The following is a 57671-nucleotide window of genomic DNA, read 5'->3' as shown; positions in this document are numbered from 1 at the left end:
AAAGTAGAATTCTCCGCCCCATTTGCACCAGTAGGTGTCTTTAAAGCGCTGAGGATCTCCGTATATGCCGCGAAGAATCCCCGGCCACGGCTTCCGGATCGCAAGAATACCGGCGGCCTGCTCTTCGCCCTCCTCATTCAGGATGGCTGGGTCGATTCCAAAGAGGGGTTTGGTAGCACTTCCCGGTTTGGTAGGAGTGGCTCCGGGAAGTGGGGAAAGAAGGATGCCGCCTGTTTCCGTTTGCCACCAAGTGTCGACGATGGGACACCGTTCACCTCCGATCAGCTTGTGATACCAAATCCAAGCCTCGGGATTGATGGGTTCTCCCACGGTGCCGAGCAACCGAAGACTGGACAAATCCTTTGCCGCGGGCCAGCGATCCCCCCATTTCATGAAAGCACGGATTGCGGTCGGAGCGGTGTAAAAGATGGTCACCCCGTATTTCTCAATGATGTCCCAAAATCGTCCGTTGTCCGGTGAGTTCGGCGCGCCTTCATACATTACGACACTCGCTCCATTCTGGAGGGGACCGTAAAGGATGTAACTGTGACCAGTGATCCAGCCGATATCTGCTGAACACCAATAGACGTCCTCAGGCCGGAGGTCGAAAACTACCTTGGTCGTGTGGTAAGTATACACCATGTATCCGCCGACGGTATGGATGATTCCCTTGGGCTTACCGGTAGTTCCACTGGTGTAGAGGAGAAAAAGGAGATCCTCGGAATCCAGTTGCTCCGGCTCACAGTGGATGGACTGATCCTGAACAAGGCGGTGATACCAGTGATCCCGACCTTCCCGGATTCGGCATGGAAACGGATCCCCAGAGCCTCGTTTGACCACAACCACATCCTTGACGCAGTCGACCCCCTCGATTGCTTCATCGACTATGCTCTTCAGCTGCAGGATTTGCCCTCTGCGCCATCCGCCATCCGCTGTGATCACGCAACGGGCTTCGCAATCGAGAACGCGGTCACGGATCGAGTGGGCTGAAAAACCCGCAAAAATGACCGTATGGACAGCCCCAATACGGGCGCACGCCAAGGTTGCGATAGCTAGTTCGGGTATCATCGGCAGGTAGAGAGCAATCCGATCTCCCTTGGAGATACCGAGAGACCGTAGCCCGTTCGCAAAGCGATTCACTTCTCGATAAAGATCGAAGTAAGTGAGCACACGGGAGTCCCCTGGTTCGCCTTCCCAAATCAGGGCCGCTTTGTTTCGATCAGCGCCGTCAAGATGGCGGTCGATACAATTGTAGGCCAGATTCGTCTTTCCACCTTCAAACCATTTAAAAAAGGGTTTTTCCTGCTCGTTTAGGACAGTCTCCCACGGCTTAAACCAATGAAGTTCGGACGCGACCCCAGCCCAATAGGCCTCAGGGTCCGATAGGCTCCTCTGGTATTCTTCTTCGTAAGCTTCAATCGAGTTGATTCTTGCCGCTGCTGAAAATTCAGGAGGAGGAGGAAACACTCGGTTTTCCTGAGATACACTTTCAAGGGAGACGTCTGTCGGTTTTGTCATGGGGTTGGTGATCGGGTAATCAGATGATTTGACAGGTTGGATTAGGAAGCCTTACTGCACCACGGACACGGGGTCCTATCAATTGGAATTTTACTCAAACCACACATGAAAAAAGCAGTTCTCTCCCTCCTCGCGCTTTCAATCTTCTCCGTAGCGGTATTCGCAGCGCCCGTAACCTTTAAAGCGGACCCAAACCATTCGGGCGTCACGTTCAAGATCCGTCACTTTTTCACAACGGTCCCCGGTTCCTTTGGCGAAATGGACGCTACCATCGTCTACGACGCAAGCGATGTAGCATCCAGCAAAGCGACTGCGAGCATTGCAGTCGTTAGCGTAGATACAAACAACGAGAAGCGCGATGCCCACCTTGCCGACGAAGACTTTTTTGATTCAGATGAATTCCCAGCGATCGAGTTCGAATCCACCTCATGGGAATCAACCGGCGAAAACACCTTCTCGATCAAGGGTGACCTCACTATGGCCGGAGAGACAAAACCGGTCACCCTGGAAGCCACACTGCTCGGGATCCAAGACAACGCAGACGGAGTATCGGTTTCCGGATGGGAGGCCACTACAAAGATTGATCGTAGAGATTGGGGAATTAGCTACGGCCAGGGTATTGTTGGAAACGAAGTGACCATCGAAATCTTTCTTCAAGCACCTGCAGTGTAGATTCCGTTGGCCTTCGTCGGCTGTCCGAACAGGAATGCGTTCGTTTAGCCTGATGAACCTATTCGACTTCGATTTACATCCATCACCCCGCGTTTTAGCATCGGATCTTGATGGAACGCTGATCCCTCTTCCGGCTTCTCAAGAGAACCTAGATGATCTTGCGATCCTCGCAAAGGGGATTAGTGAGAACCAATGCGAGATTGTCTATGCTACCGGCCGTCATTTTGAGTCCGCGATCCACGCGATTGAGGAATACTGCCTTCCCGAACCGCAATGGTTGGTTTGCGACGTTGGAACGTCCGTATTCTGCAAAATCGAAGGAGTCTTCGAGAGGTTCCACGCCTACGAAGAACATCTTTTTGAAAAAACAGGTCATTTGGATCGGTCGGTGGCAGTGCCTATCCTCGAGGCGGTCGGGGAGCTGAAACCGCAGGGTCCGGCGAGCCAGGGACCATTCAAAATCAGCTATTTTACGAAGGCCTCAAGAGTCGAGATCCTTGAGCACGAAATTGCTGCTATCTTGGACGAGAGTGGGATTCCTTACGTTTGTATGGGAAGCGTAGATCCATTCAGCGGGAAGGGTTTGATTGACCTGCTACCGAAAGGAGTATCCAAAGCATATGCCTTGATTTGGCTATCGACTCATGCTGATTTCCATCCGAACGAGATGATCTACGCTGGTGATTCCGGAAACGACTATGCGGCGATGGTGGCCGGATTTCGCTCGATAGCCGTAGGAAATGCCTCAAGGGATCTAGTGGCGAAGGTTCGAAAGGAAATGGATGAAAAGGACGCCTCTGAAAGATTCTACGCTTCCGAGGCACCAGGGAGCAGTGGTGTTCTGGAAGGTTGCCGTCACTTTGGGTTAGTGACTTGAGAGCGGTAATTCAAAGGGTGTCGTCCGCCTCGGTCCAAGTAAAGGGAGAGCTGGTTAGTGAGATAGGGAGTGGGCTATTGATTCTTCTGGGGGTTTCGCGTGACGATACGAATGAAGACTGCCTGTGGTTAGTTGATCGAGTGAAGAAGCTCCGAATTTTCGACGACGCCGAGGGAAAGATGAACCGGAGTATCCTCGAAACGAAGGGTAACGCGCTCGTAGTGAGTCAATTCACTCTATTTGGAACGGTAAAGAAGGGAACCCGTCCATCCTTCAACCGAGCGGCTCCCCCGGAAATAGCAGTGCCTCTTTACGAAAAGTTCATCAGGGAACTAGGCACCGAGCTAGGAAGACAAGTCGCGAAGGGCGTGTTTGGTGCCTCGATGGCCGTAAAGTTAGTCAATGACGGACCGGTCACCCTAATCTTGGATTCCCGTGAGAAACAGTTCTGAATTCTACCAAGGCAGGTTCGGTTCTCGGAAATGAGGCCTCGTGCAGAGAAATCAATTGGCACTCCGACTCGCGATTCCAATGACTGCCATGCCTACTGGCGGAACACCGGTATCACCGAAAACGAGCAGACTTCTGCCGAGAATTGAATTTGGACCTGCTAACGAAAAACCGGAATCTACAAATGAGAATTCCGCTACACCGTCTTCGTCTACGGAGACTCTTCCGAGATGACCGAAGTAAGAATTTGAATTCTTTTCCGAAACTTTGGACTGAGAATCAGGGTTGAACGGTTCTCCTGCAGAACTGCCATCGACCGCAGACAGGTCACCATACTGGTGAACACAGATATCATATTCTCCGGGGGCCAGCTCAGAGAGACTTCCGCTTACCTGGATGCCTTCCTCAACCGTTTCGAAATAAATGACTCCTTTTGTACTCTGCGCTTCAGTGGGCTGAATTACGGCAATCAGTAGGTGGGATGGATCGGCTGCCGATTCATCAGTAGAGTCCGCAGTCTCCTCATCTTTATCGGAAGGGCTCTTGAACAAATCGCTCAGAGAAAAAGTCTTCGACTTCGTGTAGCGAGGTATCGACTGCGGACCAGGCCGGTCCCGGTTGTCATCCGCAAGGGCAGTGATGGATGCGATCACTAACGACAGGATTATGAGTGATAGAGGCTTTGAGATTGGTCGGTTCATTTTCGGATGATTTATTCAGGAGCTTAGACGTCTGTCAACCGATGTGCTGAGCGGGTCAAAGGCCGGTTATCGCCATCAGTTTTTTTAAAATCGATATCCTCAGGTGAATCTAGCCCGATTACGCCTCCCGAACCAGCCATGATTGCACAGGTAGAGCCTCTCGATAGCCGTTTAAGAGGAATCTAACGACTCCTCCCATTCCGCCTCGTCGAATCCAACCAGAGCGATGTCCTTGCCGAGAAGAAAGGGCCGCTTCACGAGATTTCCGTTTTTCTGAAGGGCTGCGAATACTTCAGATGGTTTCATGTTCGTCAGCGTATCTTTCCACCCGCTGTCCCGGTAATCCTGGCTGGAGGTATTGAGGATTTTGGTCATTTTGCCCTCTTTTACATCGAGCATCCTTTCCAGTTCTTTGGTACTCGGCGGAGTCTCGCGAATGGGTAGCTCCTCAAAGTCGATTTGGCGATCCTGAAGGAACTTAGTAGCTTTACGGCAGGTGCTGCACTTCTTGTAGGTGTAAATCTTTAGCATCAAACCGAGGGTCTGGACGAGCACCTCGGTTGGCGAGCCAATTGAGCGGAAAAAACTCGAAATCGCTATCGAAATCCAAATCGAAATCGAGTCCAGGGGGTTTGTTTTAAGTGCTGAGAGTAGGTTAACAATGCGCTTCAGCGGACATCGCCATTCGACAGGCTCAGTCCGGGAAGGCCGCTGTCCCTCCACAAGCCTCTTTTCTAGGATAACCCAAGTCTTCGCGGTCCATTTAGCGTCGAATATCCCGTTGACCCATCGAGCACCCATTGGATGCTGAAAGGAGTGTCGATCCCGAAAGCCATTATTGTTCCGGCTCGTCTCCAGTCGATTCGGTTCCCACGAAAGTTGCTTCACCCGGTCCAGGGGGAGCCGCTGATTCTTCATACAGCAAGGCAGGTGAAGGCGGTCGCCCCCGAAACCCCGGTCTTTTTCGCTATAGCTGAAGAGGAGTTGAAATCGGTTCTGGAGTCGGAGGGTTATTCTTGTGTGATGACCGATCCGGACCTTGCAAGTGGGACGGATCGGATCGCTTACGCGAACCGCGAAATTTTGGCAGACCAAGTGGTGAATGTACAGGCGGATGAACCGTTGGTTTCGGGAAGACAGATCGCAGAACTCTTTTCTCTCTTGGATTCGAGTGCCGGGATGAGCACCTTGGCCGTTCGCCTAACCGATCCTGCGCGCATCAATGACCCGAGTCAGGTAAAGGTAGTCATGGATCAGCAAGGCCGGGCTCTCTACTTTTCACGGGCACCCATCCCATGGGATCGTGAGAGCAAGGGTTATCCGACCAAGGAACGGCTCGAGACGATCAAGGTGTTCGGGCATCTCGGTCTTTATGGCTACCAAGGTCGTTTTCTTGAAAGGTTTGTCGATTTAAAACCCTCGCCCCTTGAACGGATCGAACGATTGGAGCAGCTGCGAGTGCTGGAGAACGGGATCGAGATTAAAGTAGGGGTTACAGAAGAAAGTACGATCGGAGTGGATACGCCGGAGGATCTTGTGCGTCTCGAACGGGCTCTCGATGCCCGCTCGACTTAGGACGTTCAATGAATATTGCGGGATACGTTGCCAAAAGGGCCGAAAAGGCTCCGGAGGTGCTGGCGGTTCGAATCCCGAACGTCACCGGGAGGAGGATTGGATTCAGAGATACGACATTTGCCGAGTTGCATTGTCTGGTCGCTGGTCTTGCCGCACATTTCTTGGAGAAAGGAGTAGGGAAGGGCACCCGAACCATCGTTCTGGCAAAACCGGGTCTGGAGCTGATTTGCGGAGTCTTTGCGATTCTGCGGGTGGGGGCAGTCCCAGTTGTGATTGATCCCGGAATGGGTCTGCGGAGTTTTCTTTCCTGCGTCAAACGATCCGAACCCGAGGCGGTGTTTGGAATTCCCAAGGGACTGATGATTTCACGGGTTTTCTCTAAGTCGTTCCATCGTGTCCGTGCGCGTTTCTCTACGAATCTAATTACCAGAACGGAGGAGGCTGACGGTAGTAGAGGCTTTGAACCAGCGGATACTGCTCCAAATGATCTCGCTGCCATCCTCTTCACCTCAGGCTCCACAGGACCGGCCAAAGGGGTTTGTTACGAACACGGGATGTTTCAGGCGCAAATCGCCGCAGTAAGGGAACGTTTCTCAATCGAGCCGGGAGAGGTGGACTTTCCGATGTTGCCGGTTTTTGCATTGTTCAATCCAGCTCTCGGGATGACTACCGTGGTCCCTCCGATGAATCCCAGCCGACCAGCGAAGGCTGACCCAGGGCTGCAAATTGCCGTGATGAACGAGGCCGGGGTGACGAACAGTTTTGGCTCGCCTGTGCTCTGGAATCTAATCGCTACCGAGGGAGCACGTTCAAACCGATCGATTCCTTCTCTCCGCCGAGTATTGGCTGCTGGGGCTGCAGTGTCACCATCGCTGATCAAAAAGTTGAGTCCACTTGTGCCTAACGCCGACATCTACAGTCCTTATGGTGCGACGGAGGCCTTACCGATGACGGCCATTGACGGGGATATGATTCTGGAGGTTGCGGAACTGACGGAAGAAGGGAAGGGTGTCTGTGTAGGCAGTCCTCTCGATGGAGTGAACGTCCGCATCGCTAGCGTTCAAGAAGGTCCGATGGTCGAGGAACACTTACAGGAACTATCGCCTCATGAGATCGGGGAGATTGTGGTGTCTGGTCCGATGGTCACGAGAGAGTATGATCGGCTCGAGGAGGCGACGAGGAATGCGAAGGTCAACGCGGGTGAAACGGTTTGGCATCGTATGGGGGATCTTGGATATAAAGACGAAGCCGGTCGCATTTGGTTCTGTGGGCGGGTGGCTGAAAGGGTGACGACTCGGGAAGGGAAAGCGTACTACCCGGAGTGCTGCGAGCAGGTCTTTAACCGTCATCCAAAGGTCTACCGTTCCGCATTAGTAGGTTTAGGTTCGAGAAACAAACGGGTGCCGGGTATCGTGGTTCAGCCTGAGAAGGGTTGTTTCCCAAAAAATGAGGATGAAATAGGCAACTGGGTGGTCGAACTAAAGAAATTAGGATCGGAAACCCCGATGACCGCTTCGATTCGCCATTTCTTCTTCCGGAAGGATTTTCCAGTAGATATCCGTCACAATGCAAAGATCCACCGACTTCGTCTCGCGAAAGAATACGCGACCCATGGGTTTCATCCGACTGAATTGAAAAGAGAATAGACTTTTGAAACCATGGGTTTCGGATCGAATACACTTGGGAATTCGTTTCGACTCGCGAGGGTGCAAAAAATTTGGGAACTCAATTTATGAGCAATACGACTGTCACCGAAATCAAAGCATTTGTCCCCTCGAAGGACTTTGAAGTATCCAAGGAATTTTACCAAAAGATTGGATTTACTCTGGTCTCTGACATGGGTGGAATCGCGTATTTCCGAAAGGGTGAATCCAGTTTCCTCTTGCAGGATTTTTATCGGGAAGAACATGCCTCAAACTTCATGATGCATCTTCTGGTTGAGGATGTGGATTCCTGGAAGAGGGTCGTGGACGAAAGTGGAGTAGGAGATAAATACGGGGTGAGGGTTACCGAGGTTGAAGAGCAGCCATGGGGTATGCGGGACTTTTGTATGAATGATCCCGCAGGGGTACTCTGGCGAATTGGTCAGAATATTTAATCAGTGGCGAGTGTAGTCCATTTGATGGAGTCAAAGCAGGCGACATCGCCTGGATTTTTCCACAGCCGCTTCGCAGGGGGATGTTAAATGGATATAGATTTCATCTGGGTGGATTTTCGTAGCCGTAGAGCCTGCTCGACTTGCTGAAATTCAATAAGAGACTTCTGTGAAAGGGTGGTCTCAAGCGATCAGGCAACACAGTGCGTTTGGTTCAAACGCGATCTTCGTGTCGAGGATCACCGTCCACTCGTAGAGGCCGGTAAGAGAGGGCCGATTGTAGCGCTCTTCATTATCGAGCCGGAGGTCCTGAATGCACCGGATTACGATGCCCTTCACTGGCAGTTTCAGAGCGAGTCTCTCCAAGACCTCCAAGCTTCCTTAGCTGATCTCGGTGTAGGCTTGCTAATCCGGCGGGGGAGAGCGGCCGAAGTCCTCGAAAGTGTGCGGGAAAAATATGGTTTTGAATTCCTTTGGTCACACGAAGAGACCGGAAACGAAGTTACTTTTCATCGGGACAAATCAGTAGGTAAATGGGCTAAAGAGAAAGGCGTAACCTGGACCGAGTTTCCTCAAAACGGTGTCGTTCGTGGGCTTAGAGATCGCGACGGTTGGTCAAAGCTATGGGGAGAGCGGATGAAGCACGCTCCTTTACCCAAACCCGATTCGCTATCCTCCCCATACAAGGGGACTAGTAAGATCCCGGTTCTTCCAACAGAAAACTCCTACTCGTGGAAGCGAAGTGTTGACCTTCGCGGAGGGGAGACTGCAGCTCGCCATGTTCTGGAGTCGTTTGTTGGTGGTAGGGGTCAAGGATACCGTCGAAAGATGAGCAGTCCGGTGGCCGCCTATGATGCCTGTTCGCGGCTCAGCCCTTATTTCTCCTCGGGTTGCCTGTCGATCCGTTCAGCGGTCCATCGCGTGCGCCTTGCGATGGGTGATTCCATCCCAGCAAGTGACGGACGTTCCTTTCTCTCCCGCTGCCACTGGCATTGCCATTTTATGCAGAAACTGGAATCGGAGCCTCAGATTGAGAATCGCTCGTTCAATCGTTCTTGCGAGGGTCTACGTCCGATGGATCCGGATCCGACAAGGATGACGGCTTGGGAGAATGGACAAACGGGTTATCCGTTCCTCGATGCCTGTATGCGTGCTCTTCGGACGAGGGGATGGATCAACTTTCGAATGAGAGCGATGCTCGTTTCCTTCGCTGCTTACGATCTTTGGATCGACTGGCGGTCCTTCCGGGATTTCTTGGCCCGTCAGTTTATCGACTACGAACCCGGCATCCACTTTTCTCAGATCCAAATGCAGAGTGGGGTTACCGGAATCAACACCCTTCGGATCTATAGTCCTGTAAAGCAGGGCCTCGATCAGGATCCGGAAGGGGTTTTTGTCAAACAGTGGGTCCCGGAGTTGGCAGGGCTCCCGACTGACTACATCCATGAACCATGGAGGGCACCAGCATCGGTCCTCTCAGAGGCGGATGTGATTTTCGGAAAGACCTATCCGCGACCGGTCGTAGACCACAAGGAGGCGGTAAAGTTTGCCCGCGGAGAATTCGGTAAGCTGCGTCGAAAAGATGAATTCTGGACGGAGGCCAAACGGGTCAATAAGCAGCATGGCAGCCGTAAATCGGGTGAAAGACGCCCTAAGCGGAGTAAAAAGAAGGAAGAAACCCAGCAGCAGGAAATGGTGCTTTGGAGTTGATTGGAAGGGGCAGCTCTAGGTGCCGTTCGAGATACTCCAATACAGTAGAATCGGCAGCTAAACCGACTTCGCAGAGGTTTCGACGGTCTAAAGCAGCCGCTCCGGATGAATCTTCATTAACTCTTTAACTCCCTCCAAAACTTGATCGACCGATATGGCGTCCATGGTGCCGCCTCCGGTCTGTTTTGCATCCGGTGCCTGAATGACCGATAAGGGAGCGTCAAAAATTGGCCGCGTTCTTACAGGGTTGGTAGGGCCAAAAAGAACCGCAGTAGGGCAGCCAAGAGCGTTCGCCAAGTGCATTCCTCCCGTATCGTTTCCGATTGCGAGATGGCTTCGTTGGAGATAGGTTCCTAGCTCGGCTAAATCGGTTGAGCCCGCGAGGTTACTTATTCGGTCAGATTTACAGTTGGCCGCAACCGAGGAGGTGATGGGCTGGTCGCCACCAGTACCGTGCAGATCGATTTGCAAGTCCTCGTCCCTTTCCAAGAGAGCGTTTGTTAAGGTAACCCATCTTTCTACGGGCCATCGCTTCTCTGGACTGTTCTCTGATCCACAAAAGAGCGCTATGCGGTTCTCGCGGTTTTCTTTAGAGCTTTTGATTGGACTTCGATCCGCCGGCTCCTTCAGGCCAAAATGGCTGAGAAACAAATGCCACCAATCCGTTTGGTGGATTGATTCTTCTTTGAGGGTTTCGGGTGGCATCCAGGTGTCGGTGAGTAACGGTCTTCGGTTTCCCCTACGAAGAATACCAAATCGCTGTTCGGCGCCAACCATCCTCATTTCCCGGTCACCGCGAAATGAATTAGTAAACAGTATTGCCGTATCTGGATATTCAAACTGACGGAAGCGGAGGAGTTCCCTCCCGACCACATTTTTACTGTCCGCGGGAAGGAGGTCATCGTAAGGAAGGTCTAACAGTCCAATCAATGGGGTGAAGTGCGGACGGAAGACGAGGGTGAGACGGACATCCGGACGCCCCTTACGAATCGCTCGAATGAGAGGGGCGACCATCACGATATCACCAAGCCAGTTGGGAAGGCGTAAATAGACTCGGTCTGCCCGAGAGAGATCCTCCTCCCGCGGCTCGAAATCACTGGAGGTTCCCCGCCGCATCTCCAACCGAAGGCGACGTTGCGGAGTTCTCTGGGTCTTCCAGCGACGATGGAGCCAAAGCCAATTGGTGTTCCAACCTTTTTCGTGAATCAATTTATTGGAAAGCCATACAGCGAATGAGGCGGAAGGTTCTCTTTGGTCGTCACGTGGAATTTCCAAGTGCACTTTACCTCGAAAGAATCCGGTTCTTTCAATAGAAACAAAGACGGGTAGAACCGACAACCTCTTCGCAATTATGTCAGGTAGCGGCGTCAGTGAAGCTGTCCTTCCGGCCACTTTTCCCAGAACTCCCGAATCACCCGCACCTTGGTCTGCTAGAATAGCGAGGTGCCCTCCGCCACGTAGGTGACGAATACCGGTTTCGGCACCGCTGCTTCGGGAAAGGAGTTTGATACCACCTCTTTCGCGGGTTTTGAGCACCCAATCGTCGATCTTCTTCTGATTGATCGGCCGAAAAAGGGCAGCGACTTTCCCATTTGGTAAGCCAACCAGCATCGGGGCGAAGACGATCAGTTCGATCAAATAGTTGTGCGGTAGAAGAATGAGGGCAGGTTTCCCTTCTTCGAGGACGGATTGGTAACGCTCTTGAAAGTCATCGGAAAACTGGAGGCGCGCCCGAATCTCTTTTTCTCCAAACCGAGGAGAGGCGAGGGCGAACAGGCCCATCTCGATGGTACGGGAGCAGTTGATCCGAGCGATCTTTTTAAGGATCTTGGGATCCCGATCAGGAAAAACGTGGGCAAGGTTTGAGAGAACGATGCGACGTTTGGAAGGGATTCGAAAAAGAATAGCACCCAGTCCAACGCACACGCCACGAAGACAAAACTCCGGAAGAATGCCTACTAGAAACGAGAGTCCACGGAGTAGGGTGGGCATGGGTGCCTATTCCGATTGTACACCAAATACAGCCTCTGCGTAGTCTTTGGCTGAAAAACGTTGAAGATCTTCTGGCTGCTCTCCCAAACCCACGAATTGTATCGGTAATTTTAGCTCACGATAGATGCCCACAAGCCCGCCGCCTCGACTCGTGCCATCGAGCTTGGTGATGACTATCCCGGTTAAATCAAACGCTTCATGAAAGATTCGTGCCTGCTGAACGGAGTTGCTCCCATGGCTGCCGTCGATGACCAGCCATCGCTCTTCGGGTGATCCAGGTCTCTTCTTGTCCAAGACTCGCCGCACTTTCTTCAGTTCCTCCATTAGATTCGATTTCGTGTGAAGGCGCCCAGCGGTGTCTAGAACGAGAAGGTCAGTGTCGCGTTTCTCAGCGGCGCTAAAGCTATCAAAGGCTACTGCAGCAGGATCGGCACCTTGATGGCTTTCGACCACGTCAATCCCTAGACGACCACTCCAAACTTTGAGTTGTTCATTGGCGGCTGCGCGAAAAGTGTCGCAGGCTCCGACCAAAACCGAGTGGCCCGACTGCTTGTAATGCCACGCTAGCTTTGCCGAAGTCGTGGTTTTTCCAGAGCCATTGACCCCGACGAGTGCGATCACCGAAGGGTGGGGCTCGTGAGGGTAAAAGGTGCCTTCTGAGCCGACGAGGACTTCTTCGAGGATGCGCGAACCGATTTCCGCTGCCTCCTTTCCACGCAGATCCTTGTTTTTACGATATCCTTTACGGATTGCTTCAACAACTTCCTCGGTAGTCTCCACACCAAAGTCGGCAGAAAAAAGGGTTTCCTCGATGAGGTCGATGTCATCATCGTCTATTTTGGCCCGACTAAAGACACCGCCAACTTTTTCCGTAAAGCCTTCGGTTGTTCGCTGAAGACCTTTCCGAAACCGCTGGAACAGACTCGGTTTTCCTGAAGTCATAGGATTACTCGGCATCCCTTAGCGGCCGATGCAGCTCCTTGGACATCCGGTCAAGGATACCGTTGAGAAACCGCCTACTTTCCTCATTTGAATACTCTTTGCCCAGATCAATCGCTTCGTTAATTGAGACAACCGGCGGAACATCCGGGCGATGAAGCAACTCGAAACACGCCACTCTTAGAATCGCGAGGTCCACCCGAGCGATCCGATCCAGAGTCCAATTGTTTGCCGTCGACTGAATCTTCTCATCGATCTCTGGGAGGTTCTCAATTGTTCCCTGTATGAGCTCCTCCCCAAAAGCGTAATACTCGCGGTCTTTCTCCTGGTGATCGAAAAAACTGAGGACCAGATCATTCAGGTTTTCTTCGCGATTGGATTCAAAGAGATAAAGAAACTGCATCGCGGCGACACGATTCAAGTGCCGTCGGGACACCTTTTTCGTTTCGGCTGTTTTTTGCTCCGTTCCTTCTTCCATGGGAATTGGTCTTAGCGATCTTGATCGCGGGAAGCAAGTAGGGGAACAGGTAGAATGAACACTACTTTTGGAGAGAACCTCACGCAAAGACGCAGAGACGCGAAGGAATCACTCAGGTAGATCATTAACAATTCGGACCAAACCGTCCTTCATCAAAGCGGCTCCAAAATTCAAAAGGTAACCCAATTTCAAGTTCATAAGTTTTAGATAGGTAAAAAGCTGTTTGTGATGTGATTTTGTGAGCTGCTCCACCGACTTCAGCTCTAAAATAACCACCCCATTGACGACTATATCAGCCCGAAATCCCTCACTGAAGGTGAGATCATCGTAGGATATCGGAACGATCACCTGTCGATCAATGGACAAACCCCGCTTTTCGAGTTCGTAAGAGAGGACAGTTTCGTAGACTGATTCAAATAAACCAGGTCCGAGTTTGGAATGAACTTTCACAGCCGCATCAACGACCTCTCTGCCAATTGAGTTTTCCTTCATCTTAGCGTCTTAGCGTCTTGAGCCTGCATATGCTGGCGGGCGTGAGGATTTTGGATTTGGATGAGTGCTCATGCAAAGACGCGCAGGCGCCACCGAATCAAAATCACACCCGGATCCCGGCGACTACCCTAGATTTGCTAGAGAGACTGCCGCCTTCGCAAATTCTGCTCCGCGGTTGATGCCTGCTCCCAGTCTCTCGGTAGCTTGTTCTTCTGAGTCGACAACAAGTATCCCGTTGATGACCGGACGCTCAAAATCAATGGAGATTTTTTGGAGAGAAATCGCTGTGCTGTATCCAATGACATCGTGGTGACTGGTTGCACCGGCAATTACCACGCCAAGGCCGATGATCGCTTCGCAACCCGAGTGCCTGGCTAAACGGGCGGTCGCATACGGAATTTCCATCGACCCGGGCACCCGCTCCAAACGGATATGCTCTTCGATCACTCCAAGAGACTTTAGCTCCGCAACTACAAGCTCAATCAATCGATCGACCTTATCTTTATTGTATAGAGCCGCAACGATCCCGATCCGAAGGTCTGAACCGTCCAGTAAAGTGTCTTCTTTTCCAGAATTTCGACTCATTGTAATTCCTCTGGGTCCACTACTTCGATCTGCTCGATAATTTCCAGATTATATCCTTCCAGTGCAATCGCTTTTCGAGGTCGGGAAGTCAATAAGCGGATCTCCCGCAACCCAAGCTCCACCAAAATCTGTGCTCCAATTCCGTAATCCCTAAAGTCCATGGGAGCCGCCTTGAATTCTTCTCCCTCTGAAAGCTTACCAGTGGAAGGATCGAGGTGAATTCCTCCATGAGACTGTTCAATGTAAACAACGGCCCCGCGCCCCTCTTTAGCGATTCTCTGCATCGCTGGACGGACGAGGTTCTCGCGAAAACTGGCACCAAATACGTCAGAGAGAAGGTTCTCCCCTTGTATCCGCACCAAAGTGGGCTCGGGTCCAAGATTTCCGAACGAGAGAGCAATGTGGGTTCGACCGTCAAGGACGCTACGGAACAGGTGTAAGTCGAAATTTCCAAACTCGGTCTTTAAGACCCGAGTTCCGATCTCTTCAACCAGCTTTTCGCGCTTGTGGCGGTACTCAATTAACTGGGCGATGGAGATCATTCGTAAACCGTATTTTTGTTTAAACGTCACTAGTTCCGGAAGACGAGCCATCGACCCATCCTTGTTGAGGATCTCACAGATAACGCCACTTGGATGAAGTCCTGCCAAGGTCGCTAAATCCACTGCAGCCTCGGTGTGACCCGCCCGTTGGAGCACGCCGCCAGGCCGGGCGCGAAGCGGGAAGATGTGTCCGGGCTGCACGAGCATCTCAGGGGTCGCTTCGGGATTTGCCAAAATACGGATCGTTCTCGCTCGATCATAGGCACTGATTCCCGTAGATATTCCTTCTGCTGCATCGACTGATACGGAAAAGTCAGTTCGGTGGCTTTCGCGGTTATCCACCACCATCTGGTTGATCCCAAGCTTCGTTAACTGGTGGCTGAGCGTCGGGACACAGATCAAGCCCCCGGCTTCCTGGATCATTTGATTGATAGACTCAGGAGAGGCCTTTGACGCCGCAAGGACAAGGTCACCCTCGTTCTCCCGGCTCTCGTCGTCGGTCACGATGACCATTCGCCCTGCGGCTATATCTTCGACAGCTCTCTCGATCGGATCGAAGAAAGCCTCTTCTGTCTCCGCTTCGGTAGGCACCGAGATTAAATCGTGTAGATCTCGTCCGACTTGAAAAAGCGCTTCAACTCGATCGCAGCGTTATCAACACTATCGGATGCGTGCACCACGTTTTTCATCATATCGGTTCCAAGGTCACCACGGATTGTACCTGCGGGTGCCTTCGTGGAATCGGTGGGACCCAGTAAATCACGAATTTCCTGGACAGCGTTCTCTCCTTGCAAGGCGAGAAAAATCACCGGGCGCGAACTCATAAACTCTTCTATCTCCGGGAAAAAAGGTTTGTCTGCCACGTGAGCATAATGCTCTCGCAGGATTGGCCCATCAAGCTGCGCCATCTTAGCGCCTACGATAGTAAAGCCCGCCTTTTCAAAACGGGAGATGACTTCTCCAGCATTTCCGGCCGCCATGCAGTCAGGTTTCAGGATGATAAGGGATTTTTCCATAATCGACTTGGGTGTAGGGCAATGGAAGGGAGGAGACGAGGAGAAAGTGATGAGTAGGTGCGACAATGCAACCGGAACCGGATTATCGTTTCGCTAGAAGGCGAACTCTGTTTGGTTTTGGGCATGTATGAAGCAAACCCTGATCGTTACGACAATGCTAGTTACCGAAGATGCGGGCTAAGTGGTCTTCGTTTACCTGATCTTTCGCTCGGACTATGGCATAACTTCGGAGATACAGATGACTTCGAAAAGGCGCGGCAGATGATTTTTACGGCGTTCGATCACGGCATCACTCACTTTGACCTCGCTAACAATTATGGGCCTCCCCCGGGTTCAGCAGAAACCAACTTCGGGAAAATTCTAAAGTCAGATCTGTCTCGGTATCGGGATGAACTCATCCTCTCGACCAAGGCGGGCTACTTGATGTGGGAAGGACCGTATGGAGAATGGGGATCCCGCAAACATCTTCTGGCGAGTCTCGATCAGAGTCTTCGGAGAATGAGTGTTGATTACGTGGATGTATTTTATTCGCACCGTCCTGATCCCAAGACGCCACTGGAAGAAACCATGGGTGCTCTTGACACAGCTGTTCGTTCTGGCAAGGCGCTTTACGCGGGAATTTCCTCCTACAGCCCAGAAATGACCGCGGAGGCTGCAAGGGTTCTTCGTGAGCTCGGCACGCCTTGCCTGATTCATCAACCGAATTACAGCCTTCTCAATCGGAAGATTGAAGAGGGCCTACTTGCGGTCCTTGAGGATGAGGGAATCGGTGCCATTGCATTCTGTCCCCTTGCGCAGGGACTCTTGACGGGACGTTACTTGGAAGGGATTCCGAAGGACTCCCGGGCGGCGGGTTCGAGTGTTTTCCTCGCGGAGGAGGAAGTAGTTGAAAACCTGGAGAAGGTAAGGCGTCTGGCAGCCGTTGCAGAGGAAAGAGAACAAACCCTCGCTCAAATGGCTCTCTCCTGGGTGCTTCGTCACCCGGCAGTCGTATCTGCGTTAATCGGTGCCAGTCGGCCGAAACAAATTAGCGAGAATGTCAAGGCTATGGACTCTCCCACTTTTACTGCGGAACAGCTCGAAAAGATTGATGAAATCTGCGGCTGTTAGAGGTCGGAAGGAATCTGAAATCTGAGATTTGAAATTTGAGATCGACCCGAGTTTCGAAGAATTAGGCCTAAAGGGATCAAATGGTCAGCGCTTCATTGTGCTCGATGGATCGCTGAAGACGTAGCCTTTCGCTAGTTCTGTATACGTGCTTACCTGTTGCTCCTGCCACGCTTCGTCGTGGCCCAATTCCTTTGCAAGAATACCCGCTACTACAGGAGCGGCCTTGATCGAGGCACTCGCGTTGAGCAAAAGGGCTCTCGTTCTGCGGGCGAGAACGTCTTCTACGGTTCGTGCCATTTCCTCCCTGGCATGCCACACCACTTCTGCCTTCTGGTAGGGAAGTGCACCATGAATGGGTTCCGCTAGGCTGGCGTCGTTTTGAATCAACTCCTCGATACCCAAAGCGTCGGCTCCATAGGTCTCCAGATTTGTACGACTTGCTTTCGCTCTAGTCCACCCGTGGATCTGGAGCTCTTGTGTCTGACAGGCTACAGGATCCAGCCCCCCCAAAGTCTCCGCGTGGTCGATAACGTCCTCAGCCATCTTGCGATAGGTGGTCCATTTGCCACCGGTGAGGGTAATCAGTCCGCTACCGCTGATCACGATGCTATGATCGCGGGACAAAGCTGCCGTGTCCGATCCGTCGCCAGCCTTTACCAGCGGCCTTAGGCCAGCATACACGCTGAGAACGTCCTCCGGTTCAGGATCCTTCTCGAGGTATTTCCGTGCATGGGTCATCACGAAATCACGCTCCTCTTCAAGGGCTCTGGGTTCGAGGCTATGCTCATCCAGACCTGTGTCGGTGGTGCCAACGACCACGTGATCATGCCAAGGGACGGCAAAAAGCACGCGGCCATCGGCTGTCTTCGGAATCATGATCGCAGCATCGCCCGGAAGAAAACTCTTTGGAAGGACGATATGAATACCCTGGCTGACTGCCACCATAGGCTTGGTCGATGGATCATCCATCTGCCGTACCGCATCCACGAAGACCCCGGTTGCATTGATCACAGTCTTTGCTTTCACCGAAAACTCTTCACCACTTTCCCGGTCATGGACCTTAACTCCTCTGATTGCGTCATCTTCCTTTTCAAGGCCGATGCACTGAGCGTAGTTTACCATTGCTCCACCCAACTCATCTGCAGTTTGCGCGAGGTTTACGGCGAGCCGGGAGTCATCGAATTGTCCATCGTGGTAAATGACGCCGCCCACCAGGTGTTCCTGCTCAACGGTCGGAATCTCCTTGATGGTTTCCTCCTTGCTCAAGTGGCGGGAGGGAGCCAGCCCCAGCTTCCCTGCGAGCTGATCGTAGACCTTCATTCCGATTCCGTAAAACGGTCCCTGCCACCAAGAGTAGTTGGGGATTACAAAGGCCTTGGAGTGAACAAGATGGGGGGCGTTTTTGGTGAGCCTTCCTCTTTCGCGCAAAGCTTCCAGGACCAGTGATATATTCCCTTGTTGAAGGTAGCGGACGCCTCCGTGGACCAGTTTGGTGGAGCGACTGGAAGTTCCCTTGGCGAAGTCCGCCTGTTCAAAGAGGGCTACGCTATGGCCGCGGGCGGCGGCATCCACCGCAGCACCCAGTCCCGAAGCACCTCCTCCAATGACTACTACATCAAATGGTGTCTGTCTGGAACGAATTCGGGTGAGAGATGAGGATCGATTCATGAGTGGTTTGTCTGACGAGTAAGGAGCCTCGGGGTAAGCCCTAGGGGATTTGAAATTGCAGATTTGAAATTTGAGATCGAAGCAAGCTTTGGAGAATTAGATCCGGTTAGACTACCGAAAAGGGCAGGTGTTAAGGAATGCTCACTCATCGCCTGCTTCTTCCCATTGTTTCGAGCGTTCCACTGCCTTCGCCCATCCTTTTTTGAGCGACTCCATTTCTTCAGCAGGACGCGCCGGTTCGAAGGTGACGTCAATTCCCCAGTTTTTTGCGATCTCATCTCGGCTCTCCCAGAAGCCCACCGCAAGGCCAGCAAGATAAGCCGCGCCCATCGCAGTCGTTTCGACGCATTTCGGGCGAACGACGTTTTGCTGGAGTAGATCTGCTTGGAATTGGAGCATCGGCTCGCTGTTAGCAACCCCACCGTCGACCCGACATTCCGTCAGTGTCAGTTCACTGTCTTTCTCCATGGCGGAAACCAGATCGCCACTTTGGAATGCAATTGATTCGAGGGCTGCTCGGCAAAAGTGTGCACGGTTAGTCCCGCGGGTCATTCCAAGAGCGGCCCCTCTGGCATAGGGATCCCAATGAGGTGCTCCGAGTCCAGCAAACGCGGGCACGATGAAGAGCCCGTTGGAATCCGAAACGGTTCCTGCCAGCCAATCCAACTCCTGTGCAGATCGGACCAGTTGGACCTCGTCGCGGATCCACTGGACAACCGCACCACCAATAAAAATAGAACCCTCGAGGGCGTATTCCGTTTTGTCCCCTATGCGCCAAGCAATCGTGGAGAGAAGATTGTTCTTCGATCGGACCAAATCCTCTCCGGTGTTCATTAGAAGAAAACAACCGGTCCCATAGGTGTTTTTGACCATCCCCGGATCGAAGCATGCCTGACCAAAAAGGGCGGCGTGCTGGTCACCGGCGATTCCGGCAATCGGTGTGCCAGCAGGATAAAGATTGTGCGCTACATTTCCGTAGACCTCCGAACAGGTTTTGATTTCCGGAAGCATACTTCGGGGCACCTCCAGCAGCTCCAGAAGTTCATCGTCCCAATCACCAGTCTCGATGTTGTGGAACAAGGTTCTGCTCGCGTTGGTTGAGTCGGTAACATGAACTTTGTGGGAGGTGAGTTGCCAGAGAAGCCACGAATCGACGGTTCCGAATAAGAGTTTACCTTCGTTGGCTCTCTTTCTTGCACCGTCAACATTTTCAAGGATCCAACGAACCTTGGTTCCGGAGAAATAGGGGTCGAGACGAAGCCCCGTTTTCCGCATGACCATCTCCTCGAGACCCTCTGACTTGAGCCTGCCACAGTAGTCGGCGGTGCGCCGATCCTGCCAAACGATCGCATTGTAGATAGGTTCGCCGGTCTCCTTGTCCCAAACGATTGTGGTCTCCCTTTGGTTCGTTACGCCGACTGCTGTGATGGAGTCTGTCTTCAGGTTTGCTCGTGAGAGCGCCTCGTTGGCCGTGGAACTTTGGCTGGACCAAATTTCCATCGGGTCATGTTCGACCCAGCCAGGCTTAGGATAAATTTGGCGAAACTCTTTTTGTGCGCTTGAGACGATTTCACCGGCGTGATTGATCACCACAGACCGGGAGCTGGTGGTGCCTTGGTCGAAAGCTAAGATGTATTGTTCTTTGGGCATGGGCGGAAAGAGAGGGTCTTTTAGGATTCTTGTTTGAGGTAGGAAAAATTCGTTTTGAATCTACAGCCTGAGGAGAACGAAAAGTTGGGCTCCAATAATTCCACCGACAATAGGTGCAAGGACGGGAATCCAGGAATACTGCCAATCCGATGAACCTTTACCCGGGATGGGGAGAATCGCATGGGCGATGCGCGGGCCAAGATCGCGGGCAGGATTGATTGCGTAGCCCGTGGGTCCGCCAAGAGAAAGACCGATCGAGAGAACGATGACGCCTACCAGAATCGGACCAAACCAGGTGTCGACGACGGCAGCCCAGGCGGCCTCGCTAGTGTCTACACCGAGTGCGATCTTCCCGAAGGCAAGGACTCCAAATACCAACATCGCAGTTCCGATTGCCTCCGTAAGAAATGCTGGTCCAAATTTTCGGATTGCCGGTGCGGTGCTGTGGCAAGCCAGCTTTAGCGCCGGATCTTCGGTTTCTTTCCAATGAGCTAGATAGGTTAGATAGACGAGAAACGAACCGAAGATGCCACCTGCCATCTGGGCTAATATATATCCGGGAACCTTCGTCCATTCAAATGAACCTATTGAAGCGAGCGATACGGTAACCGCCGGGTTGATATGAGCGCCAGAGATCCGAGCAACCGAGTAAACGGCCACCGCGACCGCCAATCCCCAACCAAAAGTGATCACAATCCATCCACCATCGTGCCCTTTCGTTTTTGTCAGGAGGACATTGGCGACCACTCCGTTGCCGAGAAGAACGAGAATTGTAGTGCCGACAAATTCGGCTAAGTAGGGGCTCATAATTTCAGAAGGGTTTAGGAAGTCCGAGCAGGTCTCTGTGTCATTCAACGATGTAGATGATTCCCATTGAAATCAATCCTTCATGGCCTGCTTGACGACTCGGTCACCTGATCCGTTTACCGACCTCGATGGGAGCCGCGAAGACAACCTCCCATGGCGGGATACGGGTTAGCCGGATTTGGCCTGCTTTTTTGCCCGTTTCCGAGCGGATTTTCGGGCTGGCCTGTCGGGAAACTCAAATCCCAGCTTGCCATCTGGCTTCAGGACTAGAAACGCATCGAACTTACGCTTGGTTCGATTGGATCGAAAGCCTTGCACAAGATCCGTCTTTTTGTCTTTGAGCAGTTTTTCGAAGACTGGACGTTCGATGGTTTTTCCAAGAATGTTTCGCGCCACCTGAAAGTCGCAGTTTTTCCGGTCTCTGGCCCGTTCTTCACAAATGTAGGCATTCGGAGTTTCGTAGACCTTCGCCCCACAAAGAGGGCAAACGCCCACAACCTCTGCAGAACTCAAATCAATTTCGCCGTTCTCCCCATTAGACGAATCCCCAAAGTCGAGCTCCACTCTCCAAGAACCGTTCTCCTTTTGAATGAGTTTTACGATTGCTGAGAAGCTCTTTCCTGCTTTCGAACGAAAACCATCGAGTGGTCCGATTTGCTTTTTCTCCAGTAGCTCCCGGACCTCTTCCTCCTCCATTGCTCGGTTCCCGATGACTTTGTTCACCTGGAGGGCCGGAATCTGCCGATTGTTCACGGTTACGGAGTCATTGGAAACAAATGCCTTAAAGTTTTCCAGAAGAGGCTTTCCGTCAGTGATCGATTGAAGGGAAGATTCCGTTGGAGCGGGGGGATTCTTCAACGCTTCCGCGATCTGGCGGGTAACCTCTTCAATCCCGTCCATGAATTCCTTCCGTCCCAGTTTTCCTTCCTCAATCTGCTTGAGACGGTATTCCCATTCTCCGGTAAGAGCGGGGCTGGTCAACAAATCGATATCGTAGGCCCGTAAAAACTGAATCAGGGCTTCCCCTTTTGTGGTGGGCAACAATTCCTTCCCATCTTTCTCCAAATATTTCTGATAGACGAGGTTGTCGAGGATACCAGCTCGGGTCGCTGGGGTTCCAAGGCCGCGTTCACGCATCGCTTCAGCAAGCTCATCATCCTCGACTTGTTTTCCGGCATTTTCCATGGCTGAAAGCAGGGTCGCCTCGGTGTAGCGTGGAGGAGGTCTCGTTTCATCTCCCTTAACCTCAACGTCTTCAACGGCACCTTCCACAGGATTGCCATCTGCGCCATCCGGTGTCGGAAGCGGGGGAATCGTATCGGAAGTTCCTGCGGTCTTTCCATAGACTGCAAGCCAACCCGGCTCAGCTAAGACCTTGCCATCGGTGCGGAAAGTATGTCCACCAACGACACTTTCACGAGTCGTGACGTCATACTCTGCAGAAGGATAAAAAACTGCGAGAAAACGGCGAACCACCATGTCGTAGATTTTTTGCTCTGCATCGTTCAAGGTGCGTGGCTTCTGGTCGGTGGGTATGATGGCAAAGTGATCGCTTACCTGCTTGTCATTAAAAATACGCTTATCCTTTGGATTGATCCGATTTCCACTGAGAATAAAATCCGTGAAAGGACGGTAATTCTCAGGGAGATTCGCAAGGGAATCGCGGCAAGAGCTTCCATAATCTTCGGGAAGTGCTCGGGAATCTGTTCGGGGGTAGGTGAGCATTTTGTGCCGCTCATAGAGTGCTTGAGCAATCGAAAGCGTATTTGCGGCCGAGAAACCGTAGCGGTTGTTTGCCTCCCGCTGAAGAGTAGTGAGGTCGTAGAGTCTTGGAGCCGCCTGCTTGGAGCGCTTTTTCTTTTCGGTAATCGATGCAATTCCACCCTCGACTTCTTTCGCAATGCGCTCGGCTTCCACCTTTTCCCAAATTCGAGAGGCCCGGTCATGAGGGAGCTCGTCTGACTTCTTGAAGTCGATCCGCTGATACGTGCCTTCGTAGGTTCCCGTTGAAATTGAAAACTGCGCGACAACTTCCCAGTAAGGGGTGGGGACGAAGCTGCTGATCTCATCTTCCCTGTCACAGACCATGGTAAGGGTAGGGGTCTGAACGCGACCCACGTTGGCAGCGGTGCCGCCTCTTCGGCCGAAGGTAACCGTAGCCCCACGGGTAGCGTTGAGACCGACGAGCCAATCTGCTTCCTGACGACTCTTAGCAGCGTCTTGAAGCGGTTTCATGGATTGCTCCTCCCTTAACTCCTCGAAGGCCTTCTGGATAGCAGTTGGGGTCATCGACATCATCCAGAGGCGCTTCACGGGCTTTTTTACCTTCGCCTGTTCCTGAATCAGGGTAAAAATCAACTCTCCTTCCCGGCCAGCATCACAGGCATTGATGATCTCCCGGACGTCGGGACGTTTCATCAAGCGCTTCAATTCCTGTAGCTTCTTCTTTGTTTTCTCGACCGGTTTAGTCTTAAACTTCGGTGGGACAATCGGGAGGTTATCGAGTGTCCATTTGCTATACGCCTTGTCGATCTCCTGAGGCATTTGGAGTTCAACGAGATGCCCTAAGGCAGAGCTGATTACCCATTCATCGTTTTCGTAGAAATCGCCTTTCTTGGGAACTTTGCCAAGAACTCTGGCGAGGTCCCCTGCAACCGAGGGCTTTTCTGCGATGACGAGGGTCTTCATGTGAACATCCAGCTCAAACTACAAGCTGGCAAAGATCGAATCGAGGTTCCCCAGGAGTTCGCCCATCGTTTCTTTTGTCTCGTCTCCCATGTTCGAAATCCGGAAGGTTTTCCCCTTCAATTTGCCGTAGCCGATGTCGATCACCATCTGAAATTCGTCTTTCAGTCGCTTGTTGATGAGTGCCAGGTCAACGTCCCACGTGTTGCGGATGCAGCTCAGCGATTTCGAAGCAAACTGCTTTTCCGGCAACAGGGAAAACCCATGGTTCTCCATCCAGTCGTGAACCATGTCGTTCAAGTCTGAGTGCCGCTGATAACGATTCTCGATCCCTTCCGCTTCGATATCCTCGATCTTCGATTTGAGGGCATTGATGAGCGGGATCACCGGAGTGCTTGGAGTCATTCCCTTCTCGTGATTCTTTCTGAATTCAATGAAATCAAAGTAGTAGCCGCGGCCCTCTACCGATTTCGCCCGTTCAAAAGCCCGTTCGGAGACTGAGATCAGGGCAAGGCCCGGCGGGAGCGCGAGAGCCTTTTGGGACCCGGTTAGCATCACGTCAATTCCCAGTTCGTCCTTCGGAACCGGAACAACCGAAAAGGAGGAAACCGTATCGATAACAGAGAATACATCAGGAAAATCACGGAGGACCTCCATGATCTCTTCCAGAGGATTCATCATTCCACACGAAGTCTCATTGTGGACGAGGGTAACGACATCGTATTCGCCGGTTTCAAGGTGTTTCCTAAGCTCTTCTGGATCAATGTGGCGCCCCCACTCAACCGAAAGGGGATCAGCCGCAAAGCCTGCCCGCTTTGCGACGTCATACCATTTGTCTGAAAAGGCACCACACATGCAGTTGAGGACCTTCTTTTTCGTCAGGTTGCGAACCGCTCCTTCCATCACGCCCCAAGCACTTGAGGTGCTCAGAAAAACAGGATCAGAGGTTTCGAAAAGTCGTTGTAACCCCGGCTGAACAGACTGATATAGGTCAACAAAATCAGGACTCCGGTGCCCTACGACGGGCGTCGTCATAGCCCGGTAGGTCTTCGCCGAAACTTCAATTGGGCCGGGAATAAAAAGCTTATAACTCATGTCTTGAAGAATTATCCAGTTGTTCAATCGCTTCAGGTTGTCCATCAAAAAACCGTTTTTTATCTGTGCTTACGCTAAAACCCAGTGCGAAAGAAGAATTACTCACTGAGATTCCGAACCTACCGGAGTATCAGGGATTGAGTGATCGAATGGGTGAAAAATTGCTTCGTCAGCGTCTTGCCCGGGAAAGGCTATTGAGAGAGCGGTTGCGACCCCTTTTCGTCCACACAGACGGATTGGCAGATCGTCGCCTTGCAGTTCGTCTCCTTGAGCGAATGGTTCGATGGTCGGGCTTGGAGAAACGAGCCCGAAGAAATTTTCAGGACCTTAGAGTCAAGACTTCGACTTGGAGAATGAATGGTTTGAGTCCAGGTGCAGAGGGTCTAAAGATTCTTCAGGTAACTGATTTGCATCTGGACTTTGATCCGGGAGTTATTGAACGGGTTAGGTCTACAGTAGAGGAGTTACCATACGACTTAGTCTGTATCACCGGTGACTTCTTTGACCTGGTTTTCAGTGGCGAGGCGGTTCCCAAGGAGCATCTGGAGCAATTGGTTCACTGCTTCCGAAGTCCCGTTTACGCGGTTTTGGGGAACCATGATGTTTTATCGGTCGGCTTTTTTCTGGAAGAGTTAGGGGTGAGAGTGCTCATGAACGAATCGGTTTGGATACCGAACGGAGATGGGGGAGTGTGGTTGGCAGGTGTCGACGATGCCCGTCAGTTCGGCACTGATTCGTTTGAAAATGCGGTTAGGGCGATAAGCTGGGATGGCCCGGTCGTCGGATTGTCCCATAGTCCTCAGAACTACAAGGACGCTGAAAGGAATGGCATCAATTTGATGCTGTCTGGTCACACCCACGGAGGGCAGGTTTCACTTCCATGTGGAATTCCCATTACTGGAAGTCACGGGTGTCCGCTTCGAATGGTCTCGGGCAGGTGGAAGTATAAGGGCCTCCAAGGCTACACGTCGAACGGCTGCGGAGGATGTAAGTTACCATTCCGACTCAACGCGCCGGCCGAGGTGACCCTGCACACCCTTGTCTAAGGGAAGTCCTGACGGGTGCCGTGGGGTCTTCCGACTACGATTTTCGCAAGGCTAAAACTTAATCGTTGCGAGAATCCGAACGGGAACGAGACCAAGATCTCCCTCTGAGTTGATCCCCTGGAGGCCCAGCAAATCGATTTGTGAATTATCTCCTTTGGGAGCGGTTTGATAGCGGAAGCCACTCTCAATCCCTACCTCGAGGAAATCCAGCGGGGTGAGGATAACCGAAATAAACACCCCACCACTGAAGACCGTTGATCGCTGGTAAAAGGCAATCGAGGTCACGTTCGGGATGTTGGTGACGTCCGCATCGATCGAATCGATGATGGTCGCTCCAGCCTGCACTGAAATCAGAGACTTAATCCAACCCGAGTTGCCTAGACCCCATCGGAATCCTGCGTAGATTCCAGTATCCGAGTAATCCGAGAAGGTAGCCGTAACATTACTTCCGTTGAATGAGCCGAGAGTAGCGTTCTTCCCACTGGCCATCGTCCTCGAAAGTCCGAGGTAAAGACTTCTCGTGGGGCCTTCCCAAAAATCGATCTCAATCGCTAGGTCGAGAAAATCGTCGTAAGCGTCTGACCAGTCGAGTCCGAGAATATTGGCGGAATTTCCGGTAACCACCTCGTTACCATCCGGATCGGTAGTAGTGGTGCTTTGTTCGGCGGCACTTCCCGAAAAATCCCCCATAACCGGAAAGGCGGGTCCACCCTTTACGGTAATTGACCAGCCGGAAATATCCGGTCCGGCCGCAGAAGCGGATAAAGAAGAAATGCAGAGTGAGATGAGAACTAACCTTACTTTCATGGTGGGAGAGGGTGACTAGTGGAAAGGATTCGGATCAGGTCTCGTCGTCTCCGATTCCAAGTTGGATCCGGACTTCTGGAAACTCATCGAGCTCAGCCATAAACTCATCGGTATCGAAGTCTGCCACAACAAAATCGCCAAACTCAAAAGTAGGAGTTTTGGTCTGACCGCTGATTTCGACCATCTGCATCATTGCATCGCTCTCTCGGTTGACGTCCTTAACCGTGAGATCGACCCCGTGTTGATCGAAGAACACAAGCGCTTCCTTGCACCATGGGCATCCCGCTTTGATATACAGCACTGGTTTTTCCTTCATGGTTTGTGGATAGTGCGTCAGATGAGGTTTTGCCAGAACCATTTTCTTGGTCAACCTCACCTGCGCTTGCCAAACAACGGCTTCAAAGTCCATTCCTACGTTGATCCAGAAAATGGCAAGTCCCGACTCAATCTATATCCGAGGCGCTCGGCAGCACAACTTGAAGAATTTCGATGTCGAGATTCCGAGGGGTAAGATCACGGTGGTGACAGGTGTCAGTGGCTCCGGGAAGTCCTCACTGGCCTTTGATACACTCTATGGAGAAGGGTATCGAAAATACATGGAAAGCCTTTCTCCGAAGGCGAGACAGTTGCTGGATCAGGTGGACCGCCCAGAGGTGGACTTCATCGAAGGGCTTTCACCCGTCATCGCGATTGAGCAATTGACGGGTCATGGTATCAACCCTCGAAGCACAGTGGCCTCCATATCGGAGGTGTTGGATTTTGCGAGAGTTCTCTGGTCGGTGGCGGGCGTTCCATTCTGTCCCAAAGACGGTGGGAGGGTTTCCCGGCGTTCTATCGATGATTGCCTTGATCGTTTGTTTGAGGAGCCGGAAGGGAGCCGTATCCAAATCTTCGCTCCAAAGATGGTAGCGAAGCCATCCGTCATCCGTGAAGAAATGGAGTCCTTGCGGCACAAGGGTTTCACCCGGGTGCGCATTGACGGACGGATTGCAGGTCTTGAGGAAAAAGGCCTGATTGACCGATCGAGGAAGGAACAAGAGCTGGAACTACTGATTGACCGAATCGTTCTTCGACCAGACCAGAGAGGTAGAATCGCTGATTCGCTAGAGTTGGCTTTTTCCGAAGGTGGAGATCGAGCGGTTATTCTCAGTCAGGCAACAAAGGAAGAGGCTTCGAGGGAGATTTTGCTGAGCCAAGCTCATGCTTGCGAGATTTGCGGGACTACTTATCCCGCTCCCAATCCCAGACTTTTCTCATGGAATAATCCGGATGGGGCTTGTCCGGAATGTGGCGGTCTCGGAGAAATTCTCCAATTTGACGAGGACCTCCTGATTCCGGATCCATCTTTATCGGTAAAGAAGGGTGCGATCAAACCGTGGCGTATTGGTTCGAAACGGATGATTATCCGAAGAAATGCCCTTTTGCGCCAGCTAGCTGAACAGCTTCCTTTCGATCCTACAACACCCTGGCAAGAACTCGACGATGGTACGCGGGATTTGATTGTTCATGGGTCGGGAGAAAAGGAATTTCTATTTAAGCTTGGACCGGGAAACCGCAAAGCGCAGGAGTTCCCATTTCCCGGAGTGCTTCCAGACCTTGACGAGTCTTACCGGACCTCAACGAGCGATGGATTACGTGCTCGCTTGGTCGCCTACCAGCGCAAGCTTCCCTGTCCTTCGTGTGGCGGAGCAAGGCTCGGCGCCTACCCACGGTCCATTCTCGTCGCAGGGGTTTCTCTACCTCAATTTCTCTCCCATTCAATTTCTTCTGCCCTGAAGCTCGTCGATGGTAGTTTCCGCGCACAGGCTGGCGATGAAGTCGAGGAGGCATTGGAGGGTCTGGCTCACCGGTTACGTTTCCTCGAAGAGGTTGGGTTGGGATACCTAACACTTGACCGGCCTTTTCACACTTTGAGTGGGGGTGAAGCGCAACGAGCGCGCCTCGCGACCCAGCTCGGAATGGGATTGGTTGGCGTCATCTACGTATTGGATGAGCCGAGCATCGGTCTTCATTCGAACGATATTCAAAGACTGATCAGAAACCTTCAGAAGCTCCGGGACCGTGGCAATACAGTAGTGGTCGTCGAACACTCTTCCGAGATGATTCAGGTCGCCGATCACCTGATCGAATTGGGCCCTGGGGCCGGATCGGTTGGAGGTAAACTGGTTTACTCCGGGAGCCCTAAAGCCATTCCACCTGATAGCGAAAGTCGGACAGCAGCCTATCTTTCAGGAAAGGAAAGCCTTGTGGATCTGCGTTTGCCGAAAAGAAAGACCGCAGACGCGATCCAGGTGAGAGAGGCTGCGGAACACAACCTCAAGAACATTACAGTGAATTTTCCTGTGGGACTGGTCTCAGCGATTTGCGGAGTCTCGGGTTCGGGAAAAAGCACGTTGGTTCATGATGTTCTTGGTGCTGCGGCCGCGAGGAAACTCAATCGGGCGAAATCCATTCCGGGCGTGCATAAAGGAATCTCCGGATGGGAAAGTTTCGACTCTGTGGTGCAAGTCGACCAGTCCCCAATCGGAAGAAGTCCTCGTTCGAATCCAGCTACGTTTGCCGGAATATTCTCCATTTTAAGGTCTTTGTTTTCCAAGACTCCCTTGGCAAAAGTGCGCGGCTACACTCCGGGAAGGTTTAGTTTTAATGTGCCCGGTGGCCGTTGCGAGCGGTGCAAAGGGGATGGACTCATTCGGCTCGATATGCAGTTCATGAGCGACGTCTTTGTAGAATGTCCAAGCTGTCAGGGCAAACGGTACAATCGGGAAACTCTAGAAGTCAGGTATCGGGGCCTCAATATCGCGGAGGTTCTTGAGCTGACCATAGAGGAGGCTCGGGACGCACTCAGTCGAAATCCAGCGATTCTCGCGAAACTGGATCTGCTGATTGAGGTGGGTCTTGGATATCTTCAACTTGGGCAGTCAGCTACCACTTTGTCGGGAGGAGAGGCCCAGCGCCTCAAGCTCGCAACGGAGCTGAGCCGACGGGAACAGGGACGCACTCTTTATCTTCTGGATGAACCAACTACTGGCTTGCACTGGGATGACATTGCTCGACTCATCGAGGTAGTCTACCGGCTAAGGGATGCCGGAAATACAATCCTCATCATCGAACACGATCTCGACGTCATTCAACTAGCAGACTGGGTAGTAGAGCTCGGTCCGGGTGGCGGGGATGAGGGAGGAGAATTGATCTACGCCGGTCCCCCGGAAAAATGGTCTAAGGCGGCGAATTCTCCAACACTGCAGGCTCTCAAAGATACGGGACGGAGTCTGCCGGGCTAAGTTTAATGGTGGCGTCGGAACAAAGTTCCGAGGATAGCTTCAGTTCCATACCGCGGTTCAAAGAACCGAGGTCACGGTGTTTACAGTGAGTTCTCGAAGGACGACGGGTGGGAGTGGATTGCTAAAAGAGAAGAAAAGTCGACCTGAACCACTTGCGGATCCGGATTTCGATTCGGAGAGGGCTTTGATTTACGCCTGCTTATCGTAAAGATCCCGATAGAGTGCGCATTCAGCGTAAACCTTATCGTGAGGACCGTCGGCGATAATTTTGCCGTTCTCGAATACCAGTATTCGCCCGGCACTGCGAATTGTGCTGAATCGGTGGGCAATTACGATCGCGGTCTTTCCGGGAAGAAGGCGATCCAAGGCTTTCTGGATCTTTTGCTCGCTTTCCGAGTCAAGGGCTGAGGTAGCCTCATCCAGAATGAGAATAGGGGCGTTCCTAAGAAACGCTCTGGCAAGGGCTATTCTCTGCTTCTGTCCACCGGAAAGACGGGTGCCTTTTTCCCCCACTACGGTGTCGTAGCCATTCTCAAGCTCGGCAATAAACTCGTCGGCAAACGCATTCCGGGCCGCCTCTTCAATCTCCTCCTGGGTGGCGTCTTGTCTTCCGATTCGGATGTTTTCGCCGATGGTATCGTTGAAGAGCACAGGATCCTGGGAAACGAGTGCGATAGACTCATAGAGTTCCGCCTTCGCAATTTTTCGGAGGTCACTCCCACCGATGCGGATGGTTCCCTCGTTTACATCATAGAAACGGCTCACCAAATTGGCGAAAGTCGACTTGCCGGCACCACTAGGTCCGACAAGGGCAACTACCTGCCCACCGGGAATTTGGAGATCAATCTTTTCGAGAGTGGGTGTGTCCTGATAGGAGAAGCTCACGTCTTCAAAGTCAATCTGCCCATCGCCAGCCACAAACTTCTCCGGATTCTCCGGGTCCGGAACGGAAGTAGGAGAGTTGAGAATGTATTCGATCCTCTCCAACGAGGCCGTGGCCTGTCGCATCTTACTGTGAATCATTCCGAGTTTCTTGATCGGATCGTACGACATGTAGAGGGCGAAGATAAGAGGGACGACCTGCTCTAGAGTAACTCCCCGTTTGGCGGCGTAGAAAATCGCGATGGCGATTCCGACGGCTGAAATGAATTCAATACTGGGAGTAAGCACATGACCATATTTCACTACCTTCATCTGGTGCTTGAAGAGCTTCCGAACCGATTGAAAGAATCGCATTTCCTCCCGCTCCTTCAGGTTGAAGGCCCTCACTTCACGAGGCGCCGACAAGTTCTCGCTCAAGATTCCTGTGAGGTCCCCAGCTTCATCCTGCATTAACCGCGCTTTTTTTAGCATTTTTCGGCCGACATACCGAATCGGTAAGACTGCGATCGGAATGGTGAGAAGGCATAACAAAATGAATGCTAGGTCGTTTTGTCGTAGTGACAGAAATAACAGTGCACCCATCGCGCCAATGAAGGTGACGGGTTGCTTGATGAGATCGTTGGCAACGAAAATGATCCCATTCTGAAGCTGGGTGGTGTCCACCACAACGCGGCTGACCAGTTCACCTGTTTGGTTTTTCTGGAAGAAGGAAAGAGGAAGAACCTGCAGCTTGGAAAATATCCGGCACCGGATCGTTTCGAGCACCCGAACCCCGCAGTAGTTGATCCAGTAGACGTTGGTGAAACCGGCAATTCCTCTCACGCCAAAGGAAAGTGGCAATGCTGCCACCGCGAGAAAGAGCATCCATACATCTCCGTCAGGGTCTTCAGACCAACCGAGCTCTTTCCGCTGCTCCGGGGTCAAAATCTTATCCATCTCTTCGGTGAGTGCAGCCATTTGTTCCCCACTCAACTCCTCCCTGACCTCTTCAGAGAAATGAGCGAATTCAGCTTGATTGAAGATTTTTGGAAAAACGACGCTGCTGACGAACGGCAAGCCAAACCCACTCGCGAGCCCGTAAATGATCCCAGCAACAACGGCTCCCATGAATTGCCACTTCACAGGCGCCAGCATCTTGAGGTATGGCCAAAAGCGTTTCAAATTGGCGTGATCTTCGCCTGCTCGCGGTAATCCGTAAAGACCGAAACTGCGAGGGAAGGGTGGGCCGCTCCCTTGGGGAAGCTCTTCAACAAGGCAAGTTTTTGTCGGTCCTACATTCCCAGTGGGGCGCGATCAATCATCATCGGATCTTCAATATTCTCTTCAGCGGCCTCGTTAGAGAGATCAATTTCTGCTGCCAGAGGGTCAGCATCTTCGTCCCCATCAAGCACTTGCGCTACCGGACCTACTTCGGGACCGGATTCTTCCCAGTCAGGGCTGCTGTAGCAACCTGCGAACAGAAGTGACGCGAAAATAAAAGGAAGTGTAAGATAGTGTTTCATAGTCAATAGCTGTTGTTCGAACAAGGTATATTGTAGTTGAAATTCCGATACCTACTCATGGGACAATTTGCTCGTGCTCTCAACTCTTGCTCCTCCCTGAGCGGAAGCTCTTGCCCGCAGCCGAAGTGCCTGAAGACGAATGAAGCCTGAAGCATCGTCGGGATTGTAGTCACTCGCCACTCCTTCCATGGAGGCGACCTCCGCGTCGTAAAGAGAGTAGGGCGACTTTCGTCCGACCGTTGTGATCGAACCTTTATACAACTTGAGCCTCGCCGTGCCAGTCACCATTCGTTGACTCTCGTCAATGAAAGCCTGCAAAGCCTCCCGTTCTGGCGCGTACCAGAATCCATAATACACGAGATCCGCGTAGCGTGGCATCAGCGTGTCGCGGAGATGCGAAAGATCGCGGTCTAGGGTGAGGCTTTCCACCTGACGTCTTGCATGGAGAAGAAGAGTTCCACCAGGAGTTTCGTAAACGCCCCGGCTCTTCATTCCGACAAATCGATTCTCGACCAAGTCCACGCGTCCGATACCGTGCTGGCCAGCGATTGAGTTCAGCGCCTTTAAAGCCCCCGCAGGGTCCAACTTTTTGCCGTCGACGGAAACGCAATCACCCTTCTCAAACTCGAGTTCTAGGTATCGTGGTTCATCGGGGGCAATTTCCGGATCGACGGAAAGTTTATACATCTCCCGGTTTTCAACGGTCGTTGGATCAAACCAAGGATCCTCGAGAATCCCGGCCTCGTAGGAGATATGGAGGAGATTCCGGTCCATCGAATACGGCTTTTCAGCACTTGCTTCGACTGGGATGTTATTTTCCCGACAATAGTCGATCATCTCTTTCCGCCCAGGAAAAGTCTTTCGGAAATTCCTATCCCTCCAGGGTGAAATGATTCGTAGATCTGGAGCCAATGCCGCGTAAGTCAGCTCGAATCGGCACTGATCGTTACCCTTCCCGGTGGCACCATGGGCTACGGCATCTGCGGCTTCCTGCCGGGCGATTTCAATTTGGGCTTTTGCAATGAGAGGGCGGGCAATTGAAGTTCCGAGGTAATATTGCCCCTCGTAAAGGGTATTCGCTCGAAACATCGGATAGATAAAATCGCTGGCAAACTCATCGACCAAATCGACCGTGTAATGAGTCGAGGCACCGGTCGCCTTCGCCTTCTCTGCCAAGCCATCCAGTTCTTCCTCTTGGCCTACATCCGCCGCGAAGGTGACGATTTCTGTATTGTATTCCTGCTTGAGCCAATGAACCAGGACGGAGGTGTCGAGACCTCCAGAATAGGCGAGCACAATCTTCATGAAAGTGAGTTTCAGAGGGCATTGACGCTTGTAAAGCGGAAAGCAGGTGGAATGATCCGATTTTGGTGAGTTCCGAGAGTCTAACTTCTGCTTCCAGCAAACCGAAAGCTTCCAGTAGTGCTTCCAAATCCTCGGGCAACCGCTTTCGATCCTTCTCTGCAAAAGGGGATCTCTTTGGAGGAGTAACGACCGCGATCGTTTCACTACCGATGGCTCTCGCATTCGGAGTCGCCTCCGGAGCAGGGGCAGAAGCGGGGCTATACGGGGCTGTTTGCGTCGGATTGTTCGCAGCCATTTTCGGAGGCACCCGAACCCTCATTTCGGAGCCCACAGGTCCCATGACGGTGGTCATGACAGCCGTGGTTGCCTCGCTTGTTGCCGCCAATCCAGAGAGGGGACTGGAATCGGCCTTTGCGGTAGTCCTAGTCGCGGGCCTAACCCAGCTCGTCTTCGGGCTGCTTCGTTTAGGGCGCTACGTTACGCTCATGCCCTACAGCGTGATTTCGGGATTCATGTCCGGAATCGGGATTTTACTGATTCTAATTCAAATCGCGCCGTTGGTCGGAGTGTCTTCTCCCTCTGGGGGAGCAATATCCGTGGTAAAGTCTCTGCCGAAAATTGTCGAAGGAGCCCGCTGGCAGGAGTGTGTGATTGCTTTGGTCGGCCTGATTATCCTCTTTCGGATGCCTTCCCGCTGGAAACGTTATTGCCCTCCGCATCTTGTCGCTTTGGTCGTCGGAACCGGAGCAGCGCTTCTCTTTTTCTCAGGAGATGATTTAAGAAGAATTGGAGAGATCCCAATGGGTCTTCCCGATCTGAGAATCCCGTTCTTTGCTCCCGAACATCTGAGAACCATTCTGGTCGAGGGTATTATTCTCGGTATCTTAGGGTGCGTCGACACGCTTCTGACGGCGATGATCGCCGACAGTTTGACTCGGGATCAACACGATTCGGATCGTGAGCTGAGGGGGCAGGGCGTGGGAAACATCGTGTCGAGTCTGTTTGGAGGGCTTCCGGGCGCTGGCGCAACCATGGGAACGGTGGTGAACATAAAAGTAGGGGCAAGGTCTCCGATAGCCGCTATTTTGAGGGCGGCGATTCTCCTTTCGATCATCCTATTTTTGGGACCTTATCTGTCGGTCGTTCCTATGGCGATACTGGCAGCGATCGCCGTTAAGGTCGGATTCGACATTTTGGATTGGAGCTTCCTGAAGCGCGCCCATCAAGTCTCCAGGAGTGCATCAGTCATTATGTACACGGTCATGGCGTTGACCGTATTCGTGGATCTAATCTTTGCGGTTGGTTTTGGGGTCTTTGTCGCAAACGTTTTAACGATCGACCGCCTATCCCGAATCCAGTCGGAAAAAGGTATTCGGACGATCGACCCGACCGATGCCGATATCCCTATGACTCCGGAGGAGAGGGCACTCTTTGAGGAAGGAAAGGGCGGGATCATTTTATTACACCTGAGTGGCCCTATGATCTTTGGTGTCGCTAAAGCTCTCGCCCGTGAACACGAAGCACTAGGTCGAGCAAGAGCCCTGATTGTCGATCTCTTGGATGTTCCTCTTCTGTCAACCACAGTGGCGCTTGCGATTGAAAACGTGGTTCGAGATGCCCGCGAAGCCGGAGTCGACGTCTATGTCTGCACAGCACCGGGAGATACAAGAACTCGGTTAGAGCAAATTGAGCGATCAGGAAAAGAGCGGCTGCGGTTCTGCGAATCGCGGAAACAGGCTCTCGAGGCTGCGGTTGAAGGGAGGGAGCCGATAAGCGAATCGTTCAACGATGGGAAAGCGGAGAACACACGGTCGCCTGAGATCGTTGGTGACGAGGCGAGTGAGGGAGATGATTGGAAATAAAACCCAGAAGCCAAGCGAGTGGGGTTTTACACGATCAGGCGCAAAAACTTTAATTAGACATAATGTTTATTGTGCGCATAAAGGCGATCGGTGTTCGAGCTTGATACACAAGCGTTAGTTCGATCATGAAACTCCCAATTGCATCGTCACTTCTCGTTCTTCTTCTTTTTTCTGCGTCTCAAGCGGCGTCGGTTGATGCGGGTCAGCTCGAAACGACCAGTCGTTCTGACATCCTTGATCGTTACTACGACGATATCCGTGACCTTCCGTTTAACTACCGCAATGTGGGGTCTGTGCTTGAGGCGATTGCCTACCTACAACTACGGGAAGAGTTTCCACCGCCAGATTTCATAGTGCTGGCAAACCTCGTCTATTGGGATGGAAACGGTAGAACTTTGGGTGAAATCGACCTCTTAGTCATCAATGTTGCTGAGAATCGGGTGCAGATTGTTTACGAGGTAAAAATGACAGCGTCCCCAGTTTACGCGGGTCGAATCGCTAGACGTCAGCTCAGACGCCTTCAGGCAGCTCTTCTAGACGAGTCAGTCGCTGGTTTCTCCGACTCGTTTCCGGACTACTCGGTGGAAGCCACTCTTTTCGACACGGATACCGAATATAGGCTGCTTGGTGGAACCGAGACGATCGAGTTTGACTGGGATCGTAGCCTCGACCTAACCCGTGAAGAAGGTGATTTCCTGCAGGAGCGGATTTTAGGTCGGTAGCGTTCTCGTGGGATGTCCGTTACTCTGCGGGACCCCAGCGTTTGGTGAAGGGAAAATAGATGAATAAAGCTTTTCCGATCACTGCATCCTCGTCAAAGCTTCCCCAGTAACGGCTATCCAAGCTGTTATTGGAGTTGTCACCGAGGGCGAAAAACTGGTCTTCCGGAATCTCATAGGTCGTTCCTGGGGTTAGGTAATCCATATTCGGACCATCATTTACATAGCCCCTGTATCCATCAATCTGCTCGGCGTTCTTTTCAAATGCGACATTCCCTCTTGCCACTTCCCCATCGATTAGAAGTGCCGGAGGTTCAATCGCGAGAACGTCTCCTTCTGTGCCAGCTAACCGCTTGATGTAATATTTCTCACCAAGTGGACTTCTTGGGTAATCGATTGAGTTAGTCCGGAAGACAATTGGGTCGCCTACCTTGGGAGCAAAAAAGTGGTAGGAGAATCGATCGACGAACAAGGCATCCCCGCTCAGTACATCGAAGTCGAGCACCGTATCTCCGGACTGAAAGGTTCCGCCAGCCACTGTCACCGAACCCATGCGAGCATTTTGACGACTGAATCCACCGTTTGCCTGCTGGGCTTCGACTACCTCCGACCAAGAATTGTAGTCTGGGAAGTAGCGGTCGATGAGCATTGAATCCGCGTCAAAATCGATAGGCACATCAAACGAGACGGGTTGGTTTCCAACATATAAAAAGTACCGCTTTAGCTTCGTTGGGACGAATATCCACTTCTTTCCGTCGACCACTTCGAAGGCAGCCCTTGGCCCTTGATTGATGAACAACGGTATGCGCAGGGCTCCGTTGGAATCTGCGACAACCTCCTGATTGCGAGCGCCGAAAAGGACGAAACGGAATGGCTTTTCCAAGAGCGAGGGCCCCTCCCCTGCTTCGTATAACTGATGGTACATCCCGCTGTAAGTAGGATACATTGAATTCGTCGGAATTATGAAGGGCTGGAGAAAAAATGCGCGAATCCCCAGAACGATGATCGCCGCTACAAGAAACGTTTCGACATTATCACTGATGAAGGTTTTCGGATAAACCTTTCCACCGTGTTGCCGTAGGACGGAATCCCATTCACCTGCCAATGAAGTAAGCCGTTCGTTGGTTAGATCCTTCTCCGCAGAGACGGCGGAGGCACTTTCCCCGACCTCTTTCAATTGGGCGATTGCAGAAGACCCCAGTTGGTCTTTTCGGTAGTTGATGATCTTTCTCGCCATCTCAGCGAACTCGCCCGCCCGCTTTCGAATCTTCTTTTTCTTGGAGAACATCTACCGTTTTCTGAATTAGTCCTGACTACTGCGCAAGACCTGAACAAAGGCTTCCTGCGGGATTGAAACCGAGCCAATCTGCTTCATGCGCTTTTTTCCTTCCTTCTGTTTTTCAAGGAGTTTCCGTTTTCGAGAAATATCGCCACCGTAACACTTTGCAGTTACATCCTTCCGCATCGCACTCAGTGTCTCACGGGCAACAAACTTGCCGTTTACCGCGGCCTGGATCGCTACTTTGAAGAGCTGACGAGGTAGAAGATCTTTCAATTTCCCGCAAAGAGCTCGTCCGCGGGTTTCCGCCTTTTGCCGGTGAACAATTGATGAAAAGGCCTCGATAGGCTCCGAGTTGACCAAAATCTCCATCCTCACGAGGTCGGACTGTTCATACCCTTCAGGTTCATAATCCATACTCCCATAGCCGTGGGTCAGACTTTTGAGCCGGTCGTTGAAATCAACGAGGATCTCGTTCAGGGGCAGCCTGGCCGTAATCATGACTCGTGACTGGTCAATCGTATCGGTGTGGAGACAGACTCCCCGTTTCTCAGAAATCAAAGCCAGCAGGTCGCCAATGCAATCGTTAGGAGTGTGAATCGTCGCTTGAATCATGGGTTCTTCAATCCACTCAATCTCGGTTGCGTCAGGAAAAAAAACCGGATTGTCCAACTCCATTTCAGTTCCGTCGGTTTTTCGAAGCCGATAGATGACGCTGGGGTAAGTTGAAATAATATCGAGATCGTATTCTCGTCGGATTCGCTCCTGCACGATCTCCATGTGGAGAAGTCCAAGAAAACCACAGCGGAAACCAAATCCAAGAGCTGCAGAACTTTCGCTCTGGAAGACGAAGGCGGCGTCATTGAGTCGCAATTTAGCGACACTTGCCTTCAGTTTCTCGTAGTCCGATGTATCCAGAGGATAAATACCGCTAAAAACCATCGGGCGGACTTCCTTGTATCCAGGAAGCATTTCCTTTGCGAAGTCATCAGTCCGCGTAACGGTGTCTCCCAATTTCACATCTGCCACATCCCGGATTCCCGTCACGATGTAACCGACCCGGCCTCCGGACAGTGAGTCCTCTGCGACCATCTCGGGAGAAAAGCGCCCCACTTCCTTGATCTGAGTCTTTACGCCGGAACCCATAAAAGAAATATTGCTCCCCCTCTTCAGTTCTCCGCTAAACACTCGAACGTAGCAGATCACTCCTTTGAAGCCGTCGTAGACACAGTCAAAAACGAGTGCCCTGGTGCCTTCGCCGTCCAACCATCTTGGACCAGGAACTCGATCGACAACTGCTCGAATGATCTCTGGAATACCAATTCCCGATTTGGCACTCGCCAAAATCGCTTCGTCGGCGGGTATCGCGAGAACATCCTCGATTTGCTCCATGATCCGTTCTGGTTCTGCACTGGGAAGATCCACTTTGTTGATCACCGGTATCAGCTCGAGACCCTGAGCTACCGCGAGGTGCGCATTTGCCACTGTCTGCGCCTCGATTCCCTGGGCTGCATCGATTAGAAGTAAGGCTCCTTCGCAGGCTGCGAGACTGCGTGAAACTTCGTAGGAGAAATCTACATGCCCCGGAGTGTCGATGAGATTGAAGAGAAAGTCATCGCCGTTGTCTTGATAAACCATCGAAACGGGGTGGCTTTTAATCGTGATCCCCCGTTCCCGTTCTAAATCCATCGAATCGAGGAGTTGCTCCTTCATATTCCGCTGGTCGACCGTTTGGGTCAGTTCGAGCAGCCGATCCGAGAGCGTAGTCTTCCCATGGTCGACGTGCGCAATGATGCAAAAATTCCGAATCGAGTCAGTCGGGCGCATAGGAGTTTAGGTCTTAGACAAAGAGCCGGGATGGAAATTCATTCGACGGAGAAATCATCGACTTCCGCGAAAGATCTTGATGACCAGGAACGGTCAGTTCTCCGGATCAATCCAGCGATAATTTTACCAGGGCCGCATTCCACGAGCTCGATCGGTTCCGACTGCTCTCCCGCCATCGACCGCATACAGTCCTCAAAAAGCACGGGAGAAACCACCTGAGCCACAAGACCTTTCCGGATGTCCTGAGGGGTAGAAACCCGGCCACCGGATACATTGGCGTAAAATGGACAGAAGGGTTCTCCAATTTCGGCACTTTCTACGTAGGGAGCGAACTCATCCCGGGCACTCTCCATCAGACTGCTGTGGTAAGCGCCGGCAACGACCAATTCCTTCACAAGTTTGAATCCCTTGTCTTTTCCAAGGGCAACGGCGGCGACAATTCTATCTTTCTCTCCTGAAATCACGATCTGGCCCGGGCAGTTCAAATTCGCCATTTCCACGTCGCACTCCTCGCACAGCGCGGAGACTTCCTCGCGGCTTCCCCCGATCACGCTTGCCATACTACCATGGGTTTTCTCGCAGGCCTCTTGCATTAAACGTCCCCGCTCTGCCACCAGACGCAGACCCGTTTCAAAATCCATGGCGCCACCGACCGTTAGAGCCGTAAGCTCTCCAAGCGAAAGACCGGAAACCGCCGCAGGACCGTGGATGACTCCCTTCTCCAAAAGAAGTTCGTAGAGGATAATCCCATGAACAAAAAGCGCGGGTTGGCAGACACGGGTTTCAGTCAATTCCTCCGCAGGGCCTTCAAACATGATCCGTGAAAGCTTCCACCCCAGGAGATCATCTGCAGCGTTAAGCCTCTCCTGCACCAGGGGTGATTCTTCGAGCAGAGACATGCCCATGCCCACCTCCTGAGCACCCTGACCTGAAAAAAGAACGCCGGGTCTGAATTTATCCATTCACTGTTTCAGCTTACAAGACCGCCCGTACTCAAGAAGATTCCTTTCAGGTTCATCTCAAGCTGCTTCGGGTTCGGCGAGAAAGCCATTGCACTTTCCTTTGAAACCGATCCCTCGTTCACCAAACGATAAAGATCCCAATTGAGGGTATTCGAACCGCTGTCTTTTCCTGCCTCAATCGCTGAAGCGAGCTTTTCAAACTTTCCGAGCTCAATGACTTTTTTCACGGATGGATCGACCACCATAACCTCTTTAGCGGGCATCCGTCCGTCTCCCAGGATATTGGGAATCAGCTTCTGGACGATTGTGCATCGCAAGGCCTCAGCAATCTGGCGTTTCATGAGTTCCTGCTGCTCGGCCGGAAAGAACTCAAAGAGACGCCGAACCGCCTGCTGAGAGTGTGCTGCGTGTAACGTAGACAAAACTAGATGCCCGGTTTCTGCTGCGCGAAGGGCAGTTTCAAAAGTCGCCTTGTCCCGCATTTCTCCAATCAGGATAATATCCGGATCCTGTCGCAGAACCGCACGCAATCCACTATCGAAAGAGTGGATATCTATTCCAATTTCTCGCTGGTTAATGAGCGACTTGTCGTCCGTGTAGGTGTATTCAATCGGATCTTCGAGGGTTACTATGTGCTTTTTGTCCTCCTTGTTGATCAGGTCGATCATCGCTGCCAGCGTAGAGCTTTTTCCGGACCCGGTGGCCCCACAGACTAGAACGATCCCATCTTTCAGTTTGCAAAGGTCACGGAAAAGCTCGGGCTCGTGGTTCAGACTCTCCAAGGTCGGCGGACTATCGTTCACCAGACGGAAAACCAATCCAGGAAGGGTGCGCTGGAGAAAACCGTTGACCCGGAAACGGCCGACATCCTCCAAACGGTAGGCATAATCCACTTGAAATTCCTTCTCCCACTGATCCCGAAAAATCCCGACCGCAGTCTTCTCGATAAAGAAACGAATCTTTTCTGGTTCGAGTGGATTTTGGCCTTCCAATTCGCTGAGCTGCCCCCGGCAGCGGATCACCGGCACTTTTGATGCCTTCAGGTGTATATCACTTGCCCCTAACCGGACCGCATGCGCCAGAATAGAATGGATGGCGTCAATTGCGTGCGAACCATCAGTGCTGCCATGTGCTCCCATAGAGAAAAAGATGAACACGGAGAAAGCTTATGTCGAGTTTGCTTCCGGCTCGACCTTCGCAGCGTCGAAAAACACGAAACGGAATTGGCTCGCCAACGACCTCTCACAGTGAGCGTTTTAAGCAAAAGAGATCTCACTAGAATCCAGGAATAAAACAACTCGACTACCGTAGGTGAGAGAAGGGACTTTTGGCATCAAAACCTCGATAATTGATTTCGACTGAAAGTGTCGAACTTTAGTCTCAGGGTGGGGATAATAGACCAACCCGTGGTAGCAGACGGTCTCAAAATTCAGAACACAGTCTAAGAAGGAAAATGTTTCGGGAGGAACATCGGATACCCATTGCACACGATCCAAAGTGACCTTGGGTCTGATTTCGGACACTTGTTGAGGGGAAATGGAAACATTGATTGTTCCAGGAAAAAAACGCCCAACATCGACCCCTCGCGCTCTAAAAAAAGGAGTCTGTAGCGCAATTGTTCCTGCCGGGTAAGGAGAATCCTCTGCATTTCCTGAGGCGACGCGATGACCCCTCACGACTACACCACTTACCTCAACTTTTTCCACCGTCGAACCCATTCTGAAACCCGAAACCAATCCCCACCTTACTCACCCTTTTTTGGTGACACCACAATCGGAAAGTGCCTAGGAATAGGAGCACATGGCAGACGGTACAACTATCTTTCGTGGGGTGCAGACAGCCCTCGCCACCCCGATGCTTGATGGCAAAGTGTCCTGGGCGGATCTGGAAAAGCTGGTAGCTGCGCAGATGGAAGCCGGTGTGACCGGTCTGGTTGCTGTGGGAACGACGGGTGAATCTCCAACCTTAACTACCGATGAACACATCGGTGTGATCCAAAAGGTGCGGGAGCTTTCAGGAGGAAAGGTTCCTGTAATCGCGGGAACGGGATCGAATTCGACGGCCGAGGCGCTCCACCTGTCAAAGGAGGCGGAGAATGTGGGAGCCGATGCACTTTTGCTGGTCGCACCGTATTACAACAAACCGAATCAGGAGGGACTTTTTCTTCATTTCTCTGCAATTGCCGAAGCCACGAGTATTCCAATCTTGCTCTATTCAATTCCTTCCCGTTGTGGGATTGAGATCGGGGTCGAGACGGTCGTTCGTCTTCGGGAAAAGTATCCCTTGGTATGCGGAATCAAGGAGGCCGGTGGTTCTTGTGATCGGGTGATTTCCCTCGTAAGTGCTCTTGACGATCAGTTTGCCGTAACGAGTGGTGACGACGGACTGACCCTTCCGTTTCTTTCTTTGGGTGCTACCGGTGTCGTCAGCGTTGCCTCCAATGCGTTCCCCGCAGAGTTGATCGAAATGGTGGACTCGTTTTCCAACAACCCGGAAAAGGCCAACAGGATTTTTCGCCGCTTTGCGCCTCTGTTTAGCGCACTTTTTGTCGAGCCAAACCCGGTTCCGGTAAAGTTCGTCCTTCGGGAAATGGGACTGCTCCAGAGTGCTGAAGTTCGTCTGCCTTTGGCTCCTATTTCCAGTGAAACCGAGGAATTGCTTCGCTCGCTTCTTGCGGAGATTGAATGATTTGGCTCTACCGCCTACTCTTTCCCTTCGCGCTGATCGTAGGCCTGCCTTTCTACCTGAAGCGAATCCTCAAACGCGGAGGTTACGGAGAGAGATTCGCCGATCGCCTGGGATTCCCCCCCTCCTTCAATCGGAAAGAAGGTGGTAGAGTCGTTTGGATCCAAGCGGTTAGTGTCGGTGAAATTTTGGCGATTCAGCCAGTAATCAAACTCCTCAAAGAGAGAAACCAGAATCTTCAGGTAGTCCTTACTACGACCACGAGCACCGGTTTCGCAATTGCCCGTGAGAAGAACATTGGAGCCGATTTTCTTGCCTACTTTCCGGTGGATCTCTGGCCGGTGAGTGCAAAAGTTTGGAAGCGGTTCCGACCCGATCTTTGCATCCTCATGGAAGGCGAGCTTTGGCCGGAGCACCTCCATCAGGCAAAAAAGAGAGGCGTCCCGGTCTATCTGATCAACGCGCGGTTGTCGGACAGATCCTTCCGGCGTTATCAGAAGGCAGGAAGCCTCGGACGATTTCCTTTTCGAGGAGTCACCAAGGTATGTGCCGGCTCAAAGGAGGATGCTGAGCGTTTTGATGAGCTCCTCGAGGGCACGATTCCAGTTGAGGTCTTTGGAAACCTGAAATTCGACGTCGATGTGATTGAGCTTCCGAATCCCGAAAAGCGACTCTCTGAACTAAGAGAGCTCGGTCTCGTATCGGAGCTGTCGGTCAAGCCTCCGTTGATTCTCCTTGGTTCGTCGACGTGGCCGGGTGAGGCGACTCCGTTGGTCAAAGCCTACCAGGTTCTTGCGAGCAGAGGGCTCGATTTACGACTCGTCATCGTGCCGCGTCATGCTGAGAAAAGGGCCGGGGTAATCGCGGAGATCGAGAACCTCGGACTGTCTGCGTCCGTCCGCAGCGTAGATGGCCCTTGTAAAAGTGGGGACCGAGTCTATCTTGCTGATACGACCGGAGAGCTACAGAGCTTTACTGCGTTGTCGGATCTTGTTTTTGTCGGGAAAAGCTTGCCACCTAGTGACGGTGGCCAAACTCCCATTGAAGCTGCTGCCCTAGGCAAACCGATCGTATACGGTCCCCAAATGACAAATTTTAAAGCTGCTTGTAGCGGTTTGGAGAAGCGAGGCGGAGCACTTCGCGCGGAGGATGAAGGTGAGGTGGAGACCACTCTGGTTGAACTAGCACTCAATCCCGAGAAACGTGCGTCTATGTCTGCCGCATCCCTTGCCTGGCACCGAGAGAACCGCGGTTCAGTCGAGCGGACGGCCAATCTGATTCTAAAACAATTAGGGGCTATAAATTAGCTCCAAACGGCTCGAAGCCTCGTTCCTCTTCTCCGAAAAACCAATGCAAAACTCCTTCTCGGGGGTTGAAGTCCCGAAACTCCTCGTACAATCTCCACCGCTTACTTTATTTGGAGCGTATTCCCTATGACCAAAAACACGGAAGAAGACACAAAGGAAACTGTGGAGGAACCACTCCCAGAAGGTGAGCCAACACCCATAGATCATGAGGAGTTTTCGGAAGATTCTGAACCAGAAACTGACGAATCTCCGGAAAGTGCTCTCCTCAAACGACTCGACGAGGCTGAGGAAAAGGCTAAGGAAAACCAGGAGAAATATCTGCGGAGCGTTGCGGATTTAGATAATTTTCGCCGTCGGACAGCTCGGGAGCGGGATGAGCTGCGGGACTTTGCGGTTGGCTCGGTTGTGGAGGACCTACTCCCAGCGATGGACAACCTTCGACTTGGCCTGGAAGCGGCAGACAACCACCCAGAGGCGAAGGATGTGGCCTATGGTTTTCAGATGGTTGCGGACCAACTCAAAAAGACCCTCGAGGGTTACGGGTTGAAGGAGAGCACTCCTACTGGGGAGGATTTTGATCCAAACCTCCATGACTGTATGGCCCACGAAGCACACGAAGAAGTTCCCGAGGGAAAGGTGATCAAGACCGTTCGTCCGGGTTATACTTTAAAGAAAAGACTTTTGCGTGCCGCTTCAGTGATTGTTTCTAGCGGTTCGCCATCCGAAGAGGATGGTGGAGCGGATTCTTCGGCTGAGGAGAGTTAAGGGAATGGCCAAGGAAGACTACTACCATCTTTTGGGTGTCGAAAAGAATGCGTCGGCTGACGAGATCAAGAAGGCCTATCGGAAAATGGCGGTGAAATGGCACCCCGACAAAAATCCGGATAACCCAGAGGCAGAAGCGAAGTTCAAGGAAATCTCAGAAGCTTACGAGGTCCTCAAGGATCCTGAGAAAAAGGCCGCCTACGACCGCTATGGCCATGCCGCCTTTGCTCAAGGTGGTGTGGGCGCTGGTCGAGCCGGAGGTGCTGGAGGTGGATTTCATGACCCATTTGACATTTTCCGGGAAGTTTTTGGAGGAGGTTCAGGACGTTCAGGCGGCGGCGGAGGCATTTTTGAAGACTTCTTTGGAGGTGCTGGAGGCGGTGTATCCGAAAGTGGATTGGAGGGAGCGGATTTACGTTTTGATCTGGAAATTTCGCTTGATGAAGCGGCCTCTGGCATCGAAAAGGAGATTCGCTACCGACGTCCCGTCTCCTGCGCAAAGTGCAACGGCGAAGGTGCGGAACCCGGCTCGGGCCGCAAGACCTGTCCAACCTGTGGGGGCACTGGCCAAGTCAGTTCTTCGAGGGGATTCATTAGCTTTCGGCAGGTCTGCCCGACCTGTAACGGTGAAGGAGTTGTCATCGAGAAACCCTGCGCGACCTGTAGCGGAGAAGGTCGGATCACTGAGACCAGCACGCTCAAGGTCAAGATTCCTGCGGGAGTCGATTCAGGATCGCGACTGCGTTCGGCCGGAAAAGGAGAAGCGGGAGTGCGGGGAGGTCAATCCGGCGACCTTTACATCGTGATCCATGTAAAGGACCATGAGTTGTTCGAACGGAGAAACGACAATCTCTACATGGAGCTAAAAATTCCGTTCACCTTAGCGGCTTTGGGTGGCACCCTCGAAGTGCCGACTCTCACAGGCAAGGGTTCGATCAAGATTCCTTCCGGTACCCAGACGGGAACCACTTTCCGCCTCAAAGGCAAAGGGATGCCACACTTACGCGGATCCGGAACCGGTGACCAAATGGTCCAGGTTTCAATCAATGTTCCCAAAAAGTTGAGTGGCGAAGAGAAAGAGGCTCTGGAGGCGTTCGCAAAAGCCTGTGGCGACGACACCGACTCAGAATCGGGAGGTTTCTTTAAGGGAATCTTTAAGTAGAAAAACGGTGACTCAAAATGGTAGGGCGCAGCCTGTGGCAAGCCGGGCATGCACGAAAGAACTACCTCCTACCTGTTATTGGAAAACAGGGAGGCTTGTCGAAGACTGCGCCCTACCAGAGGTCGATTTTCGACTGATTAATTTTAGTTTAGCCCCCCACTTCAATGTTCGACGCTCGACGTTCGAAGTTTCATGAACCCGTCTCTGCCCACTCCCCCTCTCGCCGCCGATCTTGTTGAGAGACGAAAGCGACTGCGTGCGGATGGGAAGACACTGGTTTTTACCAATGGTTGTTTTGACCTCGTCCATCCGGGGCACGTGTCCTACCTGAAGGAAGCGGCTGCTATGGGAGACGAGCTCTGGATCGGAATCAACGGCGATGGGAGTGTCCGTGCTCTAAAAGGCGATAAACGTCCGATCCTTTCTGAGTCTGAGCGTGCTTACCTCCTTCGGGCGTTCTCATTTGTTGCGGAGGTGTTCGTCTTTCCTGAAATGAGACTGACTGAAGAAATTCGAATCATACGACCGGACATTTACGTAAAGGCGGGAGACTACACGCTGGAAAGTTTGGACAAATCGGAACGAGCGGCATTTGAGGAGGTGGGTTCAAGCATCGTCTTCGTTCCTTTTCTCGAAGGATTTAGCACTTCCGCTATGATTGGGCGCATCAAGGAAGCATTTTAGTAGAGCACGTTTGGAATGCCCTAGAAATTTGAGCATGATCAAAATTTTTTCTGTGATCCCCGAGGAATTGGTCCAACCGCTCGAGGATTATTTTTGTGAGGAAATATCTTCGTGGTCGATTGTTCATCCGCGACCAGAGGACGCAGTGACTTTGTGCGGTTATTTTGATGACGAAACAGAAAGTCGCTCTCGTTGGGACTCTCTGCGGAACGAGTTTCCTACTCTACCCAGAGATCCTGAGGTTGAGGTCGTCCAAGATGAGGATTGGATGGAATCCTACAAACATCACCTCAGACCATGGGCCTACGGAAGGTTACAGTGGGTTCCTGAGTGGGAGCGTGAGTCATTTGCGGTGGAGCGAGACCAAGCGGTGGTCTACCTCGACTCGGGTTTGGCGTTTGGAACAGGAAGTCACGAGACCACTCGTTTGTGCGCAGAAGCTCTGGTGGAGTATAGCGAGGCCAAGGGAGTTGAGGGTAAAGTGATCGACGCTGGCTGCGGGAGCGGAGTCCTTGCACTTTCTGCAATCAAATTGGGTTTCGCAGAGGTTTTTGCTTTCGACAATGACCCCGAAGCAATCCGGGTAACGAAGGAGAACGCTACTGCAAACGGTCTTGATGATGACCTTATGGTTGCCGAAGCGGGTATCGAGGACGGCTTGGCGAAACGGAAGTGCACACTCCTTCTCGCCAATATCCAATCCAATGTGCTTTCCGTTTATGCAGACGAATTTACCTCCTCTGTTCAAGATGGGGGTTGGCTCGTACTCAGCGGTATTCTCGCACATGAGGCAGAGAGAGTTGCGTCGGTTTTTCAAGGTGCAGCTGAGCGCAACTGGGGAGAAAAGATCGAATCCATAGTGCGAACGGACGGCGAATGGTCCCTCGTCTTATTCGAGAGGTCCGGCTAAAGAGCGTTGACTGATTTTGCTTTCGAGAGATCGAGGTTGCCGAACACCGAGTAGTGCCTTCCTTTCAAGAACATGAAGGTTTCCTGTCACCCGACGCTTCTTTTTCTCGCCCTAGTTCTCCCGATTTTCACCGCTTGCGGCAGTTCGGACGACACCGCTAAAGCGGTGATTCCAGAGGAGCTCAACGAGTTTGCCGTCGCCACACTGGCTGGTGGTTGTTTCTGGTGTCTGGAAGGTCCGTTTGAAAAAGAGGAGGGTGTGAAAGCGGTGTTCTCGGGCTACACGGGTGGACCGGAAGTTGACCCGAGTTATCAGGATGTGGCTTATGGTCGGACTGGCCACACCGAGGCAGTTCAGGTCTTTTACGATCCCGATGTCATTTCCTACAGTGAAATTCTTGATATCTTCTGGCGTCAGATCAATCCCACCGATCTCAGTGGACAGTTTGCCGACCGTGGTTCTCAGTATCGGCCGGAGATCTTTGTTCAGAATGAGGAAGAGCGGGAGATCGCCGAAGCTTCAAAGATGGCACTGGAAGAAAGCGGCCGATTTGAACGTCCAGTTGTCGTCCCGATTTCGGATTACCAACCCTTCTACCCTGCCGAGATTTACCATCAGGATTATTATCTCAAAAACCCCCTCCACTACGAGCGCTACCGCCGGGGGTCTGGTCGAGCTGGGTTCTTGGAGGAAGTCTGGGGAAGTTAGAGCACTTCAGACTGTTCCGAATCTCTCGAAGAGTTTCTTCCATTCCTGTCGAGCAGTCGCATCGTCGTCCGAATTGATTCTCACCAAGATTACCCGCGCTCCCGGACGAGTCTCTTGAAGCTCGCCTGCTACCTCAGACACCTGATGAACCTCTTTAAACGGAATCTCATGAGCTTCGCAGAGCTTCTGGAAATCCACGCTTTGCGGGGTGAGAAAATACTCTTCGAAAATCTCGGTTTCCGATCGGATTGGAAGCTGACCGAATATCCTCCCTCCCCCATTATCGATCACAATAAAGGTGAGTGATCCATCAGTCCTCGCCGCAGCACGCAACCCACCTACATCGTGGAGAAAGGTTAAGTCTCCAAGAATGGCAAAGGTCGGAATTCCACCTTCTGCTAAACCAGCAGCAGTCGATACCATTCCATCGATTCCGCTTGCCCCTCGGTTCATGAAAAGACGCACCCCATTTGATCGCGAAGAAAACCAAAAACGCTCCGCATCGCGGGCAGGAAGACTGTTCCCAACCAGTATCTGAGAACCTTCGGGCACCGACTGGGAAACGTGGTAATGGAGTTTCCCTTCGAAGTTTCCGGTTCTATTCAGTAGCCAATCAGTCACTACACCTTTCATGGCTTTGTCCGCGGCGATCCAACTGGCTCGAAACTCATTTGAAATGGTTTCATCAGGGAGCTGATTCCACTTCTCGGGAGGCGCTGAAATCCATTCAAAAGGAAGTCGCGAGGGGTCGAGGCCTCCTGGTTCAGGAGAACATTGCCAGCGGGGAACAGGGAACTCTCCAAGAATTTCACGAAGGTTTTTCGCCGTGGGAAGAATACCAATCTGCACTAGAGCTTTTGGGGTCAATTCTCTGGCCTCATCCAAGAGGCCTGAACCAATCAAACCCTCGTATTGGGTGACCACCCTACCCTCGGCACCGGATGAATGACGAAGGGGATTGGAAACATCTGCAAAGATAGGCCATCCGAGGTAGTCACTCAGCGAAAATACAGAGTTCTCCCACTGAATCGAGTCCTGAGGATTCGCTACACCCACAAGAATCCATCCCGGTCCCGAATTCCGAATACGCTCCCAATCCACTTCTGAATGGGGCGACTCAATCTCTTCGTGGGGCTTGTCTGGTATCGCAGGATTGCCGGAATATGCTGGAAGAAAAGGCTCCCGAAACGGCAGATTAAAGTGGGCAGGCCCACGAACATCCCCTGTTACACTCCCCACCCCTTCCACTGCGATTCGGTAAAGTTCATAAGCCCCTTCCAAACCCTGCGGGACGATCGCATCGATCGACCAGAGACAGAACTTTCCAAACAATCCGATTTGATCGATCGTCTGTGCGGATCCGCAGTCTCTCAATTCTGGCGGACGATCAGCCGTAAGCAAAAGTAACGGCACGCCTCGTTCGAATGCCTCGACAACTGCAGGCAAGTAGTTGGCGCATGCGGTTCCGGAAGTGCAGATCAGTGCAACGGGTTTCCTGGTGCTATCAGCTAAGCCAAGAGCAAAGAAGGCCGCGGAACGTTCGTCTAAGATCACTCGAGAACGAACGGGAGAAAAAGTGCGAAGTCCTAAGACAAGTGGCGTCGACCGCGAACCCGGACTGACAACAAAGTCGCGAACGCCGCAGTCAATCAAGCCGCGCAGAAAGGAAAGAGCTTGAGCCGAACTTTCAGAGCCCTCATCCGGAGATATGCTTTCAGCGGTCACGACCAGCTAGCCTGCACTTGCCGTTTTTCTGATCCGTTCTGAAACAATGCAGACTTCAATCCCTAACCGATGCGTATCCGTGTGGCGTTATTAACGGCCTGGGAGTCAAGGGATCGTGCGCCAATCGTCCTCTCCAGTAAGCTTTATCTGTAGATCCTTCATCTCAATAAAAGGGTCGGAGCTCTCTCCCACTGAATAGGACTGATAGACTTGAATCGGGCCAAGATTTGCAGGATCCCGCCAAACAAAAAACCGCCCCTTTTCGGAGTTTCCTTTTCTAAAAGTCCAACCGCGTATGGTTCCGTCTTCGTCGACAAAAAGGTCGTAAGCATCGCCCGGTGTGTAGCCTTCATCCGAAGGCCATAGGGCGGTCACTTGGTTCAACTCGATCTCCGAACCATCGATGGTGGTACTCACCAGACCATGGTCTGTTACCTCCGGCTCCGACCAGACAACGCTGAACGGAAACAGAAGCCAAAAAGAATCGTTGATGAATTGTTGATGAATTTTCTGATCCGCTTCGCTGGAAATGTTGTCGAGTTCGATGACGGCAGTATTTCCTTCAATCGTTCTGGATACTCTGCCTTCTGGGACATTCCACGACCACGAGCGGGATACTGGAGGCTCTTTGGCCACGGAGAAAGTGAACTGAAGTTCGTCCACATTCTGCCAGTCATTGATCCCGTGGGCCTCGGCAAGTTCAGTCGCCGGGTCCCCGAAAGCAACGGCGGAATAGGAAATCAAAAGCAATAGAGGCAGTAAGGATAGGTTTCTAGTCATCGCGGATAAGATGAAACAGGGCCTACCGTCAGAAGCAACAGGACAGTCGTCAAAATTGCGCTCCTACAGCTGTGCCCAAATGCATACCCAGTCGGAGTAACTATTTCGTCCAACGCCACAACTTGCTGACGATCTTATCGAGACCCGAATTTGCCCTCCGTCAGTGTTTGACGAACCTTCAATCCAAGTGTATTCCTCGGGCATGAATGTTTCCCGTCGTGATTTTCTAAAGTTGGGTCTCGGCTCAGCTGCCCTAGCCGGAACCCCCCGCGCCTTCGCTAAGAAGGCCGAATCCACGGTGATCCCCAAGAGGAAATTCGGCCGCTATCCAGACGAGTTGACCGTCGTCGGGTTTGGAGGACATACGCTCTATTTCGCTGGCTCGCAAAAAGATGCGAACGCAATTATCGATCGGGCTTTTGACCTTGGCGTGAACTTTTTTGAGAACGCTTGGGCCTACCACGGAGGTCAGGCGGAAGAGTACATGGGGAACGCATTGAAGGGGAAACGGGATCAGATCTTCCTAATGACGAAGTTCAGTAATTTCCGTCAGGGTCCGGATATGGCAACCGCTGAGGAAGCAATGAACCAGCTGGAAGACTCGCTTCGTCGTCTAAAAACGGACTATCTCGACCTCTGGATGATGCATAACGTTGTTGGTGATGACGCGGAAGATGCTTATAAAAAAGGCGGTGCGATAGAGGCCCTTGAGCTCGCGAAAGAACAAGGGAAAATTCGTTACACTGGTTTCACTGGACACACTGATCCAAAGGTCCACCGGGATCTGATCGAAGGTGGCTATCCTTGGGATGGCACTTTGATGCCGGTTTCTGTAGTTGGCGCACTCCGTTCACGGGAGTTCGAAGAGGACACCATGCCGCTCTGCATTGAAAATGACATTGCAGTCTTGGGAATGAAGGGCTTTGGCGGCAGCCGTCGCACTCACCTCCACAGTCAAACCAATGCTGAGGAGGTAGTCCGCTACGCGCTCAGCTACCCTCAGGTCTGTACACAGGTGGTAGGTGTCGACAAGGTTGAATATGTGGACCAGGCAGTGGCGGCCTGTGGGGTGTCACCGATGAACGCGGCAGATCGGAGAAACTACGTGGTAAACGAAATTGAAGACGCCGAGGCGTTAGCCCATGGCGCCATTTTGTATGAGCGCGATGCCTGCGGTGGTCACGGCCATCACGCGTAGAGATCTCAAAACTTGTTGATTCTGCTGGCGAGAAAGCCCGCGCCAAATCCGTTGTCAATGTTTACGACGCTGACACCGCTCGCACAGCTATTCAGCATCGTAAGAAGTGCGGAGACTCCGCCGAAACTCGCGCCGTAGCCCACACTTGTCGGAACGGCGATAATCGGTGCCTTGACCAAACCCCCGACGACGCTGGGCAAAGCACCCTCCATCCCGGCGACCACCACCACCACACGGCAACTTCGCAATTTGTCCAAGCTGGCAAGGAGACGATGCAACCCAGCTACTCCCGCATCGTAAATCGGCTCGGTTGGATTTCCGTAAAACTCAGCGGTGATTCGAGCCTCTTCGGCTATTGGCAAATCCGAAGTTCCCGCGCACACGATTGCAATTTGACCCTCTACTAGTACTGGATTCTTGACGCGGACCTGAACCAAACGGGCCAACTCATGGTAAGTCGCCTGTGGGTAGGCTTCTACAATCGAGGAAGCTATTCCCGGTTGAACACGAGTCACCAACACATTCTGACCCCGCTCAATCATCACTGCCATGATTTCGATGATTTGTTTGACCGTCTTTCCTTCGCCGAAAACAACTTCCGCGGTGCCGTTGCGGTCTTCTCGTTCAAGATCGACCCGAGTATGTCCTAAATCGCGAAAACCCAGCACCTGGGCTTCCGCTTCTTCGAGAGAGATTTCGCCAGCCTTAAAAGCTTCAAGAATCGCTTTAGTTTCCATCCGTCTCGATTAGTTTTTCGATGGAGAGCCGCACCGCATCGATGGATCTCCCAGTCTCTTTTGCTATCCGGGAGCAATCATCATAGCCTGCCTTCCACGTGACTGATCCACCAGGTCCTACGGCCTTCTTGAATAGCACCGTGCCCCACTGAGTTTCACGTTCCACCTCCTCTCGTTTCATCTTTGTCCGCTCCCAGCGCTGCCGACGCACACCCAGACTTCCACTGTGTTGAAAAAACACGTTTTCTATGGCAGTGCGGTGAGCATTGTCCGTGAGGCAATGAACTACGGTGCCCGGCCTTCCCTTTTTAAAGAAAGCGGGCACCTGCCAGCAATCCAATGCCCCTGCCTCGCGAACGCGCTCACAGAGAAAACCGATCGCCTCACCTGACTGATCATCTAAATTTGCGGCAAGCTCCCAAACCGTATCGGTCTCAGCAGGTCCTGAGTTGCGGGATGCAGACTCTTCCAAAAGAGTGGCGTAAAGAACATTCGGTAGATTCGGGTCTTTCCTCTGACCGACCCCAATTGAGGTAGCCTTTTGCTCTCCCTCAGTCAGAGCCTCGAATTCACAGTCTCGCCCGACCAGAAGGGCAGCCCCAGTTGGTGTAGTGGTCTCCTTATCTGTTCCACCCGAGCGGTACGGGACCCCTGCCAACAATCGTGCGGTTGCCGGTGCCGGGACAGGCATCAATCCATGGGCGCAGCGAACCATCCCGCCTCCGACCTCAAGATTGCGGCACACGATTCGATCCACGCCAAGCCAGTCCCAACAAATCGCTGCACCGACCATATCAATGATGGAATCAATCGCACCGACTTCGTGAAAGTGAACGTCTTCAGGATCAAGCCCATGGACCGCGCCTTCAGCCTCGGCAAGAACTCGAAAACAGGCGATTGCGTCCTCTTTCACTTTGCCAGAAAGGGAGCTCTTCTCGATCGCGTTCCGAATGTCCTTAAAGGTACGGTGGTGGTGTTCGTGACCCTCCTCATGGGCGTGGTCATGCTTTTGGGAGTGAGAATGACCATGATCGTGGTGGTGATGGTGGTGATGAGAGTGCTGTGGATGCACATGCACGGTTGTCCGAATTCCACTGATACCCGACCGCTCATCCTGATCAAAATGAAGATTCCAACCTTCATACGGCAGCTTTTGCAACTCGGCTTGAAGAGCTTGAGGGTCCACACCAAGACCGACCATCGCTCCCAAATTCATATCTCCACTAATTCCGGAAGGACAGTTATAGACTAGAGTGGCCATGGTTTGCCTTGGTAAAACGTATTGGAACGAATGAGATGGGGATTCAGGGTGCTACAGAGCAAGTTGACACAGGCGAAAAGACTGGCAGTCTCGTGCCAATGGTCAAGCTGGAGGATCTGAAAGCGTGGTTCCGTCCGTGCCCCGGAGCACTGATCGCTTTTTCCGGCGGGGTAGACAGTTCCCTTGTGGCATTCCTTGCTCAACACTACCTCGGACGAAATCGGACCCTGGCGGTGATCTCCGCATCTCCGAGTTTGAAACTATCCGACCTGGACGCAGCGAAAGGGTTCGCCAATAGGCACGACCTCCCAATCCGGGTGATCACCACGAAGGAGATGGAGAAGCCTGATTACTTCAACAATCCGACGAATCGATGCTACTTCTGTAAACACACTCTTTACGATGAATTGGTCGACCTCGCCGCGGATTTTCCTGGCTGGTGGGTTCTAAACGGTACGAACTCAGACGATCTCGGGGACTACCGTCCCGGGATAAAAGCGGCGAATGAGTTTCAGGTAAGGTCCCCTCTTGCCGAGTGCGGAGTGAGCAAGGAAACGGTGCGGGAGATTGCAGAAGATTTCGCGCTTGAGTGTTGGGACAAACCTGCCAGCCCCTGTCTTTCCTCACGGGTCCCCTATGGCCAGCGGATCACGGTAGAAAAACTCCGGCAGATCGAGGCAGCGGAGGCCGTGGTTGAGAAGGCTGGCTTCCCGGTGAATCGGGTAAGACACTTTGGAGAGACCGCGAGGGTCGAGGTTCCGAGTGACGAGGGACATCGATTGGAGAGGGTCTCCAAGGAAATTCGAAGCGCCCTACTCCACCTCGGCTTTCTTAAGGTAGAGTTCGACGAGGAAGGTTTTGTTTCAGGGAAGCTCAACCGCGAAGTCCCAGCAGCCTCGAGGTAGCCGCGTAATTTTCTGAATTCTCTCTTGCGAAGGTCTGGAAGGCGTCCGAATTACCGTTCGAAAATCACGATGGCAATTGCGCCCACTAAGAGGGCGGAACCTGTGAGACGCCATTTGAAGAATGCAGCGACCCCCTCTCCCCTGCCAAAGAAGCGGTCCACAATAACGGTCCAGATCGCACGCGATGAATAAACGATGTTGATGAGCACCGCCTGCCCAGTAAGGCCAATCAACAGGATAACAAGCGAGGTCTGAAAACCCATGATCACCGAACCTATATAGATAGCCTTTCGCGCCTTCTGAGGCGGCGCCGGGTGCTTTCCTAAAAACGGCACGAGAATAGCCACCGTCATAAAGAGAGTCGGAGACAACCATCCAATTCCCAGCTGGCCACGGGCCTCTACGACCATGATGTCGCAGGCTGCAAACAGAACGCTAGCACCTGCTGCATAAAATGCCGCCTCTCTTCGATGCCTGGTGAATTTCCGGGGACCTCGCTGGATTAGGACGACCCCTATCGTTGCGAGGATTGCTGCGATCCACAGCCAGGTAGTGAGCTCTTTCTGGCCCGTTGCAAAGGAAAACACCGCCACAAGCAGGGTTTTCATCCCCAGAAGAGGGCCAACAATCGAAAGGTCCCCTACTTCGAGCGCCTTGACGGAAAGAATCCGGCCTAAAAACAGAGCGATCCCAGCACAAACCGCAGTGCTCCATGCACCCCAGTCAAACTCCCCCCTCGAAATAAAGAAAAGCGGAAGCGCCCAAAGAAACATCGCGACATTCGTGACGGCGATAGCCCGCCGCTTGGTCGCACCCGCAGAGAGGGACCGCTTGATTTGGAGAGATCCAGCTGCATAGAGTGTTGCTGCGCCTGCAGCACAAAGGGTGACTACCGGCACCATCTACCCGAAAAAGGGCGAGTAGTGCTAGTCCCGGAGCTGCTTTTGAGTCCCGGATTTTCGTCTGCGTCCGAAAAAAAACAACGCGCTTAGCAGAACAAGTACGACCAAAGCCAATCCCAAATGGTGCGGATCGGTTACGAAATGAATAAACGTTTCAACAGGACCCCCATCATGCCCGCTAGGATGGGCGGAAAGATGAACACCGAACGGGAAAAGCAGAAGGAGTGGAATAAAAAGCGTTTTCACAGAGACTGTCCTAACGAGTGGTGACCAGAAAGCAAATCAATAGCGATTCCGCAGTAGTAGTCCCCTATGCCCGGAAATGGTGCCGAAATTCTGAAAAATATCACGTAGTCCAGATTCCACAGGTGCTGGAATTCACGCAATTGACTCAACCCCAAACCCTAGCAAAGAAGGGGTATGGAGTATCGGCGTTTTGGTCGCACGGAGAACAATGTATCTGTGTTCAGCTTTGGGAGTATGCGGCTACCCCGGGGCTGGGACGCCAACCTCTCTCTAGATGATTTGACTACTCCAGAAAAGGACGAGATCTGCGCCACTCTCGACCGCGCATTCGAGTTGGGGATCAATCACATCGAAACCGCCAGGGGCTACGTAAATTCAGAGCAGTGGCTTGGTTTCGCACTCAAACCTCAGAAAAGGGAAAATTATTTCCTCCAGACGAAGGTAGTTCCGAGGGCTGATCCGTCAAAGTTCGAAGCCGATATCGAGCTCTCTCTCAAACTCCTTGAGACTGAATACATCGATTTCTTCTCGATGCACGGGATCAACGAGCAACAGGAGCTCGATTGGGCTCTGCGTCGGGGTGGATGCATGGAGGTGGCTCGCAGGTGGCAAAAGGAGGGTCGGATACGCCATATTGGATTTTCTACCCACGGATCCTGCCAGCTGATCGAAAAAGTAATTCGCTCGAGTGAGTTCGACTACGTCAACCTCCACTGGTACTTCATCAACCAGACCAATTGGCCAGCGGTTATGGCGGCCAGGGAAGAGGACATGGGAGTCTTCATCATCAGTCCCAGTGACAAAGGAGGGCAACTATTCAATCCTCCTGAAAAATTGGTGAGAGTCTGCAAACCTCTTCACCCGATTACGTTCAATGATCTTTTTTGTCTACGCCACCCAGAGGTTCATACCCTGAGTTTGGGAGCGGCTCGCCCATCCGACTTTGACGAGCACATCGCCGCGCTTGAATTCTACAACGATATCGAACAGACGATTTCTCCCATCGAAGAAAAATTCAATAAGACCATGCGGGAATCTTTGGGAGAGGATTGGTGGCCGGACTACAAAAACGGCTTACCATGGTACACCGAAGTACCCGGCGAGCTCAATCTACCCTACATCTTGCGGCTTTGGAGTCTCGCGAAGGGTATGGATATGGTCGATTTCGGAAAATACCGTTATGGAATGATCGAAAGTGGAGACGGTGGGAATTGGATGGGAGGGAAACCGGCAGTGAAATTTGATGAAGCTGCAATCAAGTCCCTCGTCGCAGGCCATCCCAATCGCAACCGTATTATCCCAGCACTCCACGAAGCGCATAAACTCCTGCGTGGTAAAAAGGGAAAGCGGCTATCGGAGGAATAGATCACTTTGCGATTCGGTTGAAACGTCAGGTGGGTGTTTATTACTCCGCCAATCAAATTGTGAAGTCCTGATTTCAAGTTGTCGTTTGATCGTTGGTTGTTGGTTGTGTGTTGTTAGTTGAGTGAGTGTTTCGCCCCCATGGGGGCGGCGGGATTTTCGCAGTGGACCTGAGCTGGATATCGCATCTGAAGAGAGCGGT

General features: G+C 52.3%; 51 protein-coding genes (1 of these 51 running past the window's edge). 22 read left to right on the top strand and 29 right to left on the bottom strand.

The features are described from left to right. Nucleotides 1–1518: the 5' portion of an acetate--CoA ligase gene (acs, locus tag AAGJ81_06175; GenBank protein MEM0965718.1), read on the bottom strand. The gene continues 450 nt to the left of window position 1, outside the view; the window shows 1518 of its 1968 coding nt (coding positions 1–1518); the start codon lies at nt 1516–1518; its stop codon lies off the left edge, out of view. A gap of 105 nt (nt 1519–1623) precedes the next feature. Here acs and AAGJ81_06170 point away from each other — a divergent pair, with 105 nt between their 5' ends. Genes AAGJ81_06170 through dtd form a run of 3 tightly spaced genes read left to right on the top strand, consistent with a single transcriptional unit; the run spans nt 1624 to nt 3519 of the window. After that, nucleotides 1624–2190, top strand: a complete 567-nt coding sequence (locus tag AAGJ81_06170) for a YceI family protein (protein ID MEM0965717.1) — start codon at nt 1624–1626, stop codon at nt 2188–2190. 34 nt (nt 2191–2224) lie between these two features. Continuing rightward, entirely contained in the window at nt 2225–3067 is an 843-nt protein-coding gene (locus tag AAGJ81_06165) for an HAD-IIB family hydrolase (protein ID MEM0965716.1), read from the top strand. Next, nucleotides 3064–3519 carry a D-aminoacyl-tRNA deacylase gene (dtd, locus tag AAGJ81_06160; protein ID MEM0965715.1) on the top strand — a complete coding sequence of 152 codons (456 nt, stop codon included), beginning with the start codon at nt 3064–3066 and terminating at the stop codon, nt 3517–3519. Before AAGJ81_06165 ends, dtd begins: the two co-directional genes overlap by 4 nt. A gap of 51 nt (nt 3520–3570) precedes the next feature. Here dtd and AAGJ81_06155 read toward each other — a convergent pair whose 3' ends face one another. Both AAGJ81_06155 and AAGJ81_06150 read right to left on the bottom strand, forming a co-directional pair. Beyond that, on the bottom strand, nt 3571–4218 hold the full coding sequence (locus AAGJ81_06155) for a superoxide dismutase family protein (GenBank protein MEM0965714.1): 648 nt from the start codon (nt 4216–4218) through the stop codon (nt 3571–3573). Nucleotides 4219–4389: 171 nt separating this feature from the next. Continuing rightward, nucleotides 4390–5019 (bottom strand): Spx/MgsR family RNA polymerase-binding regulatory protein, encoded by a 630-nt coding sequence (locus AAGJ81_06150; protein MEM0965713.1) that lies wholly within the window; start codon nt 5017–5019, stop codon nt 4390–4392. Nucleotides 5020–5022: 3 nt separating this feature from the next. Between AAGJ81_06150 and kdsB the strand changes: the two genes are divergently transcribed. From kdsB to AAGJ81_06130, 4 genes are all read left to right on the top strand, one after another. Further along, complete coding sequence (gene kdsB / locus AAGJ81_06145; protein MEM0965712.1) at nt 5023–5793, top strand: 3-deoxy-manno-octulosonate cytidylyltransferase; 771 nt, start codon at nt 5023–5025, stop codon at nt 5791–5793. An 8-nt stretch (nt 5794–5801) separates the two neighbouring features. Then, a complete protein-coding gene (locus AAGJ81_06140; protein ID MEM0965711.1) occupies nt 5802–7439 on the top strand; it encodes a fatty acid CoA ligase family protein in 1638 nt (545 codons plus the stop codon). A gap of 86 nt (nt 7440–7525) precedes the next feature. Continuing rightward, on the top strand, nt 7526–7891 hold the full coding sequence (locus tag AAGJ81_06135; protein MEM0965710.1) for a VOC family protein: 366 nt from the start codon (nt 7526–7528) through the stop codon (nt 7889–7891). A 174-nt stretch (nt 7892–8065) separates the two neighbouring features. Further along, nucleotides 8066–9598: a deoxyribodipyrimidine photo-lyase gene (locus tag AAGJ81_06130; protein MEM0965709.1), complete on the top strand. Its 1533-nt coding sequence runs from the start codon at nt 8066–8068 to the stop codon at nt 9596–9598. A gap of 87 nt (nt 9599–9685) precedes the next feature. Here the strand turns inward: AAGJ81_06130 and AAGJ81_06125 are convergent, their stop codons facing one another. The 7 genes from AAGJ81_06125 to ndk all read right to left on the bottom strand — a co-directional run bounded on the left by AAGJ81_06125 (nt 9686) and on the right by ndk (nt 15642). Next, nucleotides 9686–11590: a glycosyltransferase family 9 protein gene (locus tag AAGJ81_06125; protein MEM0965708.1), complete on the bottom strand. Its 1905-nt coding sequence runs from the start codon at nt 11588–11590 to the stop codon at nt 9686–9688. A 6-nt stretch (nt 11591–11596) separates the two neighbouring features. Next, nucleotides 11597–12532: a signal recognition particle-docking protein FtsY gene (gene ftsY, locus AAGJ81_06120; protein MEM0965707.1), complete on the bottom strand. Its 936-nt coding sequence runs from the start codon at nt 12530–12532 to the stop codon at nt 11597–11599. A 4-nt stretch (nt 12533–12536) separates the two neighbouring features. After that, nucleotides 12537–13007 (bottom strand): transcription antitermination factor NusB, encoded by a 471-nt coding sequence (gene nusB / locus AAGJ81_06115; protein ID MEM0965706.1) that lies wholly within the window; start codon nt 13005–13007, stop codon nt 12537–12539. 108 nt (nt 13008–13115) lie between these two features. Next, nucleotides 13116–13499 carry a GxxExxY protein gene (locus AAGJ81_06110; protein ID MEM0965705.1) on the bottom strand — a complete coding sequence of 128 codons (384 nt, stop codon included), beginning with the start codon at nt 13497–13499 and terminating at the stop codon, nt 13116–13118. 123 nt (nt 13500–13622) lie between these two features. Further along, the gene (ribH, locus tag AAGJ81_06105; protein ID MEM0965704.1) at nt 13623–14084 is read right to left on the bottom strand and encodes a 6,7-dimethyl-8-ribityllumazine synthase; all 462 of its coding nucleotides are present in this window, start codon (nt 14082–14084) and stop codon (nt 13623–13625) included. Next, nucleotides 14081–15217, bottom strand: coding sequence for a 3,4-dihydroxy-2-butanone-4-phosphate synthase (gene ribB, locus AAGJ81_06100; GenBank protein MEM0965703.1), 1137 nt, complete (start codon nt 15215–15217; stop codon nt 14081–14083). The genes ribH and ribB overlap by 4 nt, the downstream gene beginning before the upstream one ends. A 5-nt stretch (nt 15218–15222) precedes the next feature. Next, a complete protein-coding gene (gene ndk / locus AAGJ81_06095) occupies nt 15223–15642 on the bottom strand; it encodes a nucleoside-diphosphate kinase (protein ID MEM0965702.1) in 420 nt (139 codons plus the stop codon). 123 nt (nt 15643–15765) lie between these two features. Between ndk and AAGJ81_06090 the strand changes: the two genes are divergently transcribed. Beyond that, complete coding sequence (locus AAGJ81_06090; GenBank protein ID MEM0965701.1) at nt 15766–16752, top strand: aldo/keto reductase; 987 nt, start codon at nt 15766–15768, stop codon at nt 16750–16752. Between the two features lie 84 nt (nt 16753–16836). Here AAGJ81_06090 and AAGJ81_06085 read toward each other — a convergent pair whose 3' ends face one another. From AAGJ81_06085 to AAGJ81_06065, 5 genes are all read right to left on the bottom strand, one after another. Beyond that, entirely contained in the window at nt 16837–18420 is a 1584-nt protein-coding gene (locus tag AAGJ81_06085; GenBank protein MEM0965700.1) for a glycerol-3-phosphate dehydrogenase/oxidase, read from the bottom strand. Nucleotides 18421–18561: 141 nt separating this feature from the next. Then, nucleotides 18562–20070 (bottom strand): glycerol kinase GlpK, encoded by a 1509-nt coding sequence (glpK, locus tag AAGJ81_06080; protein MEM0965699.1) that lies wholly within the window; start codon nt 20068–20070, stop codon nt 18562–18564. 60 nt (nt 20071–20130) lie between these two features. Continuing rightward, nucleotides 20131–20877, bottom strand: a complete 747-nt coding sequence (locus tag AAGJ81_06075) for an MIP/aquaporin family protein (protein MEM0965698.1) — start codon at nt 20875–20877, stop codon at nt 20131–20133. A gap of 168 nt (nt 20878–21045) precedes the next feature. Further along, complete coding sequence (locus AAGJ81_06070; GenBank protein MEM0965697.1) at nt 21046–23565, bottom strand: DNA topoisomerase III; 2520 nt, start codon at nt 23563–23565, stop codon at nt 21046–21048. Nucleotides 23566–23583: 18 nt separating this feature from the next. Next, nucleotides 23584–24657, bottom strand: coding sequence for an alanine--glyoxylate aminotransferase family protein (locus AAGJ81_06065; protein MEM0965696.1), 1074 nt, complete (start codon nt 24655–24657; stop codon nt 23584–23586). Nucleotides 24658–24722: 65 nt separating this feature from the next. Between AAGJ81_06065 and AAGJ81_06060 the strand changes: the two genes are divergently transcribed. After that, complete coding sequence (locus AAGJ81_06060) at nt 24723–25703, top strand: metallophosphoesterase (GenBank protein ID MEM0965695.1); 981 nt, start codon at nt 24723–24725, stop codon at nt 25701–25703. A gap of 51 nt (nt 25704–25754) precedes the next feature. On the opposite strand, the gene AAGJ81_06055 is transcribed toward AAGJ81_06060, so the two are convergent. Further along, nucleotides 25755–26510, bottom strand: a complete 756-nt coding sequence (locus AAGJ81_06055) for a hypothetical protein (GenBank protein ID MEM0965694.1) — start codon at nt 26508–26510, stop codon at nt 25755–25757. A 34-nt stretch (nt 26511–26544) separates the two neighbouring features. After that, on the bottom strand, nt 26545–26826 hold the full coding sequence (locus AAGJ81_06050) for a glutaredoxin family protein (GenBank protein ID MEM0965693.1): 282 nt from the start codon (nt 26824–26826) through the stop codon (nt 26545–26547). Between the two features lie 112 nt (nt 26827–26938). Here AAGJ81_06050 and uvrA point away from each other — a divergent pair, with 112 nt between their 5' ends. Next, nucleotides 26939–29794: an excinuclease ABC subunit UvrA gene (uvrA, locus tag AAGJ81_06045; protein MEM0965692.1), complete on the top strand. Its 2856-nt coding sequence runs from the start codon at nt 26939–26941 to the stop codon at nt 29792–29794. Nucleotides 29795–29983: 189 nt separating this feature from the next. On the opposite strand, the gene AAGJ81_06040 is transcribed toward uvrA, so the two are convergent. The 3 genes from AAGJ81_06040 to AAGJ81_06030 form a co-directional block, all read right to left on the bottom strand. After that, nucleotides 29984–31798, bottom strand: coding sequence for an ABC transporter ATP-binding protein (locus AAGJ81_06040; protein ID MEM0965691.1), 1815 nt, complete (start codon nt 31796–31798; stop codon nt 29984–29986). 149 nt (nt 31799–31947) lie between these two features. Beyond that, nucleotides 31948–32178 (bottom strand): hypothetical protein, encoded by a 231-nt coding sequence (locus tag AAGJ81_06035; GenBank protein MEM0965690.1) that lies wholly within the window; start codon nt 32176–32178, stop codon nt 31948–31950. 51 nt (nt 32179–32229) lie between these two features. Further along, nucleotides 32230–33483 (bottom strand): argininosuccinate synthase, encoded by a 1254-nt coding sequence (locus AAGJ81_06030; protein MEM0965689.1) that lies wholly within the window; start codon nt 33481–33483, stop codon nt 32230–32232. 65 nt (nt 33484–33548) lie between these two features. Here AAGJ81_06030 and AAGJ81_06025 point away from each other — a divergent pair, with 65 nt between their 5' ends. After that, nucleotides 33549–35345, top strand: a complete 1797-nt coding sequence (locus AAGJ81_06025) for a SulP family inorganic anion transporter (protein MEM0965688.1) — start codon at nt 33549–33551, stop codon at nt 35343–35345. Nucleotides 35346–35470: 125 nt separating this feature from the next. Continuing rightward, the gene (locus AAGJ81_06020) at nt 35471–36067 is read left to right on the top strand and encodes a hypothetical protein (protein MEM0965687.1); all 597 of its coding nucleotides are present in this window, start codon (nt 35471–35473) and stop codon (nt 36065–36067) included. A gap of 19 nt (nt 36068–36086) precedes the next feature. On the opposite strand, the gene lepB is transcribed toward AAGJ81_06020, so the two are convergent. From lepB to AAGJ81_06000, 4 genes are read right to left on the bottom strand one after another with little or no spacing between them, the layout of a single operon-like run. Further along, complete coding sequence (gene lepB, locus AAGJ81_06015; protein MEM0965686.1) at nt 36087–37352, bottom strand: signal peptidase I; 1266 nt, start codon at nt 37350–37352, stop codon at nt 36087–36089. 15 nt (nt 37353–37367) lie between these two features. Continuing rightward, a complete protein-coding gene (gene lepA, locus AAGJ81_06010) occupies nt 37368–39170 on the bottom strand; it encodes a translation elongation factor 4 (GenBank protein MEM0965685.1) in 1803 nt (600 codons plus the stop codon). A gap of 38 nt (nt 39171–39208) precedes the next feature. Beyond that, the gene (gene fabD, locus AAGJ81_06005) at nt 39209–40132 is read right to left on the bottom strand and encodes an ACP S-malonyltransferase (protein ID MEM0965684.1); all 924 of its coding nucleotides are present in this window, start codon (nt 40130–40132) and stop codon (nt 39209–39211) included. 8 nt (nt 40133–40140) lie between these two features. Next, nucleotides 40141–41289: a PilT/PilU family type 4a pilus ATPase gene (locus AAGJ81_06000; GenBank protein ID MEM0965683.1), complete on the bottom strand. Its 1149-nt coding sequence runs from the start codon at nt 41287–41289 to the stop codon at nt 40141–40143. Between the two features lie 643 nt (nt 41290–41932). Between AAGJ81_06000 and dapA the strand changes: the two genes are divergently transcribed. From dapA to msrA, 7 genes are all read left to right on the top strand, one after another. Then, nucleotides 41933–42820, top strand: a complete 888-nt coding sequence (gene dapA / locus AAGJ81_05995; protein MEM0965682.1) for a 4-hydroxy-tetrahydrodipicolinate synthase — start codon at nt 41933–41935, stop codon at nt 42818–42820. Beyond that, nucleotides 42817–44124: a 3-deoxy-D-manno-octulosonic acid transferase gene (locus AAGJ81_05990; protein ID MEM0965681.1), complete on the top strand. Its 1308-nt coding sequence runs from the start codon at nt 42817–42819 to the stop codon at nt 44122–44124. Before dapA ends, AAGJ81_05990 begins: the two co-directional genes overlap by 4 nt. A 126-nt stretch (nt 44125–44250) precedes the next feature. Further along, on the top strand, nt 44251–44889 hold the full coding sequence (locus AAGJ81_05985; protein MEM0965680.1) for a nucleotide exchange factor GrpE: 639 nt from the start codon (nt 44251–44253) through the stop codon (nt 44887–44889). A 4-nt stretch (nt 44890–44893) separates the two neighbouring features. After that, on the top strand, nt 44894–46051 hold the full coding sequence (gene dnaJ / locus AAGJ81_05980) for a molecular chaperone DnaJ (protein ID MEM0965679.1): 1158 nt from the start codon (nt 44894–44896) through the stop codon (nt 46049–46051). Between the two features lie 192 nt (nt 46052–46243). Then, complete coding sequence (locus tag AAGJ81_05975) at nt 46244–46735, top strand: adenylyltransferase/cytidyltransferase family protein (protein ID MEM0965678.1); 492 nt, start codon at nt 46244–46246, stop codon at nt 46733–46735. Nucleotides 46736–46769: 34 nt separating this feature from the next. Further along, entirely contained in the window at nt 46770–47645 is an 876-nt protein-coding gene (locus AAGJ81_05970) for a 50S ribosomal protein L11 methyltransferase (GenBank protein MEM0965677.1), read from the top strand. 72 nt (nt 47646–47717) lie between these two features. After that, the gene (msrA, locus tag AAGJ81_05965) at nt 47718–48353 is read left to right on the top strand and encodes a peptide-methionine (S)-S-oxide reductase MsrA (protein ID MEM0965676.1); all 636 of its coding nucleotides are present in this window, start codon (nt 47718–47720) and stop codon (nt 48351–48353) included. A gap of 6 nt (nt 48354–48359) precedes the next feature. Here msrA and menD read toward each other — a convergent pair whose 3' ends face one another. Together menD and AAGJ81_05955 are read right to left on the bottom strand one after the other, a co-directional pair. Beyond that, nucleotides 48360–50078: a 2-succinyl-5-enolpyruvyl-6-hydroxy-3-cyclohexene-1-carboxylic-acid synthase gene (gene menD / locus AAGJ81_05960; GenBank protein MEM0965675.1), complete on the bottom strand. Its 1719-nt coding sequence runs from the start codon at nt 50076–50078 to the stop codon at nt 48360–48362. A gap of 105 nt (nt 50079–50183) precedes the next feature. Beyond that, the gene (locus AAGJ81_05955) at nt 50184–50858 is read right to left on the bottom strand and encodes a hypothetical protein (protein ID MEM0965674.1); all 675 of its coding nucleotides are present in this window, start codon (nt 50856–50858) and stop codon (nt 50184–50186) included. Nucleotides 50859–51060: 202 nt separating this feature from the next. On the opposite strand from AAGJ81_05955, the gene AAGJ81_05950 reads away from it, so the two are divergent. Beyond that, nucleotides 51061–52056 carry an aldo/keto reductase gene (locus AAGJ81_05950; GenBank protein MEM0965673.1) on the top strand — a complete coding sequence of 332 codons (996 nt, stop codon included), beginning with the start codon at nt 51061–51063 and terminating at the stop codon, nt 52054–52056. 5 nt (nt 52057–52061) lie between these two features. On the opposite strand, the gene larB is transcribed toward AAGJ81_05950, so the two are convergent. Then, on the bottom strand, nt 52062–52793 hold the full coding sequence (larB, locus tag AAGJ81_05945) for a nickel pincer cofactor biosynthesis protein LarB (GenBank protein MEM0965672.1): 732 nt from the start codon (nt 52791–52793) through the stop codon (nt 52062–52064). Then, nucleotides 52783–54054, bottom strand: a complete 1272-nt coding sequence (larC, locus tag AAGJ81_05940; protein ID MEM0965671.1) for a nickel pincer cofactor biosynthesis protein LarC — start codon at nt 54052–54054, stop codon at nt 52783–52785. The genes larB and larC overlap by 11 nt, the downstream gene beginning before the upstream one ends. A gap of 8 nt (nt 54055–54062) precedes the next feature. Here larC and larE point away from each other — a divergent pair, with 8 nt between their 5' ends. After that, nucleotides 54063–54959, top strand: a complete 897-nt coding sequence (larE, locus tag AAGJ81_05935) for an ATP-dependent sacrificial sulfur transferase LarE (protein ID MEM0965670.1) — start codon at nt 54063–54065, stop codon at nt 54957–54959. Nucleotides 54960–55009: 50 nt separating this feature from the next. Here larE and AAGJ81_05930 read toward each other — a convergent pair whose 3' ends face one another. Continuing rightward, nucleotides 55010–55861, bottom strand: a complete 852-nt coding sequence (locus tag AAGJ81_05930) for an EamA family transporter (GenBank protein MEM0965669.1) — start codon at nt 55859–55861, stop codon at nt 55010–55012. A 480-nt stretch (nt 55862–56341) separates the two neighbouring features. Between AAGJ81_05930 and AAGJ81_05925 the strand changes: the two genes are divergently transcribed. Further along, nucleotides 56342–57472 carry an aldo/keto reductase gene (locus AAGJ81_05925; GenBank protein ID MEM0965668.1) on the top strand — a complete coding sequence of 377 codons (1131 nt, stop codon included), beginning with the start codon at nt 56342–56344 and terminating at the stop codon, nt 57470–57472. Nucleotides 57473–57671: the final 199 nt, after the last annotated feature.

Source organism: Verrucomicrobiota bacterium (assembly GCA_038744685.1).
Classification (GTDB): domain Bacteria; phylum Verrucomicrobiota; class Verrucomicrobiia; order Opitutales; family Puniceicoccaceae; genus Puniceicoccus.
This window is presented reverse-complemented; position numbering and strand designations above follow the sequence as displayed.

Bases quoted from the DNA above. Each gene is read 5' to 3' on its own strand.
- AAGJ81_06170 (MEM0965717.1), top strand. From the start codon at position 1,624: ATGAAAAAAGCAGTTCTCTCCCTCCTCGCGCTTTCAATCTTCTCCGTA.
- AAGJ81_06165 (MEM0965716.1), top strand. From the start codon at position 2,225: ATGCGTTCGTTTAGCCTGATGAACCTATTCGACTTCGATTTACATCCA.
- AAGJ81_06155 (MEM0965714.1), bottom strand. From the start codon at position 4,218: ATGAACCGACCAATCTCAAAGCCTCTATCACTCATAATCCTGTCGTTA.
- AAGJ81_06150 (MEM0965713.1), bottom strand. From the start codon at position 5,019: ATGGGTGCTCGATGGGTCAACGGGATATTCGACGCTAAATGGACCGCG.
- kdsB (MEM0965712.1), top strand. From the start codon at position 5,023: ATGCTGAAAGGAGTGTCGATCCCGAAAGCCATTATTGTTCCGGCTCGT.
- AAGJ81_06140 (MEM0965711.1), top strand. From the start codon at position 5,802: ATGAATATTGCGGGATACGTTGCCAAAAGGGCCGAAAAGGCTCCGGAG.
- AAGJ81_06135 (MEM0965710.1), top strand. From the start codon at position 7,526: ATGAGCAATACGACTGTCACCGAAATCAAAGCATTTGTCCCCTCGAAG.
- AAGJ81_06125 (MEM0965708.1), bottom strand. From the start codon at position 11,590: ATGCCCACCCTACTCCGTGGACTCTCGTTTCTAGTAGGCATTCTTCCG.
- ftsY (MEM0965707.1), bottom strand. From the start codon at position 12,532: ATGACTTCAGGAAAACCGAGTCTGTTCCAGCGGTTTCGGAAAGGTCTT.
- nusB (MEM0965706.1), bottom strand. From the start codon at position 13,007: ATGGAAGAAGGAACGGAGCAAAAAACAGCCGAAACGAAAAAGGTGTCC.
- AAGJ81_06110 (MEM0965705.1), bottom strand. From the start codon at position 13,499: ATGAAGGAAAACTCAATTGGCAGAGAGGTCGTTGATGCGGCTGTGAAA.
- ribH (MEM0965704.1), bottom strand. From the start codon at position 14,084: ATGAGTCGAAATTCTGGAAAAGAAGACACTTTACTGGACGGTTCAGAC.
- ndk (MEM0965702.1), bottom strand. From the start codon at position 15,642: ATGGAAAAATCCCTTATCATCCTGAAACCTGACTGCATGGCGGCCGGA.
- AAGJ81_06090 (MEM0965701.1), top strand. From the start codon at position 15,766: ATGTATGAAGCAAACCCTGATCGTTACGACAATGCTAGTTACCGAAGA.
- AAGJ81_06085 (MEM0965700.1), bottom strand. From the start codon at position 18,420: ATGAATCGATCCTCATCTCTCACCCGAATTCGTTCCAGACAGACACCA.
- glpK (MEM0965699.1), bottom strand. From the start codon at position 20,070: ATGCCCAAAGAACAATACATCTTAGCTTTCGACCAAGGCACCACCAGC.
- AAGJ81_06075 (MEM0965698.1), bottom strand. From the start codon at position 20,877: ATGAGCCCCTACTTAGCCGAATTTGTCGGCACTACAATTCTCGTTCTT.
- AAGJ81_06070 (MEM0965697.1), bottom strand. From the start codon at position 23,565: ATGAAGACCCTCGTCATCGCAGAAAAGCCCTCGGTTGCAGGGGACCTC.
- AAGJ81_06065 (MEM0965696.1), bottom strand. From the start codon at position 24,657: ATGAGTTATAAGCTTTTTATTCCCGGCCCAATTGAAGTTTCGGCGAAG.
- AAGJ81_06055 (MEM0965694.1), bottom strand. From the start codon at position 26,510: ATGAAAGTAAGGTTAGTTCTCATCTCACTCTGCATTTCTTCTTTATCC.
- AAGJ81_06050 (MEM0965693.1), bottom strand. From the start codon at position 26,826: ATGAAGGAAAAACCAGTGCTGTATATCAAAGCGGGATGCCCATGGTGC.
- uvrA (MEM0965692.1), top strand. From the start codon at position 26,939: ATGGCAAGTCCCGACTCAATCTATATCCGAGGCGCTCGGCAGCACAAC.
- AAGJ81_06035 (MEM0965690.1), bottom strand. From the start codon at position 32,178: ATGAAACACTATCTTACACTTCCTTTTATTTTCGCGTCACTTCTGTTC.
- AAGJ81_06030 (MEM0965689.1), bottom strand. From the start codon at position 33,483: ATGAAGATTGTGCTCGCCTATTCTGGAGGTCTCGACACCTCCGTCCTG.
- AAGJ81_06020 (MEM0965687.1), top strand. From the start codon at position 35,471: ATGAAACTCCCAATTGCATCGTCACTTCTCGTTCTTCTTCTTTTTTCT.
- lepB (MEM0965686.1), bottom strand. From the start codon at position 37,352: ATGTTCTCCAAGAAAAAGAAGATTCGAAAGCGGGCGGGCGAGTTCGCT.
- lepA (MEM0965685.1), bottom strand. From the start codon at position 39,170: ATGCGCCCGACTGACTCGATTCGGAATTTTTGCATCATTGCGCACGTC.
- fabD (MEM0965684.1), bottom strand. From the start codon at position 40,132: ATGGATAAATTCAGACCCGGCGTTCTTTTTTCAGGTCAGGGTGCTCAG.
- dapA (MEM0965682.1), top strand. From the start codon at position 41,933: ATGGCAGACGGTACAACTATCTTTCGTGGGGTGCAGACAGCCCTCGCC.
- AAGJ81_05990 (MEM0965681.1), top strand. From the start codon at position 42,817: ATGATTTGGCTCTACCGCCTACTCTTTCCCTTCGCGCTGATCGTAGGC.
- AAGJ81_05985 (MEM0965680.1), top strand. From the start codon at position 44,251: ATGACCAAAAACACGGAAGAAGACACAAAGGAAACTGTGGAGGAACCA.
- dnaJ (MEM0965679.1), top strand. From the start codon at position 44,894: ATGGCCAAGGAAGACTACTACCATCTTTTGGGTGTCGAAAAGAATGCG.
- AAGJ81_05975 (MEM0965678.1), top strand. From the start codon at position 46,244: ATGAACCCGTCTCTGCCCACTCCCCCTCTCGCCGCCGATCTTGTTGAG.
- AAGJ81_05970 (MEM0965677.1), top strand. From the start codon at position 46,770: ATGATCAAAATTTTTTCTGTGATCCCCGAGGAATTGGTCCAACCGCTC.
- msrA (MEM0965676.1), top strand. From the start codon at position 47,718: ATGAAGGTTTCCTGTCACCCGACGCTTCTTTTTCTCGCCCTAGTTCTC.
- AAGJ81_05955 (MEM0965674.1), bottom strand. From the start codon at position 50,858: ATGACTAGAAACCTATCCTTACTGCCTCTATTGCTTTTGATTTCCTAT.
- AAGJ81_05950 (MEM0965673.1), top strand. From the start codon at position 51,061: ATGAATGTTTCCCGTCGTGATTTTCTAAAGTTGGGTCTCGGCTCAGCT.
- larB (MEM0965672.1), bottom strand. From the start codon at position 52,793: ATGGAAACTAAAGCGATTCTTGAAGCTTTTAAGGCTGGCGAAATCTCT.
- larC (MEM0965671.1), bottom strand. From the start codon at position 54,054: ATGGCCACTCTAGTCTATAACTGTCCTTCCGGAATTAGTGGAGATATG.
- AAGJ81_05930 (MEM0965669.1), bottom strand. From the start codon at position 55,861: ATGGTGCCGGTAGTCACCCTTTGTGCTGCAGGCGCAGCAACACTCTAT.
- AAGJ81_05925 (MEM0965668.1), top strand. From the start codon at position 56,342: ATGCGGCTACCCCGGGGCTGGGACGCCAACCTCTCTCTAGATGATTTG.